Source organism: Agrobacterium sp. LR_9 (assembly GCF_041954855.1).
In the GTDB taxonomy this organism is placed as follows: Bacteria; Pseudomonadota; Alphaproteobacteria; order Rhizobiales; family Rhizobiaceae; genus Agrobacterium; species Agrobacterium leguminum.
Genome location: NZ_JAVAYA010000021.1, coordinates 1 through 55,417, shown reverse-complemented (window position 1 = coordinate 55,417; position 55,417 = coordinate 1). Strand labels below are relative to the sequence as shown.

At 61.0% G+C, this 55,417-nt stretch carries 56 protein-coding genes (1 of these 56 cut by a window edge); 25 read left to right on the top strand and 31 right to left on the bottom strand.

The features are described 5' to 3' along the window. The 10 genes from RAC79_RS20575 to RAC79_RS20530 all read left to right on the top strand — a co-directional run. A protein-coding gene (locus RAC79_RS20575) for a Zn-dependent hydrolase (RefSeq protein ID WP_121490415.1) crosses the window boundary here: on the top strand, positions 1 to 1,009 show its 3' portion. 239 nt of this gene lie to the left of the window's left edge; 1,009 of the gene's 1,248 nt are visible here — the last part of the coding sequence; its start codon lies off the left edge, out of view; it ends in the stop codon at positions 1,007 to 1,009. Further along, positions 1,006 to 2,463 carry a dihydropyrimidinase gene (hydA, locus tag RAC79_RS20570; RefSeq protein WP_174039596.1) on the top strand — a complete coding sequence of 486 codons (1,458 nt, stop codon included), beginning with the start codon at positions 1,006 to 1,008 and terminating at the stop codon, positions 2,461 to 2,463. Before RAC79_RS20575 ends, hydA begins: the two co-directional genes overlap by 4 nt. After that, positions 2,460 to 2,903 (top strand): NUDIX domain-containing protein, encoded by a 444-nt coding sequence (locus RAC79_RS20565; protein ID WP_174039597.1) that lies wholly within the window; start codon positions 2,460 to 2,462, stop codon positions 2,901 to 2,903. Before hydA ends, RAC79_RS20565 begins: the two co-directional genes overlap by 4 nt. Then, on the top strand, positions 2,900 to 3,694 hold the full coding sequence (locus RAC79_RS20560; RefSeq protein ID WP_003520586.1) for an ABC transporter ATP-binding protein: 795 nt from the start codon (positions 2,900 to 2,902) through the stop codon (positions 3,692 to 3,694). Before RAC79_RS20565 ends, RAC79_RS20560 begins: the two co-directional genes overlap by 4 nt. A gap of 210 nt (positions 3,695 to 3,904) precedes the next feature. Next, positions 3,905 to 4,780, top strand: a complete 876-nt coding sequence (locus tag RAC79_RS20555; protein WP_174039598.1) for an ABC transporter permease — start codon at positions 3,905 to 3,907, stop codon at positions 4,778 to 4,780. Further along, complete coding sequence (locus tag RAC79_RS20550) at positions 4,777 to 5,649, top strand: ABC transporter permease (protein WP_174039599.1); 873 nt, start codon at positions 4,777 to 4,779, stop codon at positions 5,647 to 5,649. Before RAC79_RS20555 ends, RAC79_RS20550 begins: the two co-directional genes overlap by 4 nt. A gap of 20 nt (positions 5,650 to 5,669) precedes the next feature. After that, positions 5,670 to 6,662 (top strand): ABC transporter substrate-binding protein, encoded by a 993-nt coding sequence (locus tag RAC79_RS20545; RefSeq protein ID WP_080856701.1) that lies wholly within the window; start codon positions 5,670 to 5,672, stop codon positions 6,660 to 6,662. A 555-nt stretch (positions 6,663 to 7,217) separates the two neighbouring features. Continuing rightward, positions 7,218 to 8,411, top strand: coding sequence for an efflux RND transporter periplasmic adaptor subunit (locus RAC79_RS20540; RefSeq protein ID WP_003520590.1), 1,194 nt, complete (start codon positions 7,218 to 7,220; stop codon positions 8,409 to 8,411). A 13-nt stretch (positions 8,412 to 8,424) separates the two neighbouring features. After that, positions 8,425 to 11,745: an efflux RND transporter permease subunit gene (locus RAC79_RS20535; protein ID WP_065655114.1), complete on the top strand. Its 3,321-nt coding sequence runs from the start codon at positions 8,425 to 8,427 to the stop codon at positions 11,743 to 11,745. Positions 11,746 to 12,213: 468 nt separating this feature from the next. After that, on the top strand, positions 12,214 to 12,903 hold the full coding sequence (locus RAC79_RS20530) for a Crp/Fnr family transcriptional regulator (RefSeq protein WP_078051694.1): 690 nt from the start codon (positions 12,214 to 12,216) through the stop codon (positions 12,901 to 12,903). 72 nt (positions 12,904 to 12,975) lie between these two features. On the opposite strand, the gene RAC79_RS20525 is transcribed toward RAC79_RS20530, so the two are convergent. The 5 genes from RAC79_RS20525 to RAC79_RS20505 form a co-directional block, all read right to left on the bottom strand. Then, on the bottom strand, positions 12,976 to 13,800 hold the full coding sequence (locus RAC79_RS20525; RefSeq protein ID WP_174039600.1) for an MBL fold metallo-hydrolase: 825 nt from the start codon (positions 13,798 to 13,800) through the stop codon (positions 12,976 to 12,978). Between the two features lie 3 nt (positions 13,801 to 13,803). Further along, positions 13,804 to 14,415 (bottom strand): urease accessory protein UreG, encoded by a 612-nt coding sequence (ureG, locus tag RAC79_RS20520; RefSeq protein ID WP_003520595.1) that lies wholly within the window; start codon positions 14,413 to 14,415, stop codon positions 13,804 to 13,806. Between the two features lie 89 nt (positions 14,416 to 14,504). Further along, positions 14,505 to 15,176 (bottom strand): urease accessory protein UreF, encoded by a 672-nt coding sequence (locus RAC79_RS20515; protein WP_174039601.1) that lies wholly within the window; start codon positions 15,174 to 15,176, stop codon positions 14,505 to 14,507. Positions 15,177 to 15,179: 3 nt separating this feature from the next. After that, positions 15,180 to 15,665, bottom strand: a complete 486-nt coding sequence (ureE, locus tag RAC79_RS20510; protein ID WP_003520598.1) for an urease accessory protein UreE — start codon at positions 15,663 to 15,665, stop codon at positions 15,180 to 15,182. 355 nt (positions 15,666 to 16,020) lie between these two features. Further along, a complete protein-coding gene (locus RAC79_RS20505) occupies positions 16,021 to 16,557 on the bottom strand; it encodes a peroxiredoxin (RefSeq protein WP_174039602.1) in 537 nt (178 codons plus the stop codon). A 223-nt stretch (positions 16,558 to 16,780) separates the two neighbouring features. Between RAC79_RS20505 and RAC79_RS20500 the strand changes: the two genes are divergently transcribed. Continuing rightward, positions 16,781 to 17,284 carry a hypothetical protein gene (locus tag RAC79_RS20500; RefSeq protein ID WP_065655118.1) on the top strand — a complete coding sequence of 168 codons (504 nt, stop codon included), beginning with the start codon at positions 16,781 to 16,783 and terminating at the stop codon, positions 17,282 to 17,284. Then, on the top strand, positions 17,281 to 17,607 hold the full coding sequence (locus RAC79_RS20495) for a hypothetical protein (protein WP_065655119.1): 327 nt from the start codon (positions 17,281 to 17,283) through the stop codon (positions 17,605 to 17,607). Before RAC79_RS20500 ends, RAC79_RS20495 begins: the two co-directional genes overlap by 4 nt. An 18-nt stretch (positions 17,608 to 17,625) precedes the next feature. Here the strand turns inward: RAC79_RS20495 and ureC are convergent, their stop codons facing one another. The 15 genes from ureC to RAC79_RS20420 form a co-directional block, all read right to left on the bottom strand. Then, entirely contained in the window at positions 17,626 to 19,335 is a 1,710-nt protein-coding gene (ureC, locus tag RAC79_RS20490; protein WP_174039603.1) for an urease subunit alpha, read from the bottom strand. Between the two features lie 4 nt (positions 19,336 to 19,339). Further along, positions 19,340 to 19,984: a Urease operon accessory protein gene (locus RAC79_RS20485; protein WP_080856705.1), complete on the bottom strand. Its 645-nt coding sequence runs from the start codon at positions 19,982 to 19,984 to the stop codon at positions 19,340 to 19,342. A gap of 4 nt (positions 19,985 to 19,988) precedes the next feature. Continuing rightward, positions 19,989 to 20,405, bottom strand: coding sequence for a lysozyme inhibitor LprI family protein (locus RAC79_RS20480; RefSeq protein WP_374997486.1), 417 nt, complete (start codon positions 20,403 to 20,405; stop codon positions 19,989 to 19,991). 9 nt (positions 20,406 to 20,414) lie between these two features. Next, positions 20,415 to 20,771, bottom strand: a complete 357-nt coding sequence (locus tag RAC79_RS20475; RefSeq protein WP_174039605.1) for a GFA family protein — start codon at positions 20,769 to 20,771, stop codon at positions 20,415 to 20,417. 1 nt (position 20,772) lies between these two features. After that, positions 20,773 to 21,078, bottom strand: a complete 306-nt coding sequence (locus RAC79_RS20470) for an urease subunit beta (RefSeq protein WP_020808767.1) — start codon at positions 21,076 to 21,078, stop codon at positions 20,773 to 20,775. Between the two features lie 18 nt (positions 21,079 to 21,096). Continuing rightward, complete coding sequence (locus RAC79_RS20465; RefSeq protein ID WP_078051690.1) at positions 21,097 to 21,354, bottom strand: DUF1272 domain-containing protein; 258 nt, start codon at positions 21,352 to 21,354, stop codon at positions 21,097 to 21,099. A gap of 11 nt (positions 21,355 to 21,365) precedes the next feature. Further along, the gene (locus tag RAC79_RS20460) at positions 21,366 to 21,668 is read right to left on the bottom strand and encodes an urease subunit gamma (protein WP_003520609.1); all 303 of its coding nucleotides are present in this window, start codon (positions 21,666 to 21,668) and stop codon (positions 21,366 to 21,368) included. Positions 21,669 to 21,773: 105 nt separating this feature from the next. Then, a complete protein-coding gene (locus RAC79_RS20455) occupies positions 21,774 to 22,625 on the bottom strand; it encodes an urease accessory protein UreD (RefSeq protein ID WP_174044750.1) in 852 nt (283 codons plus the stop codon). Next, on the bottom strand, positions 22,532 to 23,785 hold the full coding sequence (locus RAC79_RS20450; protein WP_125145479.1) for a PHB depolymerase family esterase: 1,254 nt from the start codon (positions 23,783 to 23,785) through the stop codon (positions 22,532 to 22,534). The genes RAC79_RS20455 and RAC79_RS20450 overlap by 94 nt, the downstream gene beginning before the upstream one ends. Before the next feature lie 255 nt (positions 23,786 to 24,040). Further along, entirely contained in the window at positions 24,041 to 24,736 is a 696-nt protein-coding gene (gene urtE, locus RAC79_RS20445) for an urea ABC transporter ATP-binding subunit UrtE (protein ID WP_174039607.1), read from the bottom strand. A gap of 196 nt (positions 24,737 to 24,932) precedes the next feature. Further along, a complete protein-coding gene (gene urtD, locus RAC79_RS20440; RefSeq protein WP_174039608.1) occupies positions 24,933 to 25,694 on the bottom strand; it encodes an urea ABC transporter ATP-binding protein UrtD in 762 nt (253 codons plus the stop codon). A gap of 7 nt (positions 25,695 to 25,701) precedes the next feature. After that, positions 25,702 to 26,877 (bottom strand): urea ABC transporter permease subunit UrtC, encoded by a 1,176-nt coding sequence (gene urtC / locus RAC79_RS20435; RefSeq protein ID WP_174039609.1) that lies wholly within the window; start codon positions 26,875 to 26,877, stop codon positions 25,702 to 25,704. Next, positions 26,874 to 28,487: an urea ABC transporter permease subunit UrtB gene (urtB, locus tag RAC79_RS20430; RefSeq protein ID WP_174039610.1), complete on the bottom strand. Its 1,614-nt coding sequence runs from the start codon at positions 28,485 to 28,487 to the stop codon at positions 26,874 to 26,876. The genes urtC and urtB overlap by 4 nt, the downstream gene beginning before the upstream one ends. 288 nt (positions 28,488 to 28,775) lie before the next feature. Next, positions 28,776 to 30,065 carry an urea ABC transporter substrate-binding protein gene (urtA, locus tag RAC79_RS20425; protein WP_035219970.1) on the bottom strand — a complete coding sequence of 430 codons (1,290 nt, stop codon included), beginning with the start codon at positions 30,063 to 30,065 and terminating at the stop codon, positions 28,776 to 28,778. A 339-nt stretch (positions 30,066 to 30,404) separates the two neighbouring features. Continuing rightward, entirely contained in the window at positions 30,405 to 30,611 is a 207-nt protein-coding gene (locus tag RAC79_RS20420; RefSeq protein WP_161987851.1) for a DUF2735 domain-containing protein, read from the bottom strand. 481 nt (positions 30,612 to 31,092) lie between these two features. Here RAC79_RS20420 and RAC79_RS20415 point away from each other — a divergent pair, with 481 nt between their 5' ends. From RAC79_RS20415 to RAC79_RS20395, 5 genes are all read left to right on the top strand, one after another. Then, positions 31,093 to 32,127: a glutamine synthetase beta-grasp domain-containing protein gene (locus RAC79_RS20415; RefSeq protein ID WP_065656766.1), complete on the top strand. Its 1,035-nt coding sequence runs from the start codon at positions 31,093 to 31,095 to the stop codon at positions 32,125 to 32,127. 157 nt (positions 32,128 to 32,284) lie between these two features. Continuing rightward, entirely contained in the window at positions 32,285 to 33,055 is a 771-nt protein-coding gene (locus RAC79_RS20410) for an SDR family oxidoreductase (protein ID WP_080856713.1), read from the top strand. 31 nt (positions 33,056 to 33,086) lie between these two features. Then, positions 33,087 to 36,482: an ATP-binding protein gene (locus RAC79_RS20405; RefSeq protein ID WP_035260387.1), complete on the top strand. Its 3,396-nt coding sequence runs from the start codon at positions 33,087 to 33,089 to the stop codon at positions 36,480 to 36,482. Then, positions 36,479 to 37,408, top strand: a complete 930-nt coding sequence (locus tag RAC79_RS20400) for a response regulator (RefSeq protein WP_065656763.1) — start codon at positions 36,479 to 36,481, stop codon at positions 37,406 to 37,408. Before RAC79_RS20405 ends, RAC79_RS20400 begins: the two co-directional genes overlap by 4 nt. A 278-nt stretch (positions 37,409 to 37,686) precedes the next feature. Continuing rightward, positions 37,687 to 38,211 carry an AAA family ATPase gene (locus RAC79_RS20395; protein WP_174039612.1) on the top strand — a complete coding sequence of 175 codons (525 nt, stop codon included), beginning with the start codon at positions 37,687 to 37,689 and terminating at the stop codon, positions 38,209 to 38,211. Between the two features lie 135 nt (positions 38,212 to 38,346). On the opposite strand, the gene RAC79_RS20390 is transcribed toward RAC79_RS20395, so the two are convergent. From RAC79_RS20390 to RAC79_RS20365, 6 genes are all read right to left on the bottom strand, one after another. Then, positions 38,347 to 39,465: a branched-chain amino acid ABC transporter substrate-binding protein gene (locus RAC79_RS20390; RefSeq protein ID WP_004430064.1), complete on the bottom strand. Its 1,119-nt coding sequence runs from the start codon at positions 39,463 to 39,465 to the stop codon at positions 38,347 to 38,349. 119 nt (positions 39,466 to 39,584) lie between these two features. Continuing rightward, positions 39,585 to 39,938 carry a DUF6867 family protein gene (locus RAC79_RS20385; protein WP_174039613.1) on the bottom strand — a complete coding sequence of 118 codons (354 nt, stop codon included), beginning with the start codon at positions 39,936 to 39,938 and terminating at the stop codon, positions 39,585 to 39,587. Between the two features lie 182 nt (positions 39,939 to 40,120). After that, a complete protein-coding gene (locus RAC79_RS20380) occupies positions 40,121 to 40,849 on the bottom strand; it encodes an ABC transporter ATP-binding protein (RefSeq protein WP_125145471.1) in 729 nt (242 codons plus the stop codon). Next, positions 40,849 to 41,727, bottom strand: coding sequence for an ABC transporter ATP-binding protein (locus RAC79_RS20375; RefSeq protein WP_003522919.1), 879 nt, complete (start codon positions 41,725 to 41,727; stop codon positions 40,849 to 40,851). Before RAC79_RS20375 ends, RAC79_RS20380 begins: the two co-directional genes overlap by 1 nt. Further along, complete coding sequence (gene livM, locus RAC79_RS20370; RefSeq protein ID WP_371259707.1) at positions 41,727 to 43,079, bottom strand: high-affinity branched-chain amino acid ABC transporter permease LivM; 1,353 nt, start codon at positions 43,077 to 43,079, stop codon at positions 41,727 to 41,729. The genes RAC79_RS20375 and livM overlap by 1 nt, the downstream gene beginning before the upstream one ends. A gap of 49 nt (positions 43,080 to 43,128) precedes the next feature. Next, entirely contained in the window at positions 43,129 to 44,031 is a 903-nt protein-coding gene (locus tag RAC79_RS20365) for a branched-chain amino acid ABC transporter permease (RefSeq protein WP_004430050.1), read from the bottom strand. 334 nt (positions 44,032 to 44,365) lie between these two features. On the opposite strand from RAC79_RS20365, the gene cysQ reads away from it, so the two are divergent. The 4 genes from cysQ (at position 44,366) to RAC79_RS20345 (ending at position 47,539) form a co-directional block, all read left to right on the top strand. Further along, positions 44,366 to 45,154: a 3'(2'),5'-bisphosphate nucleotidase CysQ gene (gene cysQ / locus RAC79_RS20360; RefSeq protein ID WP_065656759.1), complete on the top strand. Its 789-nt coding sequence runs from the start codon at positions 44,366 to 44,368 to the stop codon at positions 45,152 to 45,154. A 371-nt stretch (positions 45,155 to 45,525) separates the two neighbouring features. After that, complete coding sequence (locus tag RAC79_RS20355) at positions 45,526 to 46,566, top strand: DUF2793 domain-containing protein (RefSeq protein WP_174036403.1); 1,041 nt, start codon at positions 45,526 to 45,528, stop codon at positions 46,564 to 46,566. 191 nt (positions 46,567 to 46,757) lie between these two features. Further along, positions 46,758 to 47,033, top strand: coding sequence for a DUF1153 domain-containing protein (locus tag RAC79_RS20350; protein ID WP_003491799.1), 276 nt, complete (start codon positions 46,758 to 46,760; stop codon positions 47,031 to 47,033). Between the two features lie 224 nt (positions 47,034 to 47,257). Next, complete coding sequence (locus RAC79_RS20345) at positions 47,258 to 47,539, top strand: GNAT family N-acetyltransferase (RefSeq protein WP_003522924.1); 282 nt, start codon at positions 47,258 to 47,260, stop codon at positions 47,537 to 47,539. 121 nt (positions 47,540 to 47,660) lie between these two features. Here RAC79_RS20345 and RAC79_RS20340 read toward each other — a convergent pair whose 3' ends face one another. Next, positions 47,661 to 47,864 carry a DUF1059 domain-containing protein gene (locus tag RAC79_RS20340; protein WP_003522925.1) on the bottom strand — a complete coding sequence of 68 codons (204 nt, stop codon included), beginning with the start codon at positions 47,862 to 47,864 and terminating at the stop codon, positions 47,661 to 47,663. Between the two features lie 287 nt (positions 47,865 to 48,151). Next, positions 48,152 to 48,502: a flagellar export protein FliJ gene (locus RAC79_RS20335; protein WP_080824430.1), complete on the bottom strand. Its 351-nt coding sequence runs from the start codon at positions 48,500 to 48,502 to the stop codon at positions 48,152 to 48,154. Positions 48,503 to 48,982: 480 nt separating this feature from the next. Between RAC79_RS20335 and ctrA the strand changes: the two genes are divergently transcribed. Further along, complete coding sequence (gene ctrA, locus RAC79_RS20330) at positions 48,983 to 49,687, top strand: response regulator transcription factor CtrA (protein WP_003522926.1); 705 nt, start codon at positions 48,983 to 48,985, stop codon at positions 49,685 to 49,687. A gap of 235 nt (positions 49,688 to 49,922) precedes the next feature. Further along, positions 49,923 to 50,453, top strand: coding sequence for a GNAT family N-acetyltransferase (locus RAC79_RS20325; RefSeq protein ID WP_142844930.1), 531 nt, complete (start codon positions 49,923 to 49,925; stop codon positions 50,451 to 50,453). On the opposite strand, the gene RAC79_RS20320 is transcribed toward RAC79_RS20325, so the two are convergent. The 3 genes from RAC79_RS20320 to chpT form a co-directional block, all read right to left on the bottom strand. Then, the gene (locus RAC79_RS20320) at positions 50,450 to 51,496 is read right to left on the bottom strand and encodes an alpha/beta fold hydrolase (RefSeq protein ID WP_174039614.1); all 1,047 of its coding nucleotides are present in this window, start codon (positions 51,494 to 51,496) and stop codon (positions 50,450 to 50,452) included. The two genes, RAC79_RS20325 and RAC79_RS20320, sit on opposite strands and share 4 nt — an antisense overlap. A 140-nt stretch (positions 51,497 to 51,636) precedes the next feature. Then, on the bottom strand, positions 51,637 to 52,164 hold the full coding sequence (locus RAC79_RS20315) for a GNAT family N-acetyltransferase (protein ID WP_065655532.1): 528 nt from the start codon (positions 52,162 to 52,164) through the stop codon (positions 51,637 to 51,639). 84 nt (positions 52,165 to 52,248) lie between these two features. Continuing rightward, complete coding sequence (gene chpT, locus RAC79_RS20310) at positions 52,249 to 52,896, bottom strand: histidine phosphotransferase ChpT (RefSeq protein WP_003522930.1); 648 nt, start codon at positions 52,894 to 52,896, stop codon at positions 52,249 to 52,251. A 251-nt stretch (positions 52,897 to 53,147) separates the two neighbouring features. Between chpT and RAC79_RS20305 the strand changes: the two genes are divergently transcribed. Together RAC79_RS20305 and RAC79_RS20300 are read left to right on the top strand one after the other, a co-directional pair. Next, positions 53,148 to 53,744 carry a DUF1134 domain-containing protein gene (locus tag RAC79_RS20305; RefSeq protein ID WP_003522931.1) on the top strand — a complete coding sequence of 199 codons (597 nt, stop codon included), beginning with the start codon at positions 53,148 to 53,150 and terminating at the stop codon, positions 53,742 to 53,744. A gap of 274 nt (positions 53,745 to 54,018) precedes the next feature. Next, positions 54,019 to 55,248, top strand: a complete 1,230-nt coding sequence (locus tag RAC79_RS20300) for a hypothetical protein (protein WP_174039615.1) — start codon at positions 54,019 to 54,021, stop codon at positions 55,246 to 55,248. Positions 55,249 to 55,417 lie beyond the last annotated feature (169 nt).

The window sequence follows — 55,417 nt, the reverse complement described above, 5'->3', positions numbered from 1 at the left end:
CGTTTATATCGGCAGCCACCTCGACACCCAGCCGACCGGCGGCAAGTTCGATGGCGTGCTCGGCGTGCTGGCCGGGCTGGAGGTGGTGCGCAGCCTGAATGACTTGAACATCAAAACCAGACACCCGATCACCGTCACCAACTGGTCAAACGAGGAAGGCGCACGCTTCGCCCCGGCCATGCTGGCTTCCGGCGTCTTCGCCGGCATTCACGATCTCGATTATGCCTATGGCCGCACCGATACCGACGGCAAGACCTATGGCGAAGAGCTGAAGCGCATCGGCTGGCTGGGCGAGGAAGAGGTGGGCGCGCGCAAAATGCACGCCTATTTCGAATATCACATCGAACAGGGACCGATCCTGGAGGCGGAAAGCAAACAGATCGGCGTTGTCACCCATTGCCAGGGTCTGTGGTGGCTGGAAGTGACGCTGACCGGCAAGGAAGCCCACACCGGCTCCACGCCTATGGCCATGCGCGTCAATGCCGGTCTTGCCGCCGCCCGCATTCTCGAAAAGGTGCAGGAGGTGGCCATGGCTCACCAGCCCGGCGCCGTCGCCGGCGTTGGCCAGATGATCTTCACGCCCAATTCCCGCAATGTGCTGCCCGGCAAGGTGGTCTTCACCATCGACCTCAGAACCCCCTCACAGGCGAAACTCGACAGCATGCGCGCCATCTTCGAGCGCGAGGTGCCGCAGATCGCCGAAGAACTCGGCGTGGGCTGCTCAATCGAGGCCATCGGCCATTTCGATCCCGTCACCTTCGACCCCGTTTTGGTCGGCCGCGTACGCTCCGCCGCCGAAAAACTCGGCTACAGCCACATGGATATCATCTCCGGCGCCGGCCACGATGCCTGCTGGACGGCAAGGGTCGCCCCCTCCACCATGATCTTCTGCCCCTGCGTGGACGGGCTTTCCCACAATGAGGCCGAGGAGATTTCGCCGGAATGGGCAGCCGCCGGCTGCGATGTGCTGCTGCATGCAGTGCTGGAGACTGCGGAGATCGCGGAATGACCGCCACCATCATCAAGAACGGCACCATCGTCACCGCCGACCTCACCTATAAGGCCGATGTGAAGATCGAAGGCGGCAGGATCACCGAGATCGGGCCTGATCTGACCGGCGGCACGGTACTCGATGCCACCGGATGTTATGTCATGCCCGGCGGCATCGATCCGCATGTGCATCTGGAAATGCCCTTCATGGGCACCTATTCCGCCGATCATTTCGAGAGCGGCACGCGCGCGGCGCTTGCCGGCGGCACGACCATGGTGGTGGATTTCTGCCTGCCGGAGCCCGGCCAGTCGCTTCTTGATGCCCTGCAGCGATGGGACAACAAGGCAACGCGCGCCAATTGCGATTATTCCTTCCACATGGCCGTCACCTGGTGGGGCGAGCAGGTCTTCAACGAGATGAAGACGCTGGTGCGGGAAAAAGGCATCAACTCCTTCAAGCACTTCATGGCCTATAAGGGCGCTTTGATGGTGAATGACGACGAGATGTTCGCCTCCTTCTCGCGCTGCGCCGAACTGGGCGCCATTCCCTTCGTGCATGCGGAAAACGGCGATATCGTCGCGCAGATGCAGGAAAAGCTGATGGCGGAAGGCAATGTCGGGCCGGAGGCGCATGCCTATTCCCGCCCACCCTCCGTGGAAGGCGAGGCCACCAACCGCGCCATCATCATCGCCGATATGGCCGGTGCGCCGCTTTATGTCGTCCATACCTCCTGCGAGCAGGCCCATGAAGCCATCCGCCGCGCCCGGCAAAACGGCATGCGGGTCTATGGCGAACCGCTGATCCAGCACCTGATCCTCGATGAAAGCGAATATGCCAATCCCGACTGGGATCACGCCGCGCGTCGGGTGATGTCGCCGCCCTTCCGCAACCGGCAGCATCAGGACAGCCTCTGGGCGGGCCTCGCCTCCGGCTCGCTGCAATGCGTGGCGACCGACCATTGCGCCTTCACCACCGAGCAGAAACGCTTTGGTCTTGGCGATTTCCGAAGGATTCCGAACGGCACCGGCGGGCTGGAAGATCGCATGCCGCTGCTCTGGACCCATGGCGTGGCGACCGGCCGGCTGACGATGAACGAATTCGTCGCCGTCACCTCCACCAACATCGCCAAGATCCTCAACATCTATCCGAGAAAAGGCGCGATCCTCGTCGGCAGCGATGCCGATATCGTCGTCTGGGATCCGGCGCTGGAAAAGACCATCAGCGCGGCGAGCCAGCAATCGGCCATCGATTACAACGTGTTCGAAGGCCAGAAGGTCAAAGGCCTGCCGCGCTACACCCTGTCGCGCGGTCTCGTCAGCGTCGAGGAAGCCACCATCGAAACGCAGCCGGGTCACGGCCAGTTCATCGCCCGCGATGCTTATCCAGCCGTCAGCCGGGCGCTTTCCACCTGGAAGGAACTCGTCGCGCCGCGCAGGGTGGAGCGCAGCGGCATTCCGGCATCGGGTGTATGACCGTGAGCGCCGGGCCGAAACGCGAAATCGTTATCGCCGCAGCCGTTCTTCTCAATGAGCGGCGGCAGATGCTGGTCGTGCGCAAGCGCGGGACCACGCAATTCATGCAGCCGGGCGGCAAGATCGATCTGGGCGAAACGCCGGAACAGGCGCTTCACCGCGAACTTGCCGAGGAAATCGGCCTGACGCTGCCCGAAAATGCCGCCCGTTATGAAGGCGTCTTTCGCGAGGAGGCCGCCAATGAGACGGGGGCCGACGTCGTCGCCCATACATTCATCGCGAGGCTTCATGCCGATGTCGCCCCGCAGGCGGAAATAGAGGAAGTGCGCTGGCTCGATCTCGACCGCCACACCGGCATAACGATCGCAAGGCTTACGGAAACCCAAATGCTGCCGCTGGCGCGCGCGGCCCTGACGGAAAGCGAAACCAAGCCCAGATGAACCAGGCCTCCCCCTATTCCGTCGTTTCCGCCAGAAATCTCGGCCTCACCTTCGAAACGGGCGATGGCCCGGTACACGCACTCTCCAATGTCGACCTGGAGGTCGGCAAGGGCGATTTCGTCTCCTTCATCGGCCCTTCCGGCTGCGGCAAGACCACCTTTCTGCGGGTCATCGCCGATCTGGAAAAACACACGTCCGGCGATATCACCGTCAACGGCACAACGCCGGAAAACGCCCGCCGGGACCGCTCTTACGGTTACGTTTTTCAGGCCGCCGCCCTTTATCCATGGCGCAGCATCGAAAAGAACATCGCGCTGCCGCTCGAAATCATGGGCTATACCAAGGCCGAGCAGCGCGAGCGCATCGAGCGCACGCTCGATCTCGTCAACCTCAACGGTTTCGGCAAGAAATATCCCTGGCAACTTTCCGGCGGCATGCAACAGCGCGCCTCCATTGCCCGCGCGCTCGCCTTCGATGCCGACCTGCTGTTGATGGACGAGCCCTTCGGCGCGCTGGACGAGATCGTGCGCGATCACCTCAACGAACAGCTTCTGAAACTCTGGGATACGACCGGCAAGACCATCTGCTTCGTCACCCATTCCATTCCCGAAGCGGTCTATCTCTCGACCAAGATCGTCGTGATGTCGCCCCGGCCGGGCCGGGTGACGGATGTGATCACATCGACGCTGCCACGGGAAAGGCCGCTCGAGATTCGCGAGACACCGGAATTTCTGGCGATTGCGCATCGGGTGCGTGAGGGGCTGAAGGCGGGGCATAGCTATGAGGGGTGAGGTCATCGCAAGCTTCACCCCCCTCTGCCCTGCCGGGCATCTCCCCCTCAAGGGGGGAGATCGGCAGGAGGCGCACTCCCCTCTTAATTCTCTAGCTTTGAGATGGCCGAGACCCAACCACGAGTCGATCTCCCCCCTTGAGGGGGAGATGTCCGGCAGGACAGAGGGGGGTAAGCCGCACCCTCGGAGTGAGCAGCGGAGCGAAAACCCATGACCCTCCTCCGCCACCGCATCCTCCCCATCCTCACCGTCCTCCTCGCCATCCTCATCCTCTGGCACCTCGCGGTCGTCTACCTCAACATGCCCTTCGCCCGCGACCAGGCCACCCGCGCCGGGCAGACGCCGGGCTTCTTCGAACTCCTGCCGCAAACCTTCGCCCAGGAGCGCCCGGTTCTCCCCGCCCCGCACCAGATTGCCGCCGAACTGTGGGACACTACGGTCAACAAGGCCATCACCTCCAAGCGCAGCCTCATCTATCACGCCGGCGTCACGCTTTCGGCGACGCTGCTCGGTTTCGCCATCGGTGCGGCGCTCGGCATCCTGCTTGCCGTCGCCATCGTGCATAACCGCGCCATGGACCGCTCCGTCATGCCGTGGATCATCGCCAGCCAAACCATCCCGATCCTTGCCGTCGCGCCGATGATCATCGTCGTCCTGAACTCCATCGGCATCTCCGGGCTGCTGCCGAAGGCGCTGATCTCTACCTATCTTTCCTTCTTCCCCATCGTCGTCGGCATGGTGAAGGGTCTCCGAAGCCCGGAGACGATCCAGCTCGACCTGATGCACACCTATAATGCCTCGCCCGGCCAGATATTCTGGAAGCTGCGCTGGCCCGCGGCGCTGCCCTATCTCTTCACCTCGCTGAAGATCGCCGTCGCCATTGCGCTGGTCGGCGCCATCGTCGGTGAATTGCCGACAGGCGCCGTTGCCGGGCTTGGCGCGCGTCTGCTTTCCGGTTCCTATTACGGCCAGACGGTGCAGATATGGGCGGCGCTGTTCATGGCCGCCGGTGTGGCTGCGCTGCTGGTATCCATCATCGGCATCGCCCATGCCGCCGTCCTCAAGAGAATGGGAGCCCGGCCATGACCCATCCCGGCTGGTTTTTCGGCGCGATCCTGTTCTGGTTTGCCGCCTGGGCCTTCAACGAATGGCTGGTGCGCCGCCACGTCTCCACGCCAGCGGCAAAGCGCATCGGCCGCATCGCCGTGCCGCTCCTCTTCGGGCTGGCCATCCTCGCGTTGTGGGAAGGCGTGGTGCGCGGTTTTTCCGTGCCGCGCATTCTGCTGCCCGCCCCAAGCGCCATCCTCGTACGGCTCGCCGGCTCCCTGCCGATCCTCTGGGCGGATTTCCGCCAGACCTTCATCAAATCGGTACTGACGGGCTATGTGCTGGGCTGCGGCCTCGGCTTTGCCGTCGCCATCCTCATCGACCGCTCGCCTTTCCTCCAGCGCGGGCTGCTGCCCATCGGCAATTTCGTCTCGGCTCTGCCGGTCGTCGGCGTAGCACCCATCATGGTCATGTGGTTCGGCTTCGACTGGCAGTCGAAAGTCGCCGTCGTTGTCATCATGACCTTCTTCCCCATGCTGGTGAACACGGTTCAGGGGCTTGCCGCTTCCAGCCACATGGAACGCGACCTGATGCGCACCTATGCCGCTGGCTGGTGGCAGACGTTGCTGAAGCTGCGCCTGCCCGCCGCCTGGCCGTTCATCTTCAACGCGTTGAAGATCAATTCCACGCTGGCGCTGATCGGCGCCATCGTCGCGGAATTCTTCGGCACGCCCATCGTCGGCATGGGTTTCCGCATCTCGGCGGAAATGGGCCGCAGCAATGTCGATATGGTCTGGGCCGAAATCGCGGTCGCAGCACTCGCCGGCTCCGGCTTTTATGGTCTCGTGGCGCTCGCAGAGCGGGCCGTCACCTTCTGGCATCCGTCCGTCCGTGGGGGACGAACGTAATAACGAAAAAGGGAACAGCGATGAAAATGAAACTTGCATCCATGCTTCTTGCCGGCGCGTCAGTGATGACGGCATTCAGCGCGCAGGCCGCCGACAAGATCACCCTTCAACTCAAATGGGTGACCCAGGCGCAGTTCGCCGGATATTACGTCGCCAAGGACAAGGGTTTTTACGAAGCCGAAGGCCTCGATGTCGACATCAAGCCCGGCGGCCCGGACATTGCACCCGCGCAGGTTCTGGCCGGCGGCGGCGCGGACGTCATCGTCGACTGGATGCCATCCGCACTCGCCACCCGCGAAAAAGGCGTGCCGCTGGTCAATATCGCCCAGCCGTTCAAATCGTCAGGCATGATGCTGACCTGCCTGAAAGAAACCGGCATCACCAAGCCGGAAGATTTCAAGGGCAAGACGCTGGGCGTCTGGTTCTTCGGCAATGAATATCCGTTCCTGTCCTGGATGGCGCACCTGAAAATCCCGACAACCGGCGGCGCCGACGGCGTGACCGTTCTCAAACAGGGCTTCAATGTCGATCCGCTGCTGCAGAAACAGGCCGCCTGCATTTCCACCATGACCTATAATGAATATTGGCAGGTCATCGATGCCGGCATCAAGCCGGCGGAACTCGTCACCTTTAAATACGAGGCGGAAGGCGTGGCGACGCTGGAAGACGGGCTTTACGTTCTGGAAGACAAGCTGAAGGACGCCAAGTTCAAGGAAGACATGGTCAAATTCGTCCGCGCTTCCATGAAGGGCTGGAAATGGGCCGAAGAAAACCCTGACGACGCCGCCGATATCGTTCTCGAAAACGACGCCTCCGGCGCCCAGACCGAAAAACACCAGAAGCGCATGATGGGCGAAGTGGCAAAACTGACCGCCGGTTCGAAGGGCGCGCTCGATAAGGCGGACTATGACCGCACGGTCAAGACGCTGCTGGGCGGCGGTTCCGACCCGGTCATTACCAAGGAACCGACAGGCGCCTACACCACCGAAATCACCGATGCGGCGCTGAAATAATTCGAAGTGACGCCTAGATAATGGAGCGCGCGGGAGGTCCGCGCGTTCTGATTTATGATTGGTACCAGGGCGACAACTCTCTCGACGTCATCCTTGGGCTTGTCCCAAGGATCTAACCACGTCAACAAAATCACAACGTTGCAGATCCTCGGCACAAGGCCGAAGATGACGTCGGTGAGAATCGCTTAACTCGATTTCCCATCTGGCGTCGATCTTCTTTTGGAGGCTTTGCCGAAATGCGCCTTTTCGCTGGTAACCCATTTGACGAATTACAATATCCCGACCTATACAAAAATGTATATCAACCATCGCGGCTATGCGGATTGATTTGTACGACAACAAGAATTACAGTCCCGCCCACAAGACTGCCAAATTTGATCTTGTAAAATAAGCACAGGGCAAAGGTGCTTAAGATTCGCGTTGAGGGGCGTTTGAATCGGGAGGATCGAAAAGGAAGTATTGTGATCCCTTGTTTCACATTCGCTATCGCATGACCTTCTAATTGAGCCCTGGGGCTGCAGGACATGCGATCGGATATTGCGCGAGCCAAGACACATGCAGCATAAAGTCACGTTTAACCGCTTTGTATTCCTTCTTCTTTCCGCAACGGCGCTTCCCCTCTCCGCAGCCGCCGAGGGAGAGGCGCAGGCGCCGGTCAAACAGCAGAACCTGCCCTCCATCATCGTCGCCCATGCGGCAAAACGCGATCTCGTGGACCGCATCATCGCCACCGGCACGATCCGCCCCGTGGACGAGATTTACGTCCAGCCGCTGGTCGACGGCCTGTCCATCGACACGCTGAATGCCGATATCGGCGACCGGGTGGAAGCGAATGCGGTTCTGGCCGTGCTGTCCTCCGACAGCCTCGTGCTGCAAAAGAGCCAGCTTGAGGCGAACAAGGCCAAGGCCGAAGCCTCCGTCACCCAGTCGAAGGCGCAGGTGCTGGAAGCGCAGGCCAATCTCAATGACGCCCTTCGCCAGCGCGACCGCGCCGCCAAGCTCGGCCAGAGCGGCTCCGGCTCCGTCTCCGAAACAGAAAAGACCGAAGCGGCCGCTCAGGTGGCGCAGGCCCGCCTCGATGCGGCCAAACAGGCCGTTTCCGCCGGCGAGGCCGACATCAAGGTCGTCGACGCGCAGATCGACGACATCGATCTGAAGCTGACGCGCACCGGCGTGAAAACCCCGGTCGCCGGCATCGTATCCGCCAAGAACGCCAAGGTTGGCGCAATCGCCAGCGGTGCGGGAAATCCGCTGTTCACCGTCATCAAGGACGGCGCGATAGAACTCGTCGCCGATCTCTCCGAGACCGATATCCAGAAGGTCAAGGCAGGCCAGAAAGCCTATTTGACGGTTGCCGGCGGAGCTGAGAAAATAGAAGGCAAGGTGCGCCTCGTTTCACCCACCGTCGACCCGACGACGCGCCTCGGCTCCGTGCATGTGGTTCTGCCGACCGACAGCCCGGCGCGTTCCGGCATGTATGCCAGCGCGGCGATCATCGTCGAGGAGACGAATGCGCTCGCTTTGCCGCTGTCGGCCGTCACCTCCGGGCGTGAAGGCTCGACCACCCGCAAGGTGGAAGGCGACGTCGTCAAGCAGGTGAAGATCGAGACCGGCATCGAAGACGGCGGTTTTATCGAGATTGTCAGCGGTCTTGCCGCTGGAGACAAGGTTGTCGAGAAAGCTGGAGCATTCGTGCGTGATGGTGACCGGATAAGACCGGTGGAAGCCCAGACGGCTGCGTCCAACTGACTGAGGGAATGAGATGAACTTTTCCGCATGGTCAATCCGTAACCCGATTGCGCCGCTGCTCGGCTTCGCGCTTTTGATGATCCTCGGCATGCAGGCGTTCAACACCCTGCCCATCACCCGTTTTCCGAATATCGACGTTCCCGTCGTGGCCGTTACCGTGACCCAGAGCGGCGCTTCGCCGTCCGAACTGGAAATGCAGGTGACGAAGGAGATCGAGGACGCCGTCGCCGCCATCAGCGGCGTCGACGAAATCCAGTCCACAGTGGTCGACGGACAGTCGACGACAACGGTTGTCTTCCGCATCGAAAAGCCGACGGAAGAAGCGGTTCAGGACACCAAGGACGCCATCGACAAGATCCGCAGCGATCTGCCCGCCGATATCGAAGTGCCCGTCGTCAGCAAGATCGACGTCGAGGGACAGGCGATCCAGACGTTTGCCGTCTCTTCGCCCAACATGACGCTGGAAGAACTGTCCTGGTTCGTGGATGACACGATCAAGCGTTCGCTCCAGGGCCAGTCCGGCATCGGCAAGGTCGACCGTTACGGCGGCGCCGACCGCGAAGTTCGCGTGTCGCTGAGCCCCGAAAAGCTCGACGCCTATGGCATCACCGCCACCGAGGTGAACAGCCAGCTGCGCGGTACGAACGTCGATCTCGGCTCGGGCCGAGGCCAGGTGGGCGGCAACGAACAGACCATCCGCACGCTCGGCGATACGCGCGATGTGAGCCAGCTTGCCAATACCACGATTGCGCTTTCCAACGGTCGTTTCGTCAAGCTTTCCGAACTCGGCACGGTCACCGACACCTATGAGGAGCAGAAATCCTTCTCGCGCTTCAACGGCAATCCCGCCGTCACCTTCGCGGTGTTCCGCTCCAAGGGCGCAAGCGAGGTCTCGGTCGCCGAAACCGTGGCGGCAAGCCTCGATGAGGTGCGCAAGAATCATCCGGACGTGTCGATCGAAATGGTCGATGACGCCGTTTATTTCACCTATGGCAACTACAAGGCCGCACTCGACACGCTGATCGAAGGCGCGATCCTCGCCGTCATCGTCGTCCTGCTCTTCCTGCGCAACTGGCGCGCAACCCTGATTGCCGCCGTGGCCCTGCCGCTTTCCGCGATCCCGACCTTCTGGATCATGGATATCATGGGCTTCTCGCTCAATCTCGTCAGCTTCCTGGCGCTCACGCTCGCCACGGGTATTCTCGTCGACGACGCCATCGTGGAAATCGAGAACATCGCCCGCCATATCAAGATGGGCAAGACGCCCTATCGGGCGGCACTCGAAGCGGCGGATGAAATCGGCCTCGCCGTCATCGCCACCAGCTTCACCATCATCGCGGTTTTCGTGCCGGTGTCGTTCATGCCCGGCATTCCCGGCCAGTACTTCATCCAGTTCGGCCTCACCGTCGCCTTCTCGGTGTTCTTCTCGCTCGCCGTGGCCCGCCTCATCACACCGTTGATGGCGGCCTATCTGATGCGCGCCGAAGATGCGATGGACGATCACCACGACAATGACAGCCGGTTGATGAAGGCCTATACGCGCATGGTAACCGCCACCACCCGCAAGTGGTGGGCGCGCTATCTGACGCTGCTCGGCGCCATCGGCTTCCTCGTCGCTTCCGTCATTCTGCTTGCCGGCGTTCCGGGCAGCTTCCTGCCGCCGGACGACGCCTCACGCGTGACGCTTTCGGTGGAACTGCCGCCCAATGCGACGCTCGACGAAACCGACCGCACGACGACGCAGATTTATCATGCCCTGCGTGACATCAACGGCGTTGAAAGCGTCTTCATCCTTGGCGGCGCTTCGCCCAAGGGCGATCTGGAGCTTCGCCGCGCCACCGTCAACGTCATCCTCCAGCACATCGACCATTCGCTGCTCAAGCTGGTGGTCAACAAGGGCCTCGGCTCCATCCCGCTCATCGGCCCATACTTGCCGAAGGTGGAGGAAAAGGGCCGCACACGTCCGCAATGGGATGTGGAACGGGATATTTTCGCGCAGGTGCGCGGCATCCCGGATGTCCGCATCATCAAGCTGAACGACCGTGCGGAACGCGAGCTCTCCTTCAACTTCCTCTCGACGAACGAGAAGGACCTGAACGACGCCGTCGGTATTCTCGAAAGCCGCCTGCGCGCCTCGCCCATCCTTGCCAATGTCAGTTCGGAAGGTGCGTTGCCCCGCCCCGAACTGCAGATTCGCCCGCGCAAGGATGAAATCGCCCGTCTCGGCATCACGCCACAGCAGATTTCTCAGACCGTGCGTGTCGCCACCATCGGCGATATCGATGCGCAGCTGACGAAGATTTCGCTGGATGACCGGCAGATTCCGATCCGCGTGCAGGCCTCGCTCGATACCCGCCGCGATCTCGCCACCATCCGCGCGCTGAAGATCAAGACCGCCTCCGGGTCGCTGGTGCCGCTCTATAGCGTTGCCGATATCGACTATTCGGAAGGCCCAAGCTCGATCAAGCGCAACGACCGCAACCGCGTCGTCTCCATCGGCTCCGACGTGCCCTTCGGCACGGCGCTCGATACATCGACGGCCGAGTTCAAGCGCATCGTGTCGGAAACCGACCTGCCGGCGAGCGTGCGCCTCGCCGAAAGCGGCGACGCCAAGGTGCAGGGCGAAATGCAGCAGGGCTTCGTCAACGCCATGCTGCTCGGCCTGATGCTGGTGCTGGTCGTGCTCATCCTGCTGTTCAAGGATGTCATCCAGCCCTTCACCATCCTGTTCTCGCTGCCGCTTGCCATCGGCGGCGTGGCGGTCGCGCTCATCATCACGCAGAACGCGCTGTCCATGCCCGTTCTCATCGGCATCCTGATGCTGATGGGCATCGTGACGAAGAACGCCATCCTGCTGGTGGATTTCGCCATCGAAATGCGCCGCCACGGCATGGAACGGGTGCATGCCATGGTGGAGGCCGGCCGCAAGCGCGCCCGCCCGATCATCATGACCTCCATCGCCATGTCGGCGGGCATGTTGCCATCCGCACTCGGCGTCGGCGAAGGCGGCTCGTTCCGCGCGCCAATGGCGATTGCGGTGATCGGCGGCATCATCGTCTCGACGGTGCTGTCCCTCATCGTGGTGCCGGCCTTCTTCCTCATCATGGACGACCTGTCGCGCCTGCTCGCCCACCTCTTCGGCCGCTTCGTCGGCAAGAAGGAAGAGGAGGAAGAGGCCCTCTCCAACGAGAAACTCTCGGAGATCGCCCGCGAAAACAGCCTGGCGCTCTCCTCGCTGGAGGCACGCGTCGCCAGCATGGAAAAGGGCACCGGCGACAAGGCCGCGGATAAGGGCAGCAACATATTGCGGCTACCGCCGCTCGCTGCGGAGTGAAGCTTGCAGAATAACGATTGAGACGCCGGGCCCTGTGCCCGGCGTTTCTTTTGGGGGTGTTTAAGGGGCAAAACGTCGCCACCTGTTTCTTCTCCCCGAGGGGGAGAAGGTGGCCCGAAGGGTCGGATGAGGGGGCTAGCGCTCGATCTATCTCTGGCCTTGCCCCCTCATCCCGCTGCCGCGACCTTCTCCCCCTCGGGGAGAAGAAATATGCGGCGCTCGCCCGCTCCATATTCCCGCTGTGCTTCTAAGCCCGAATGGACGAACCATTTCCTCCCGTAACGACTGCAATCCTGTTTGATCGAAATCAATTCGCTTTCCAGGTGAACTGCTAATCTCCCTCGCATCGGGAATTGCCGGTCGAAGGATAATGCGATGAGCTCTTTTCAGATAGGCGTGCGGGAACACGAACATCCCCGGTTTCGTCTCGCTTCGGACAGCCCGGCAAAAGGTATGAGCGGGAGCCGGATGGACGTGAACAAGACCGTGAAGCTGAGCAACAGGGACAGGAACATTCTGCTGCGTGCACCCTTGATCGGGATAGCGGATGATGCGGCGGCGTTGAAGCTGATGGAGGCGGCGACCATCACCAATGTGAACGCCCGCCATGTGCTCTTCAAGGAAGGCGAAGCGGCGCAGCATTTCTACTGCGTACTGTCGGGTTACGTCAGGCTTTACCGGCTGGACCGGCATGGACGCGAGGCGGATGTGCGCGTCAGCGGCCCCGGCGATACCTTCAACGAATGCCTGATTTTCGGCAGCGATACCTATCGCTACAGCGCGCAGGCGGCGGAAAGCTGCACCGTGGCGCGGTTCGAACTTGCGAGAATCCGCAGTCTGATCGATCAGGAGCCGGCCATCGCCAAGGCCGTCATGCGCTGCCTGTCCAACAGCCTGCTGGCCACGATGGATTGCATCGCGAACGACCGGCTGCAGACGGCGCCGCAACGTGTCGCCCATTACCTCATCAATCAGGGCCCGCGCGACGCGACATCCTTTTCGCTGCGGCTGCCATTCCAGAAAAGCCTGCTCGCCGGCAAGCTCGGCCTCGCGCCGGAAGCACTGTCGCGCGCCTTTTCCGCACTGAAAAAGGCTGGCGTCACCGTGCGCGGACGCATCGTGCAGGTCAATGACGTCGCCGCATTGAAGCAGATATGAAAATACCGGGAGAGGATGAAGGGCGGGATGCCATCAGGCATTCCGCCCTTCTGCATGTCCGAAATCGGAAAATCAGTCCGGCTGCGGCACAAAACGGAAGCTGTCGCCCTGCCGCTCGACACGGAAAAATCCGCCGAGATGACCGCCGGAAACCAGCCAGCCATGATCGGCTGCCTCGGCCAGCGCCTTGAGGCGTGTTTCATAAGCAAGCGCGGAATCGATATCGTAGACGAAACCGACGCCGGGATCTTTCACCTGCAACGCGCTCACATGCAGCACGTCGCCCCATAATAACAGCCGCTCATTGCCATTGCCGATCAGATAACCGGTTTGCCCCGGCGTATGGCCGGGCATGGCGACTGCCTCGATACCCTCGGCAACCACGCCCATGGGGATCGGCCGCAGCATCGGGCCACAAATGTCGAGCAGCCGCGCGGCAAGGTCGAACCCGCCCTGCCGGGCCGGCGGCAGGCTCTTGCGCGCCTCCGCGCTGCTGAAAAAGCCGAGATCGGCCTCGGGAACCCATATGTCAGCATCGGGAAAATAAGGCTGGTCACCGTCGATGAGGCCAAGCGCATGGTCGCCATGAATATGGGTGAGGATGATACGCGTCACATCGGCCGGCTGAATCCCGGCGGCAATCATCGCCGCGCGGGCATGGCCATAGGCCTCACCCCAGGCCGTGCCGCAACCGGCATCGATCAGCCAGACGCCCTCAGGCCCGGACAGCGCAAAGCAGTTGACGTCCATATCCACAGTTTCGCCCTGATGGCCGGCAAGAGCTGCAGCCAGCGCTTCGGCGCCCTGACGATGGATGAGATGGCCGACCGGCGCCTTGTAGACACCGTCGACAAAACGGGAAACCTCGTAAGCACCGAAACGGCGGGCGATAGCCATATTTCAGAGACCGCCCTGCTCTTTCAGAAAACCGACGATGCGATCCACGCCGTCGCCGCGTTTCATATCGGTGAAAACGAAGGGCATGGCGTTGCGCATGCGCGTCGCATCGCTGTCCATGACGGTGAGGTCAGCACCGACATAGGGCGCAAGGTCCTTCTTGTTGATGACCAGCAGGTCAGAGCGGGTGATGCCCGGCCCGCCCTTGCGCGGAATTTCCTCACCCTGGCAGACGGAGATCACATAGATGGTAATGTCGGCGAGGTCAGGCGAAAAGGTCGCGGCGAGATTGTCGCCGCCGGATTCGATGAAGACCACATCGAGATCGGGAAACCGCGCATTGAGCCCGGCAATCGCCTGCAGATTGATCGTCGCATCCTCACGAATGGCCGTATGCGGGCAACCGCCCGTCTCGACCCCGACGATACGCTCGGACGGCAGCGCCTGCATGCGCACCAGCGCCTCGGCATCTTCCTTGGTGTAGATATCGTTGGTGACGACCGCGACCGAATAATCGGCGCTCATCGCCTTGCAGAGCTTTTCCGTCAGCGCCGTCTTGCCAGAACCGACCGGCCCGCCAATGCCGACGCGCAGCGGTCCATTACCCGATTTCATCACTCTGTTCCCTTCGATATGCTTTGGTCTCGTTTCACCATAGTCCCTCAACGGGACGCTTCAATATATGCAAGGATCGTGCCGCCCTTTCAGGACCGGAAAAGCCGGGTGCCCTGCGTTTCATGGCGCATGGCTGCCGTATCGGCGATGATCGTCGCGCTGCCGAGATCGTCGAGCGTGGATTGCATCGCCCGCGCCGCCATCTCTGCGATGATCGCCTCGCTTGCGGCCAGAATGGCAACGCCATCCTTCTGTCCCGCGACCCCGAGGCGGATGCCCGCTGAAACGATCTGCGAGGCGCCGGCATGCAAAAAGGCGGCAATCGTTTCCCTGAGCGGCACCGCATGACCGGCGGCAACCGCGCCGACGGCGATGGGATAAGGAACGTCTTTCGGCAGCAGGTCCAGAACGGCATGCGGCCATGCGCCGGCGGCGGCAACGAAGGCATCGCCCAGAAGCACCGTCTCGCGGTATCGCTCCACCGAACCGGCCAGCGCCCGCGCCAGATCGGCCGTTTCGCTCAAGATGGCCGCATCCCCGGCGCTGCGCCAGGCATGCGCCAGAAACACCGCATCGTTCCACAGGCTGCCGTGGCGCAGCAGCGTTTCGAGCCAGTCGCGCAAGGCCGCCGCATCGCCGATGCGACGATCCTCCACCGCCTTTTCAAGCCCGCCGGAATAGGAAAAACCACCGACGGGAAAGGCAGGCGACATCCAGGCCATGAGCCGCAGCAGCGCGGCGACGCCGCGATCTTCACTCACGGCTCAGCCGTGATCGTGATGGTGGTGCCCGTGGTCATGCCCATGGGAATGGCCGCCATGGGCGTGGTAAGCGCCGCGCGCCGGCTGGAATGGCTCTTCCACCTCACGCACGGTGGCGCCCAGACCTTCCAGCATGGCGCGAATGACATGGTCGCGCAGGATGAGAATACGCTCTTCCTCAATCTGCGCGGAAAGATGCCGGTTGCCCAGATGCCAGGCGAGCTCGATCAGGTGAAGCCGATCCTTCGCCTTAATTTCGAACAGCTTTTCATCCGCCGCCCGGACCTCGATCAGGTCGCCGTTCTCCACCACCAGAAGATCGCCATGGGCAAACAGCACCGCTTCCTTCAGGTCCAGCATCACCATCTCATCATTTTGCAGATGCAGCAGCTTGCGGCGCAGATGCCGCTGGTCATGCGCCAGGGTGACATAACCGGAAGCTTCGTCGGCAGGGGTTCCGGCCGGATGATAGGAGGTGACGCGCAGCATGGGATGATCCGTTTCAGAAACAGTCTTGGGGGTCTGATTTTTGCCGGATAGGCGGGGTGATTTCAAGGTGGATACAATGCAAGGCGTGAAAAAGGCCGGCATTGCAGACAGAAAGACTTGAGGCGTCCGGCAACTTCTCCTCCGTCATGCCGGACTGGATCCGGCATCCAGCCACGGCGCGTCTGCGCCGTGAGAGGAGTCTTTCGCGATCAAGGACTTGATCGCGCTGGACCCCGGATCTAATCCGGGGTGACGGTGTGCGGATGATGCGGCACCGCGAAAGACAATCACGTCCCAGAAAACGAAAAAAGCCCGGCATTGCGGCCGGGCTTTCGCAAAAATCTTAAAACCCAAATCAGGCCGCAGCGCGTGCCTTCAGGTTTTCCAGAATGTTCTGCGGCGCGGAAACGCCGTAAGGGTCAGATTCGCAATTGTCCGAATAGCCCTCTTCCTCGAACCACTGCTCAACGATGCCATCGTTGACGACGGCGGCGTAACGCCAGGAGCGCATGCCGAAACCGAGATTGTCCTTGGCGACCAGCATGCCCATCTTGCGGGTGAACTCACCCGAACCATCCGGAATGACCTTGACGTTTTCGAGGTTCTGGCCCTTTGCCCAGGCATTCATGACAAAGGCGTCATTGACCGACAGGCAATAGATTTCATCGACGCCGAGCGCACGGAACTCGCCCGCCAGCTTTTCGAAATCGGGAAGCTGGTAGGTCGAGCAGGTCGGCGTAAAGGCGCCGGGCAGCGAAAACAGAACGACCTTCTTGCCCTTGAAATAATCGTCGGAGGTCATGTCCTGCCAACGGAACGGGTTGGGGCCACCGACGGCCTCATCGCGAACGCGCGTGCGGAAGGTTACGGCGGGCACTTTTTTGCCGAGCATGTCTTGTCTCCTGTTCTGGCGTTTTACGAGGATCGCTTGGGATCGATCCGCGCGGAATTCTTTTGCCGTTTCCATAGCGCAAGACGCACTGCGGTGCAGCATAAAAATCCCGATTTCAAAGGAGATTCAAACAGGCCCGATACTACCTGATACAACTATAAGGAACAGTTTACATAAATACACTTTTAAGTAATATTCCGCCACCCAACGGGAGACACTGAAATTGATTTTGAAAGATCGCGTACTCAATCATCTCGACAGTACCCTCAGAGCCTATTTCGACTATAGCGACGGCCCGCAATGCTCCAATTTGCGTGGCTTCGTCGCAGGGCTGGTCACGGATGTCTGCGAAAAGATGGATGGAGACTTGCTGCGGAAGGTCGCGGAAAAGGTAGACGGCAAGAGTTTCGCCGAATGGCGGTCATGGTACATCGATGAAGTCGTCACTCTGCAGGCCAGTGCGGTGGGCGCATTCGCCCATCGCATCATTGACGTGGAAACGCTCAGCGCCTCGGCGCGCAGCGGAAAAGTGCCCTGCGAGCTTGGCTACAGACACGCGGATGAATTCATCGCCTGCTGGGAGGAGACCTATGCAAAGCGGCAAGCGGAGAAGGAAAAGCTGCCTTCATCGAAAAAATTTCAGGACAAGCGCAACAGCCACACCGAGCCGCCGTACCTGATGAAAGATATCCTGGGGCTGTCCTGGTGGCGCAAGCGGTCCAAATGAACGACGGCAACAAGGAATCGACCAAGGAAATGCTGGCGGTTTTCCGCATCATCGCCAGCGCCGGGCTTTCGCTGATCCTCCTTCTGGCCACTTTCAAGAACAGGACGCCGGACCTTTCCAATTGGCTGGTTTACCCAGCCGCCCTGTTTTTCAGCGCCTCTTTGCTGTTCTGCCTCTACCTGTTTCTGCAAGCCATAACCCTGCTTGCGGGCGAAGCGGACGCAATCATCGATCAGCCGAGGATAAAGGTCCCCGCAATGGCGGCCATGGGGCTGTTCATGGCCGGCATTGCAAGCCTGCTGACCGCGCTCATGTGCATCTGAGCGCGGAGCAGCCGTTTCTCAGAACAGGAAATAACGCTGCGCCATCGGCAGCACCGTTGCCGGTTCGCAGGTCAAAAGCTCGCCATCCGCCCGCACTTCGTAGGTTTCCGGATCGACCTCGATATGTGGGGTGAGCGAATTGTGGATCATCGACGCCTTGGAGATGCCGCCGCGCACATTCTTCACCGGCAACAGCTTCTTGGCGACCCCGAGGCGACCCGCAAGCCCCGCATCCAGCGACGCCTGCGACACGAAGGTGACCGAGGAATTGGTGCGCAGCTTGCCATAGGCGGCGAACATCGGCCGGTAATGCATCGGCTGCGGTGTGGGAATGGAAGCGTTCGGATCGCCCATCGGGGCGGCGGCAATCGAGCCGCCAAGCAGCACCATCTCCGGCTTCACGCCGAAAAAGGCCGGGTTCCACAACACCAGATCGGCGCGCTTGCCGACTTCGATGGAGCCGATCTCGTGGCTGACACCCTGGGCGATGGCCGGGTTGATGGTATATTTGGCGATATAGCGGCGGACACGGAAATTGTCGTTTTCGCCGGTCTCCTCCTTCAGGCGGCCGCGCTGGCGCTTCATCTTGTCGGCCGTCTGCCAGGTGCGGATCGCCACTTCGCCGACGCGGCCCATGGCCTGGCTGTCGGAAGAGATGATCGAAAACGCGCCGATATCATGGAGAATATCCTCCGCCGCGATGGTTTCCTTGCGGATGCGGCTTTCGGCAAAAGCGATATCTTCAGGGATCGACGGCGACAAATGGTGGCACACCATCAGCATGTCGAGATGCTCTGCGAGCGTATTGACGGTATAGGGCCGTGTCGGGTTGGTGGAAGACGGAATGACGTTGGGATTGCCGCAGACCTTGATGATATCAGGCGCGTGCCCGCCGCCCGCCCCTTCGGTGTGGAAGGCGTGGATGGTACGGCCACGGATGGCGGCGACCGTATCTTCCACGAAACCGCTTTCATTCAGCGTGTCGGTGTGGATCATCACCTGCACATCGTATTGATCGGCCACCGTCAGGCAATTGTCGATGGCGGCGGGTGTCGTGCCCCAGTCCTCATGCAGCTTCAGCGACGACGCGCCGGCAAGGATCATCTCTTCCAGAGGGGCAGGCAGCGAGGCATTGCCCTTGCCCGCCAGCGCCAGATTCATCGGGAAGGCATCGAAGCTTTCGATCATCCGCTCGATGTGCCATGCGCCGGTGCAGGTGGTGGCGAGCGTGCCATGCGCAGGGCCGGAACCGCCGCCCAACATGCAGGTCACACCGCTCATCAGCGCTTCTTCGATCTGCTGCGGGCAGATGTAGTGGATATGCGCGTCCATGCCGCCAGCCGTCAGAATTTTGCCTTCGCCGGCAATCGCCTCGGTCGACGGGCCGACGATGATCGTCACGCCGGGCTGCGTATCCGGGTTGCCCGCCTTGCCGATGGCGTGGATGCGGCCGTTCTTCAGGCCCACATCCGCCTTGTAGATGCCGCTATGGTCAACGATCACCGCATTGGTGATGACGGTATCAACCGCGCCTTCGGCCCGCGTCGCCTGGCTCTGGCCCATGCCGTCGCGAATGACCTTGCCGCCGCCGAATTTCACTTCCTCGCCATAGATCGTGTGGTCCTTCTCGATCTCGATGAAGAGTTCGGTATCGGCAAGACGCACCTTGTCGCCAACGGTCGGGCCGAACATGCCGGCATAGGCGGCGCGGGAAATCTTGTAGGGCATGGGCTCAGGCTCCTTCGGACGCGGAGAAAATCGATGTGGGAGAAATTCGTGTCAGCCGGCCCTCGCCCGCAAGGGCTTCGACCAGCTGTTGTTCGGCAGCAAAGGGATGGCCACTCCAGCCCTGATGGCCGAAACCGGCAATCGCCACCTCGTCGCCATCATCGCTCACGCTCTCAAGAACATGGGCGATGGCAAAAAGACCGGTGCTGGGGCAGACATAGGGCCCGGGCGCATAGGCTTCGAGCGCGGCATCGAGCCTTTCATGCACACCGCGCGGAATGACGATGTGGCCCTTGCCGGTTTCCCGGGCGATGGCGGCAAAGCCTTCGGTGTAATCGGCGCAGAAATCGGTCAGCTCCGGCCAGCATGCGCGTATGTCCGGTTCCATTTCGGAAAATTTCGCGGGATCACGCACGGACCAGATGACGGCGGCCTGCCGCACACCGTCACTCTCGCGCCATTCGGTTCCCTCGGTCATCTCGAGACCCGGCCGACCGGTGTTACATACAGCCACCACATCGGTGCGCGTGCCGCCCAGCCCCAGCGACCGGCAATCGTTGAAGCGGATGACGATGTCCGAACGGTCGATGAGCCGGGCTGCGCCCGGTGGCAGTTCCCCATTTCCGACGATCGTGATGCGCCGCCCCATGCGTTCAGAAACCTTCCGACAACTGACGCAATTCTTCCGCCCGCTTGCCGCTCATTTCGGCGAGGCAGGAGGAAATCAGCATCGGTTCCATCGAGCCGCCGCGGGCCTGAAAGCCTGAAAGCGCGCAATTGGCGTCACGAAACGCCACCCAGGCACGCTGGGCGGTCACCAGCGCGTCGGTCGCACCCTTACCGTCTGCATCCGCCGTCTTGTCGCGCTCGGTGAGCAGCTTGCGCAGCTTCTGATATTCGGCGTTCAACTGCTTGTCGGCCTTTTCGTAATCCTTGCTGGCGCAGATGGTCATGTCCGCCTGCGTCTGCGGGGCCTTGCAATCCGGCTCGCCCTGTGCGGCGGCCGACATGGACAGGCCGGCGGTCGCCCAGAGAAGCACAGCCGCCAGAAGGACGTTTTTTCGGCTCATCTCCATCGCTCAGGCCGCCGCGCCATCGAAAGCCTGCGGCTTTAGCGCCCGGGGATCGACACCATCGAGACAATTGGCGTTTACCGCCACCATCGGCGTTCCATCCGGCCCATCGGCATAAGCAAAGCTCTCGATGCCGCAGGTGGAGCAGAAAAGATGATGGATCTTGTGTTTGTTGAAGAGATATTCCGTCAGCTTGTCCTCGCCGGAAAGCAGCGTGAATTTCTCACGCGGCGCGAAGGCCAGTGTGGAACCGAGACGCTTGCAGCGCGAACAATTGCAGATGATGGTATGATCGAGATCGGCGTCGACCTCGAAGCTCACATCGCCGCACTGGCAGCTTCCATGATAATGCGCCGTCGCCATTTCATAACCTCCCCATGACCTGTTGACGGAAACCGTAAACCTCGCGCTTGCCGGAAAGCGGCACCAGCGTCACTTCCCGCTTCTGGCCGGGTTCGAAACGAACCGCCGTGCCGGCGGGAATATCAAGGCGCATGCCGCGCGCCTTGTCGCGGTCAAAGAGAAGACCCGCATTGGTCTCGAAGAAATGATAGTGGCTGCCCACCTGCACCGGCCGGTCGCCCGAATTGGCGACTTCGATGGTCACGGTCGGCTGGCCGGCATTGAGTTCGATGCTGCCCTCTGCGGCAATGATTTCGCCGGGTTTCATGGTATTTCCCCTTTTGTCTCAAGCAACTTTGGCCGCCGTGCAGCCTTCGGCCTTCAGGACGCGCCGTGTCGACGCGGGATTATTGACGAGTTTCGCCGCCGGGCGAACGGGCCTGCGAACCAGCTCACCGCCGCAATTCGGGCAGGCGCCGTGAAGCACATCCGTCACGCAATCGACGCAGAAGGTGCATTCGAACGAGCAGATCATCGCATCCCGGCTGTCGGGAGCAAGATCGCGGTCGCAGCATTCGCAATTGGGCCGAAGCTCCAGCGCCATATTCGCTCCCCTTACCGTATCGGTTCGTGAACGGTCACCAGCTTGGTGCCATCGGGAAACGTCGCTTCCACCTGCACATCGTGAATCATCTCGGCAATGCCATCCATCACCTGATCACGGGAAATGACATGCGCGCCCGCTTCCATAAGCTCCGCCACGGCACGGCCGTCGCGGGCGCCCTCGACCACGAAATCGGTAATCAGCGCAATCGCTTCGGGATAGTTCAGCTTCACGCCGCGTTCCAGCCGGCGGCGCGCCACCATGGCGGCCATGGAAATCAGCAGCTTGTCTTTTTCTCTTGGGCTAAGGTTCATCGTGGTCCCGCAGCTTGGAACCTGTTCCGCAAGCATGGTTGCGGCAAGCAGATCCGACATGTTGACAGACCCCGAAGGCCGCCGGTTGCCGACGATCCGAAGGGTTTACAGATTCCAGACTTTCGGCACTGGCGCGCCGTTTCGCAAGAGCGAAATGATCGGAAAAAGCAATTTTCTCAAGGAGAAACCATCGGCGGCAGAGACGCGAACGACAAGCTTGCCCTGCCATTCGCTGGCGCCGCCGCTTTCCCCGGCAATAGCCCGGATTTTAGGCAGAAGCGCCTCGGAGAGAGGCCCGATATAAAGCAGCGTCGCAAAGGCGACCTGACCGGCCAGAACCGCTGGTTTCGCGGTCAGCGCCGCTACCTCGCCTTGCAGCAGAAGCTCTTCGGCATGCACCAGCCTGCCGCCGTGGCGAATGCGCCAGCGGTCGCGGAAAAGACCATGCGCCATCGCCTCGCCCATGGCCTGGCGGCCGAGCAGCACGGCTTCGACAGCGATGAATTCGGAAGTTTGGTCGAGATCGGCTTCCAGCCGGCGGCTCAGCGACGCCCGGTCGAAAAGGATTGTTTCCTGCGGCAGCCAGTGCAATCTGGCGCCCGGCCCGGCGGAAACCCGGGCGGTAACGGTGGCTGTGCCGGAGGATGCCTTATAGACCTTCTCGCAGGCCTGCGTGGTTACCACCAGCGAGGTGCCGGCGCCGGCGACTGCCTGCCATTCAAGTTCGTCTCCGCCGGTCAGGCCGCCAGAAGAATTGATGAGAATGGCTTCGGCTTCGTTCGAAAACGTATCCGGCAGGCGGATTTTGGCGCAGCCTTCCTGGAACAGTTCCTCCAGCCGGCTGCGCCCTTCAACCGCTTTGGTTACAATGCGTCCTCTGCCACGGGCGCGCTGCTGCCGGACAGGTTGAGCGTCTTGGCGACCGGAAGGGCCGATGGCTTGCTGTTCTGGCTGCACGCGGTCTCCGAAGCGGTTGCGGAAGTGGACGAGGCCTTTGCGCCGCAATCCTTCTTGACGACGGCATCCACGACCAGCTGCCCTTCCGTATTGCGGAAGAAATCCCACATTCTTTCCGCCGCATCAACCGTGCGCGTCACTTCGCCTGTGGGCATCTTGCGCTCCACGGCCGGTTCCGCCTTCGGCGTCTGTTCGCCGCCCGGTTTGCGGGTAACGACGGCGCTCGCCGCCAGCACTTCGGCCTTCATCGTAGCGCGCGGCCAGGCGTGGTCCCAGTCGTTGATGACATAGGACTGAATGCGTGCGCCGGCCTTGCAGACATCATAGGAATTGACGGTGAAACTTTCGCCCACCTTGCTTTTGGCAGCACCTTTGCAGCCGTCCATCTCGGCCCAGCGCTTCAGCGCCGTCTCGCCGCCATATTGCCAATAGGACTTGCCGCCGCCCTGATAGGGGTTGGCGGGATCCTTCAAGCCGGCAAAGGCGATGATCGACATCGGCCGCGCCGGCGTGCAGCTTGCCGCATCCGGTCCCCATTTGCCGTCGGTCTCCAGCGGATAACCCGCGCGCAGCGAGGCGACGAAACCGGCAGCGGTGAAATCCGCGCTGCCATTGCAGATGAATTGCGAGAGCATGCGCCCGCCGCCGGAATAACCGGAACCGTAAAAACGCTCCTCATCCACGCAGAACTTGCCCTTCACCATGGTGATGGCATCGCGGATGAAACCGACCTCGTCCAGCCCGCCCGGACGCTTGGTAACACCGGGAACATTCCAGGCATGGGTGCCGGGCAATTCGCCATTCAGGCTGCCGGCCAGCGCCACCACCACCAGACCGTCACGTTCGGCCAGCTTGTCCCAGCCGCTGCGGTTCAGCTGGCCATGCGGATTGCTGTTGGAGCCATGGAAATCGAACACCACGGGCAGCGGCTTTTTTCCGTCATAGGCCGAGGGAACAAAATAGACGCCGTCGCGTTTTTCACCGTTGGAGAGAATGGAAAAATCATGCCTGCCCGGCTCCATGCCGGGACCGGGCAACTGACCGCAGGTCGATGCCGACGCTGCGACACCGGCGCTCGCGCACATCGCAAGACCCAGAAAAAGGGTGCGGGCGGAGCGGAACAGCCGGGCGGCCCGGCCAATGGCAAAGTCTTGATTCATTGACACGCCTTTATTGGGCACGGTTTTCCCGACGATACGTCGGACGTGCGGGGAATGTAAGGGATCAACTGTCGCAGCGTGCGAATAGACTTTTCCTGTGTCTCGCATGCAGCATTTTCGCTGCCAATATCACAGGCTTTTATTCAATGAAATGCTAAAATTGCGCATGAAAGCCATGTCGAGACGCATAGGCTTTCAAAATATTAATCGGCCGTTTGCACGCCGTGATCGGCGTGCCGCATTTTTAGTCTCGATTTATACTGTCAGGTGACGCCGCGCTTCCGGCGTATCCAGCGTTTCGGCCAGCCCCTGATGCACGATTTCACCGCGGTCCATGATATAGACGTAATCGGCAAGCTCGCGGCAGAAATCCAGATATTGCTCGACCAGCAGGATCGCCATGCCGGTGGAATCGCGCAGATATTTGATCGCCCGGCCGATATCCTTGATGATCGACGGCTGAATACCCTCGGTCGGCTCGTCGAGAACGAGGATTTTCGGCCGCGTCACCAGCGCCCGGCCGATGGCGAGCTGCTGCTGCTGGCCGCCGGAGAGATCGCCGCCGCGCCTTCCCAGCATGGTCTGCAGCACCGGAAACAGGCTGAAAATATCATCCGGGATGAAACGTTCCCTGCGCGGCAGCGGCGCATAACCGCTCTCCAGATTTTCCTGCACGCTGAGCAACGGAAATATCTCGCGCCCCTGCGGCACGTAACCGACACCGCGCTTCGCCCGCTGGTAAGGCGCCAGCCCATCAAGCGCCGCATCACCGAAACGGATCGTGCCAGCGCTGGTGGCCTGCTGGCCGGTCACGGCCCGCAGCAACGAGCTTTTGCCAACGCCGTTGCGGCCAAGAACGCAGGTGATCTTACCCATCTCCGCCTTCAGCGAGACGCCGCGCAGGGCTTGCGCTGCGCCGTAGTGGAGGTTGATGTTGTCGACTGTCAGCATGGTGAAACTCCATTGGCGGTATGGTGGGCGGCGTTACCCCCCTCTGCCCTGCCGGGCATCTCCCCCTCAAGGGGGGAGATCAGATGCCGCACCCGCCCGTTCCATGGGCAGAGTTTTCGCCGCTTGCCGATCTCCCCCCTTGAGGGGGAGATGCCCGGCAGGGCAGAGGGGGGTATGGCCAACGCAGACGCTTCCATCACCGCCCCAGATAATTCTCGATCACCTTCGGATCGTTCGACACGAAATCAATCGACCCTTCAGCCAGCACCGAGCCTTCGGCAAGGCACGTCACCTTCACCCCCAGTTCGCGGATGAAACCCATGTCGTGTTCCACCACCACCACCGAACGGGTCTTGGCGATTTCCTTCAAAAGCACGGCGGTTTCGGCCGTTTCCGCATCCGTCATGCCGGCCACCGGCTCATCCACCAGCAGCAGCTTCGGCTCCTGCGCCAAGAGCATGCCGATTTCCAGCCATTGTTTCTGGCCGTGCGAGAGGTTGGCTGCGAGATCGCCGCGGCGGTGACCGAGGCGCACGGTGGCGAGGATTTCCTCGATGCGGGCTTTGTCTTGCTCCGTCAGCCAGTAAAACAGCGTCGCGAACACGCCGCGCTTGCGGTTGAGCGCCAGTTCCAGATTGTCCCAGACGGTATGGCTTTCGAACACCGTCGGCTTCTGGAACTTCCGCCCGATGCCGAGCTGGGCGATATCCGCCTCGTCCTTTTTGGTGAGGTCGATACTGTCTTCGAACAGCACCGTGCCCGTATCCGGCCTTGTCTTGCCGGTGATGATGTCCATCATCGTCGTCTTGCCCGCCCCATTCGGGCCGATTATGGCGCGCAGCTCACCGGGTTCCACCACGAAGGAGAGGGAATTGAGCGCCCTGAAACCATCGAACGACACCGAGACGCCGTCGAGATAAAGCAGGCTTTTCGTTCTGTTTTCGGAAACTGTGTTCATGTCCGCCTCACTCCGCCGCCTGTTGCGCCACTGTCGAGCCGCTGTCATTGCCCGGCTGGGCCTCGCCTGCAGCAAGCGTAACCCGCTTTTCGCGCCGCCGGGCCAGATAGTGTTGCAGCGTGCCGACGATGCCCTTGGGGAAGAACAGCGTCACCGCGATGAACAGCCCACCCAGCGCAAACAACCAGAATTCGGGGAAAGCGCCGGTGAAATAGCTTTTTCCGCCGTTGACCAGCAGCGCCCCGATGATCGGCCCGATCAGCGTGCCGCGCCCGCCCACCGCCGTCCACACCACCACTTCGATGGAGTTGGCGGGCGAGAATTCGCCGGGATTGATGATGCCCACCTGCGGTACGAACAGCGCCCCGGCAATGCCCGCCATCATGGCCGACACGACAAAGGTGAAAAGCTTGATGTTTTCCACCCGGAAACCGAGGAAGCGCACCCGGCTTTCGGCATCCCGCACGCCCACCAGCACCTTGCCGAACTTGGAATTGACGATGCCGGACGCGATCAAAAGCGAGATCGCAAGCATTACCGCCGTCATGGCGAACAGCACGGCCCGCGTGCCATCCGCCTGCACGGAAAAGCCGAGAATATCCTTGAAATCGGTCAGGCCATTATTGCCGCCGAAACCCATGTCGTTGCGGAAGAAGGCGAGCAGCAGGGCGTAGGTCATGGCCTGGGTGATGATGGAGAGATAAACGCCGTTGACGCGCGAGCGGAAGGCGAACCAGCCGAACACGAAGGCGAGCAGCCCCGGCACGACAAGCACCATGAGCGCCGCAAACCAGAACATGTCGAAGCCCTGCCAGAACCACGGCAGTTCCTTCCAGTTGAGGAACACCATGAAATCAGGAAGCACCGGATGGCCATAAACCCCGCGCGTGCCGATCTGCCGCATCAGATACATGCCCATAGCGTAACCGCCGAGCGCGAAGAAGGCGGCATGGCCGAGCGAGAGAATGCCGCAATAACCCCAGACGAGATCGAGCGCGAGCGCCAGCAGCGCATAGGCCAGATATTTGCCGAGCATCGACATGATATAGGTCGGAATGCGGAACGCGCTGTCGGCCGGCAGCAGCAGGTTGGAGGCTGGCACCAGCACGGCGATGGCCAGAATGATGCCGATGGCGATGGAAATGCGGCGGTCGAGCGCGCGCAGGAGGAAGCCGGTAATCATGCTTCGATCGCCCTTCCCTTGAGTGCGAAGAGACCGCGCGGCCGCTTCTGGATGAACAGGATGATGAGAACGAGCACGAGGATCTTGCCAAGTACGGCGCCCACCGTCGGCTCAAGGAACTTGTTGAGCACGCCGAGAGACAGGGCGCCAACCAGCGTTCCCCAGAGATTGCCGACGCCGCCGAACACCACCACCATGAAACTGTCGATGATGTAGCTCTGGCCGAGATTGGGCGAGACATTGTCGATCTGCGACAGGGCCACGCCGGCAAGGCCGGCAACGCCGGAACCGAGCGCGAAGGTGAAGGCATCCACCCACGGCGTGCGGATGCCCATGGAAGAGGCCATGCGGCGGTTCTGGGTCACGGCGCGCATCTGCAGCCCGAAGGCCGAGCGCTTCAGGAGAACCAGCAGCGCGAAGAACACCGAAAGCGAGAAACAGACGATCCACACCCGGTTCCAGGTGAAATTGAGATAACCGACGCTGAAGGAGCCGGACATCCAGCTCGGGCTGCCGACTTCCCGGTTGGTGGGGCCGAAGATGGAGCGCACGCCCTGTTGCAGGATGAGCGAGATGCCCCAGGTAGCGAGAAGCGTTTCCAGCGGCCGCCCGTAAAGAAAGCGGATGACACCGCGCTCCATCACGAGGCCGACAAAGGCCGTCACCAGAAAGGCGGCGGGCAGAGCGATGGCGAGCGACCAGTCGAACAGGCCGGGGAAATGCGTGCGGATCACCTCCTGCACCATGAAGGTGGAATAGGCGCCGATCATCACCATCTCGCCATGCGCCATGTTGATGATGCCCATCACGCCGAAGGTGATGGCAAGGCCGATGGCGGCGAGCAAAAGCACGGAACCGAGCGACAGGCCGTACCAGACATTCTGCGCATAGTCCCAGAAGGCAAGGGAGCTTTCGATGCTCGATATGGCGCTGTCGATATCCGGCTTCAGGCTCTGATCCACCGACGAGGAAGCCGCCATCAGAATGCCGATGGCATCGCGCCCGCCGAGGCTCTTGATGGTGGCGATTGCCTCTTTCTTCTGTTCGAGCGACCGTTCGGAGGAGAGCAGCGAGACAGCCCGCGCCTCCTCCATCCGGGTCCGCACCTCAGTATCGGCCTCCTTGGCGATGGCCGCTTCCAGCAATTCGAGATTTTCGGCGCTCGGCGCTTTCAGAACGGCGTCTGCCGCGGAAAGCCGCACGGATTTTTCCGGGCTGAGCAGGGTCAGGCCGCCAAGAGCGGCGCGGATGACGCGGCGCAGATTATTGTTGACCTTGATCTTGCTGACAGCCGCCTTCGGCGCTTCACCCGCACTTTCGCCCGTCAGCGGGTCGATCAGCGTAAAATTGGAACCTGCCGGCTTCGTCATGAAAACCAGATTGTCGGCCTTGCGCACGTAAAGATCGCCCGCCGCAAAAGCCTCGAGCGCCGGCACGACACGCGCATCGCCCGTGGCGGCAATCTGCCCGATCAGCACTTCGGCCTGCTTGAAATCCGCCGTGCCGAGCTGGTCGATCAGCGCCTTCGGCTCGCTTTGCGCGAAGGATTGGGCGGCGATCCCCAGGGTGAGCCAGAGGAAGATGGCTCCGAGAAAAGATCGGATCGTCATGTCGGGTTCCTTGGGCGTTTTACGACAGGGCGTTTGAATTTGGCGCGACCTGAATATGCGGCTTCACCCCCCTCTGCCCTGCCGGGCATCTCCCCCTCAAGGGGGGAGATCGGCAAGATGCTTTCCCGCCATTTCCATTCTCGAACTCTGAGATGGGCGGGCCCTCGCCGCAGGTCGATCTCCCCCCTTGAGGGGGAGATGCCCGGCAGGGCAGAGGGGGGTAATTCTTGTTCAGTTTCCAATGAGAAAACCGCCCCCAACAACCGGGGCGGCAACCGCTTCCGCTAATCAGCTACCCTTGCCGCCGCACTTGCCGCTGGCCACATTGAAGTTGCCGCAGGACATCGGCTTCCTCCAGTCCGAGATCAGATCCTTCGAGTCCGGCAGATAATCCGACCACTCGTCACCCACGACCTGCGGCGTCTGCTGCACGATTTCGAACTGGCCATCGGCCTGGATTTCGCCGATCAGCACCGGCTTGGTGATGTGGTGGTTCGGCATGACGGTGGAGTAACCGCCCGAAAGGTTCGGCACGGAAACGCCGATAATCGAGTCGAGAACCTTGTCCGTATCCGTCGTGCCGGCGGATTCCACAGCCTTTACCCAGGCGTTGAAGCCGATATAGGCGGCTTCCATCGGGTCATTGGTCACGCGCTTGTCGTTCTTGGTAAAGGCATGCCATGTCTTAATGAATTCGGCATTGACCGGCGCATCCACGGACTGGAAATAGTTCCAGGCGGCAAGGTGGCCGACCAGCGGTGCGGTATCGAGACCGGCCAGTTCTTCTTCACCGACCGAGAAGGCAACGACGGGAATGTCTTCAGCCTTGATGCCCTGGTTCGCCAGTTCCTTGTAGAAAGGCACGTTGGCGTCGCCGTTGATGGTGGAAACCACAGCGGTCTTCTTGCCGGCCGAGCCGAATTTCTTGATGTCGGACACGATCGTCTGCCAGTCGGAATGACCGAACGGCGTGTAGTTGATCATGATGTCCTCTTCCTTGACGCCCTTCGACATCAGGTAGGCCTTCAGGATCTTGTTTGTGGTCTGCGGATAGACATAGTCCGTGCCGGCCAGAACCCAGCGCTCGACGCCTTCGGTGTTGGCAAGGTAATCCACGGCCGGAATGGCCTGCTGGTTGGGGGCAGCACCCGTGTAGAAGATGTTGCGCGAGGATTCTTCACCCTCGTACTGAACCGGATAGAACAGGATCGAGTTCAGTTCCTCGAAGACCGGCAGCACGGATTTGCGCGAGGAAGACGTCCAGCAGCCGAAAACGGCGGCGACCTTGTCCTGCGAAATCAGCTGGCGGGCCTTTTCAGCGAAAAGCGGCCAGTCGGAAGCCGGATCGACCACCACGGCTTCGAGTTTCTTGCCGAGCACGCCGCCCTTCTTGTTCTGCTCGTCGATGAGCATCAGCATGGCGTCCTTCAGCGTGGTCTCTGAAATGGCCATGGTGCCGGACAGCGAATGCAGCACGCCGACCTTGATGGTGTCGTCAGCGGCAAAGGCGCCATGGAAGGCGGTGGTGGACAGGATCGCGCCAAGCAGCGCAGCACTAAGCGTCTTGCGGAATATCATCGGAAGAACCCCTCTCCTTGTTTGGCCTCTCGTGGAGGCTCAGCGGCATCTGCGGCCGCTGCTGGGAGGGACTATCGATCTCGTGAGAGCGAAACCGTATACGTCAATTGACGTAGGCGAGGTGGCGAAAGATGCATGAGGGGTTGAAGAGAGCTAAACCGCCAGGGCGCTCCTATGTGAAGCAGGAGGCTCCAACCTGTTTCTTCTCCCCGAGGGGGAGGCCCGCGGCAGCGGGATGAGGGGGCGAGCGCCGCGATATACGGAGGGGTTGCCCCTCATCCGACCCTTCGAGCCACCTTCTCCCCGGCGGGGAGAAGAAATGCACGGCACGGTCTCACATCAGGAATGCGGCTTGTCGTTCCGCTCTTCGTCGCGGATCGCCTCGTCGTGATACCACGAACCGAAATCCACATGCGGCTCGCGCGCCTCGCGCTCGAGGTCACTCAGCCCGCTGTCGCGGAATTTGGACACGCCCGCGCGCCCGCCAATCGGGAATTGATAGATCGTTGCCGTCTCACGATGAAAGCCAGTCGCCATTTCGGTCATCTCACTCTGTTTGCATCGAAGCACTTTATGTATGGAGCAAACCCTTAGAGCCCAGATTCGCTCCGTTTGATTAAAAAAAAATCACCTTGCGAAAAATATAGGCATTAATCGTCTCATCTACAAGAAAAACCATTTCGAAAGCGCCGGTTTTTGGGGCAAATGCCAATCCCTCGCGCGCAACCGAAATCATTGCACCGCAGCAGGGCATTCCACCGGGAGACGCCGGCTATCTATCAGGATTCAATGATGAAACATGAGGGGTGAATTTGCCTGCCGCAGTGCAGCAGAACCAGCCACGCGCGATATCCAGGCTCCTGCGCGACAGGGGGCCTGAAAGATTTTTCGAAAAAATCGCCCGATATCGCCAATCTGGCACGCGGCATGCATCTAAGGGGTCAGCCCTTGAACGCGAATGCGCTTCGGTGGCCAAAGCCACGGGAGGCCTCAAAGGCTTCGCATTGTTACCTATGAGAGGTTCGTAATGACTAAGTTCAAACTCGAGTACATCTGGCTGGACGGATACAAGCCGGTCCCCAACCTGCGCGGCAAGACCCAGATCAAGGAATTCGACGAATTCCCCACACTCGAGCAGCTGCCGCTTTGGGGCTTTGATGGCTCGTCCACGCAGCAGGCCGAAGGCCACTCGTCGGATTGCGTGCTGAAGCCCGTCGCGATCTATCCCGACCCGGCCCGCTCCAATGGTGCACTCGTCATGTGCGAAGTCATGATGCCCGATGGCGTCACCCCGCATCCGTCGAACAGCCGCGCAACCATCCTCGACGACGAAGATGCATGGTTCGGCTTCGAGCAGGAATACTTCTTCTACCAGGACGGCCGCCCGCTCGGCTTCCCGGAACAGGGTTACCCGGCTCCGCAGGGTCCTTATTACACCGGCGTCGGCTTCAAGAATGTCGGTTCGGTTGCCCGCGAAATCGTTGAAGAGCACCTCGATCTCTGCCTCGAAGCCGGCATCAACCACGAAGGCATCAATGCCGAAGTGGCCAAGGGCCAGTGGGAATTCCAGGTATTCGGCAAGGGCTCCAAGCGCGCCGCCGACCAGATCTGGATCGCCCGTTACCTGCTGCTGCGTCTTTGCGAACAGTACGGCATCGACGTCGAATTCCATTGCAAGCCGCTCGGCGACACCGACTGGAACGGTTCGGGCATGCATTGCAACTTCTCCACCAAGTTCATGCGCGAAGTTGGCGGCAAGGAATATTTCGAAGCCCTCATGGCCGCTTTCGCCAAGAACTGGAAAGAGCACATCGACGTTTACGGTCCGGACAACCACCTGCGCCTGACCGGCAAGCACGAAACCGCTCCGTGGAACAAGTTCTCCTACGGCGTTGCTGACCGTGGCGCTTCGATCCGCGTTCCGCATTCCTTCGTCAACAACGGTTACAAGGGTTACCTCGAAGACCGTCGTCCGAACTCTCAAGGCTGCCCTTACCAGATCGCTTCCGTCGTTCTGAAGACGATCGCAGAAGTGCCGCTCGCAAAGTCGGCTGCTGCCTGATATCGAACTGATGGCGTCGCCCGAACCGGGCGACGCCATTTTTCTGTCCACCGAACAGCCGGGCCGGACGGGCGACCTTTCGCTCTCTGCCCCACGCGGCATATTCTTCCTTCGCGAACTCCAAGAAGTTTCGGCACGTCAAGCAAGAAGGTGAGCGATGGGCATTCTCCAGAAATTCTCTCTCGAAAACCGCACCGCTGTCATCACCGGCAGCGGCCGCGGCCTTGGCTTCGAAATCGCCAGCGCCTTTGCCGAAGCGGGCGCCCATGTGTGGCTGACCGGCCGCAATGCCGAAACGCTGGAACAGGCGGTCGACACGCTACGCAAGGCCGGCGGCAAGGCCGATTACGCCGTCTTCGATATTGCTGATACGGCAGCCGGCAGCGCCCTTGTCCGCCGCATAATGGACGAGTTCGGCCACCTCGATATCCTCGTCAACAATGTCGGCGCGCGCGACCGCCGCCCGCTTGCCGAATTCAGCGACGAGGACATGCTGGAACTGATCCGCACCGATCTCACCTCCTCCATCTCTCTGTCGCGCGATGCCGCAGAGGCCATGAACGCCAATGGTTACGGCCGCATCATCACCATCACCTCCATCCTCGGCCATATCGTCCGGCCGGGGGATGCGATCTATCCCGTCGCCAAACAGGGTCTGACCGGGCTGATGCGGGCGATTGCCGTGGAATATGGCGCACGCGGCATCACCAGCAACGCCATCGCACCCGGCATGTTCGCCACCGAAACCAATGCCGCCCTTGCCGAAAATCCTGAGATGGTGGCCTTCGCCAAACTGCGGGTGCCGCTGGAGCGCTGGGGCCGGCCGGATGAGATTGCCGGTGCGGCGCTGTTTCTGGCCAGCGATGCGGCCTCCTTCGTCAACGGCCATGTGCTGACGGTGGATGGCGGCATGTCGGTGCGGCTGTGAGAGGCCCGTTGCGGAAAGGCGCTCAATAGGTATGGCGGCACGGCAACGCATCATCCCCGTCAGGCGCGAATATAACCGCTGGGTCGCCAACCAGACGCTGGAAGATTATGCGCTGCGTTTCACCGCCAAGAGCGCCCGGCAATTTTCCTCCAACCGCATTTCCCACACCGCCATCGGCGCGATTTCCTTTCTGGCGCTGGAAGCCATCGGCGGCGCCATCACGCTCTCCTACGGCACCACCAACGCCTTTTACGCCATTCTCGTCGCCGCCATCGCCATGCTGGCCGTCGGCCTGCCGATCAGCCGTTATGCCATCCGTCACGGGGTCGATATCGATCTTCTGACGCGCGGCGCGAGCTTCGGTTATATCGGTTCCACCATCACCTCGCTCATCTATGCCGCCTTCACCTTCATGCTCTTCGCCATTGAGGCGTCGATCATGTCAGGCGCGCTGGAACTGGCGCTCGGCATACCCTTGTGGATCGGCTACATCATCTCGGCCGTCATGGTCATTCCGCTCGTCACCCATGGCGTGCGGCTCATCAGCCGCTTCCAGATCGTCACGCAACCTTTCTGGATCGTGCTGAATATTCTGCCCTTCGTGTTCATCGCTTTGATGGACTGGGAAAAATACGATCTGTGGCGGGCCTTTGCCGGCATACACCACGCCTCGGGGCCGCCCGGCACGGTGGCAGATTTCAATCTGGTGGAATTCGGCGCGGCCTCCGCCGTCATCCTGGCGCTGATGTCGCAGATCGGCGAACAGGTGGACTTCCTGCGCTTCCTGCCGGCCGAGGGGCAAAGCCGCCTGCGTCACCGCATTGCGGTTTTCCTCGCGGGCTCGGGCTGGGTCGTCGTCGGCGTGCCGAAGCTGCTCGCCGGTTCCTTCCTCGTGGTGCTCACCTTCAGTTCCGGCGTCTCGGTGGATCGCGCCGCCGATCCGGCGCAAATGTATCTCACCGCCTTCGGTTACATGATCCCCAACGAGACGGCGGCCATGCTGCTGATGGTCGCCTTCGTGGTCGTCTCGCAGCTGAAGATCAACGTCATGAACGCCTATGCGGGTTCGCTCGCCTGGTCGAACTTCTTCTCGCGCCTCACCCACAGCCACCCCGGCCGCGTCGTCTGGCTGGTCTTCAACGTGGCGATCGCGCTGCTTCTAATGGAACTCGGCATTTACCGGCTGCTGGAAGAAACGCTCGGCATCTTCTCCATCATCGCCATGGCGTGGCTCTGCACCATCTCGGCCGATCTTTTCATCAACAAGCCGCTTGGCCTTGCCCCGCCCGGCATCGAATTCAAGCGTGCCCATCTTTACGATATCAACCCCGTCGGCGTCGGCTCCATGGCGCTTTCGGCGACCATCGCGCTGATGGCGCATTTCGGCGCCTTCGGGCCGCTCGCCGCATCGCTCGCGCCCTATCTCACACTGATCGTCGCTTTCATCGCCTCGCCGCTGATTGCCTGGGGCACGAAGGGCAAATTTTATCTCGCCCGCAAGCCGCGCCAGAAATGGCGTGAGGAAAGCAGCATCACCTGCTCGATCTGCGAACACCCTTTCGAGCCGGAAGACATGGCCTGGTGTCCCGCCTATGCCGCGCCGATCTGTTCGCTCTGCTGCTCGCTTGACAGCCGCTGCCATGACATGTGCAAGCCGAAGGCGAAGCTGAACTATCAGGTCGCGACCGTCGCGAAATCTTTCCTGCCGGATCAACTGGTCGCCAAACTCGCCACCCGGCTCGGACGTTACGGCATGGCCGCGGCGATTGCCGTCACCGCCATCGGCGGCATATTGGCAATGATCGCCCATCAGGTCGGCACCGCCTCGCCGGAAACGGCCGATGTGGTGAACCGCACCATCCTCATCGTGTTTTTCGTCTTCGCCGTCATTGCCGGCATCGTCTGCTGGTTCCTCGTGCTTGCCCATGACAGCCGTGTGGTGGCGGAAGAGGAATCTTCCCGCCAGAACACGCTGCTGCTCAAGGAAATCGCCGCCCACAAGAAGACCGATGCCGCCCTTCAGGACGCCAAGGAAACGGCTGAGGCCGCCAACCGCGCCAAGAGCCGTTATGTGGTGGGCCTCAGCCATGAATTGCGCACCCCGCTCAACGCCGTCCTGGGTTATGCCCAGATTCTCGAGCGCGACGACACCATCCCCCCGCCCCGGCAATCGGCGATCAAGGTCATCCGCCGCTCGGCCGATCACCTGTCCGGCCTGATCGACGGGCTTCTCGATATTTCAAAGATCGAGGCCGGCCGTCTGCAGGTCTATTCCAACGAGATCAATATTCAGGATTTCCTCGACCAGATCGTCGACATGTTCCGCCCGCAGGCGCAGGCCAAGGGGCTGGAATTTCGCCATGACCGCTCCCGCGCCCTGCCGCAATATGTCCGCACCGATGAAAAGCGGCTGCGGCAGATCCTCGTCAACCTCATCTCCAACGCCATCAAGTTCACCGATGAGGGCGCCGTCACCTTCGATGTCGGTTACCGCAGCCAGGTGGCCAGCTTCACCGTTTCCGATACCGGCCGCGGCATTGCCGAAAAAGACCTCGCCCGCATCTACGAACCCTTCCAGCGCGGCGAGGCAGACAGCGTGCGCCCCATGCCGGGCCTCGGCCTCGGCCTGACCATCACAAGGCTCCTCACCAATACACTCGGCGGCGAAATTTCCGTTTCCAGTGCAAAGGATGAAGGCTCCACTTTCCGCGTGCGCCTCATGCTCTCTGCCGTGCACCGGCCAAGCACGGCGCCGGCGGCGGAAAAGACCATCCGCTCCTATTCCGGGCCGCGCCGCACCATCGTCGTGGTCGATGACAATGAGGATCATCGCGAGCTGATGCGGCAGGTGCTGGTGCCGCTCGATTTCGTGGTGCTGACCGCCCAAAGCGGGCCGGAATGCCTGACGCTCATCGAAGGCGTGAAGCCCGACCTCTTCCTTATCGATATTTCCATGCCCGGCATGACCGGCTGGCAGCTTGTGACCAAACTGCGTGAAGCCGGGCAGACCGCCCCGCTCATCATGCTCTCGGCCAATATCGGCGACGGAACCGTGGCGGGCGCGGGCGAGGACAACCACAATGACGCCATCGCCAAGCCTGTCGATATCCGCCAGCTTTGCGACAGGCTTGCCGTGCATCTCGGCCTGAAATGGATCTACGAGGCGGATATGCCGCCCCCGCCATCGCCGCCGCCCGTGGCGCAGATCGTCCATCCCGGTGCAATTCACATTCAGGATTTGCAGCGGCTCGGCGAAATAGGCTACATACGCGGCATCGAGGCGAAACTCGCCGATCTTGCCCGCAACACGGAAAACCTGCCCTTCACGCAGGAGCTCGGCACCTATGTGCAGGCCTTCGATCTGGCCGGTTACGCGCATTTTCTCAAACGGTTTGCGGATAGCGACACGGGAGACGGCAAGGCATGAGCGGTCAGGCGGCGGCAGCCCCGAGAGACATCGTATTGCTGGTGGATGACAGCCCGGAAGCACTGGGGTTCCTCACCGATGCACTGGAACAGTCAGGCTTTTCCGCCCTCATCGCCACCTCCGGCCAGGCCGCGCTCAACATCGCCGAACGCATCACGCCCGATATCATCCTGCTCGACGCCGTCATGCCGGCCATGGACGGTTTCGAGACCTGCCGCCGCCTGAAGGCCAATGCGGCGGTGGCGCAGGTGCCCGTCATCTTCATGACCGGGCTGACGGAGACCGAACATGTGGTGCGGGCGCTCGAATCCGGCGGCGTCGATTATCTGACCAAGCCGATCAACATCGACGAGCTGCGCGCCCGCATCCGCGTGCACCTTTCCAATGCCCGCTCGGCGCAAAGCGCCCGCGTCGCGCTCGATGCCGCCGGCCGCCACCTGCTTGCCGTGCGCGCCAATGGCGCCATCCACTGGTCAACGCCGCAGGCGACGCGGCTCGTCAACGCCGCCACGGGCCGCGACGACGGCATGGAAATCGTCACCAGCCATATCGGCCGCTGGCTCGCAGAACGGGCGGCGGCGGAAACCGGCCGCGACGTGCCTTTGACGATCACCGAGGCCGGGCGGCCCGCCCTGCAACTGTCCTTCCTCGGCGCCATGGGGCCGGATGAATTCCTTTTCCGCCTCACCGCCGCCAATGAGAAATCCGGCGACCACCTGCTGCGCGAGCATTTTTCCCTCACTGCCCGGGAATCGGAAGTGCTGCTGTGGATCGCGAAGGGCAAATCCAATCGCGATATCGGCGATATCCTCGGCCTTTCCGCGAGAACCGTGAACAAGCATCTGGAGCAGATCTATGTGAAGCTCGGGGTGGAAAACCGGGCATCGGCGGCCGTGAAGGCGGCGCATATTCTGCATCAGGGGTGACGACAGCGCTGAGTGTGGTAAGGTTCGGCCAACATATATTTTCCGCTTGAGCGCAGCGTCCGCTCATTGGTCGAACGGCGGCCCCTTGTTTCTTCTCCCCGAGGGGGAGAAGTCCGCGGCAGCGGGATGAGGGGGCTAGCTCTCCGAAATCCGGCAACGTTTCCCCCTCATCCGACCCTTCGGGCCACCTTCTCCCCCTCGGGGAGAAGAAACAAGCGGCAACGCCTCAACCCATTCCATCAAACATACCCCGCATCCCCAACAAGGAGGACGTTCCCATGGACCGTTTCATCATCCTTTCCGGCTGCTCCGGCGGCGGAAAATCCACGCTTCTCGCTGAGCTTGCCCGACGGGGTTTCGCCACCGTGGAAGAGCCCGGCCGCCGAATCGTCATCGAAGAAACCCGCAATGGCGGCACGGCCCTGCCGTGGATCGACATCGAAGCCTTTGCCCGCCGCGCCATCGCCATGGCGCTCGAAGACCGGCAAAAAGCCCCGCCCGAAGGCCCGGTCTTCTTCGATCGCGGCCTGATCGACGCCGCCTCGGCGCTTCGCCATATAAATGGCGATGCCTTCATCGAGACGCTGCGGGTTGCACACCGCTATAACCGTCTGGTCTTCCTCACCCCGCCATGGCCGGAAATCTACAGGGGCGACAGCGAGCGCAAGCATGGCTTCGATGCGGCGGTCGAGGAATATGAGCGTTTGCTCCGCGACTATGACGAGCTTGGTTACGATATTTCCGTGCTTCCGAAATCCGGCATAGGGGAACGCGCGGACTTTATTCTGACGCGGATCGACTGAGGCGCTCTGGCAAGAGAATGAGCTTCAGCGGTTTTCGAGCAGTTGCGAGACGGTGACAAACTCAAACCCGCGTCGAGACCGCAAACAAAAAGCCCGGCATCGCTGCCGGGCTTCGATAGGGTGTCGCAGAAGGGCTTAGCTGCCCTGCTGGATGTAGGTGAACTTGCCGTCCGGACCCTTCTTCCATTCGTACATGACGTAGCCGGGAAGCTTCGGGTCGCCCTTCTCGTCGAAGGAGATGTCGCCGAGCGCGGTCGGGAAGGTGCCGGACTTCAGGGCCTCGGCAACCTTTTCCGGCTCCACGGAACCGGCGGCCTTCGCCGCACCGGCAATCGCCTGCATCGCGGCATAGGAGTAGAGCGTGTAGGCTTCCGGGTTGAAACCGGCGGCCTTGAACTTCTCTACCAGTTCCTTGTTTTCCGGGCGCAGTGTCGGATCCGGGCCGAAGGTGTTGAGCGTGCCTTCGACGGCGTCGCCGGCGATGGAAGCAAGTTCGTTCGAGACGATACCGTCGCCCGAAACGAGCTTGGCCTTGAGGCCCTGGTCAGCCGCCTGACGGATGATGAGGCCGGCTTCGGTGTGCAGGCCGCCCCAGTAGATGATGGAAACGCCGGCTTCCTTCATCTTGGAGATCAGCGCGGAGAAGTCCTTGTCGCCGACATTGACGCCTTCATACATGACTTCCGTCACGCCGGCCGCATTGGCAGCCTTCTTGGTTTCATCGGCAAGGCCCTGACCGTAAGGCGTCTTGTCGTGAATGATGGCGACCTTGGCATCCTTGAAATGATCGGCCAGGTACTTGCCGGCAATGCCGCCCTGCTGGTCGTCACGGCCGCAGGTACGGAACGTGTTCCAAAGGCCGCGCTCGGTGAAGACCGGGTTGGTTGCGGCGGGTGTGATTTCGAGAATGCCGTTTTCGGCGTAAACTTCAGAAGCCGGAATGGAAACGCCGGAGTTGAAGTGACCGACAACGAATTTCACGCCGTCAGCGACGAACTTGTTGGCAACCGAAATACCCTGCTTGGGGTCGGATACGTCGTCGCCCAGCACGATCTTGATCTGCTCGCCATTGATACCGCCGGCGGCATTGATGTCTTTCGCGGCCTGTTCGGCACCCTTCTGGATCTGAGCGCCGAAAGCAGCGTTCGGGCCGGTCAGCGGTGCGCCGACAGCGATCACGACATCGGCCCAGGCCGAACCGCCAAACGCGACCATGGCGGTCAGCGCAACAGCGGAAAGAAGAGACTTCTTCATTACTTTACTCCCAGTTCCTTTGGATGGGTTGATTGCAAGGGCCTGTTCAGTACCCACCTTCACTGAACAGGAAACTGTTCCACTCTGACGAGCATTGTGCAGCCGGAAAAATCCGCCTGTCAATCTTTCTTCTTGTAGGAAAATGCCGATGTCCGGTCGTAAAGCCAATAGTAGTTATTGACCATCTGGCTTGTCCGGCGCGTGCGGAAACCGACGCTGGAAAAAACCAGAAGAAGAACGACGTCAAACACGTAATAGAAGCCGTTGATGAACGACCCGTTGAACAGCGCGTGATGCAGAAACCGCATCACCACACCCAGAGCGAGCGTATAGATAACCACCCGCGTATAACCGCCCCAGCCATCGGCCACGGACTTGCCCGTGCGCCATGCCGTCCAGAAACCCAGAAGAACAACCAGCGCGCGCAGAACATACCGCACGCCGTTATCCGTTTCGAAAAAAAGGCCCTGCATCTCTTTCCCCATCAGTGCCGGGCTGAAACGCCCTGACCCTGCCTTGTCTGTCGTCCCGTCGTTTTCCCGCCGGGCATTTTATTGTTTGCACCCCGCCATGGATCCTTAAGGTTTTGCCGAAAGGACGACAGGCCGCCGTTTGCAGTCTTGCGCCGCAAAATTTCCGGCGCAAGTAAAATCTTTCAGTGCCGTCCGCCTTCGAGATAGGCGGCGCGCACCTGCGGATCGGCGAGCAGTTCCCTGCCCGAACCGCTCATCGTCACCTTGCCGTTGACCATCACATAAGCGCGGTCGGAAAGCTTGAGCGCGGCAAAGGCGTTCTGCTCCACGAGGAAGACGGTCAGCCCCTCTTCCTGGTTGAGTTTCTTGATCGCCTCGAAAATGCCCTTGACGATCAAGGGTGCGAGACCGAGCGACGGCTCGTCCAGCAGCAGGAGCTTCGGCCGTGCCATCAGCGCGCGGCCGATGGAGAGCATCTGCTGCTCGCCGCCGGAAAGCGTGCCGCCGCGCTGGCTCTGGCGCTCCTTCAGGCGCGGGAACATCACGAAGATCTTCTCGACGTCTTCCTTGAAATATTTCAGGTTATCGAGATTGGCGCCCATCTGCAGGTTTTCCAGCACCGTCATGCGCGGGAAAATCCGGCGGCCTTCGGGCGACTGGGCAATGCGTTTGCGGGCGATCAGATGGGTCGGCAGCTGGGTAATATCCTCGCCGTCGAAGATTACCTGACCGGCGCGCGCCTGCGGGCTGCCGCAGATGGTCATCATCAGCGTTGACTTGCCGGCGCCGTTGGCGCCGATCAGACTGACGATCTCACCCTTTTTGACCTCGACATCGACACCGGCCAGAGCGCGGATATTGCCATAATAGGTTTCGACACCCTGGACTTTCAGAAGCGGTTCACCGGACATCAGGCCGCTCCTCCGTCGAGTTCTTCCGCAATCACGTCTTCCACTTCATCATCCTCGACACCCAGATAGGCGGCGATGACCTTCGGGTCGTTCTTCACATGGTCCGGCGTGCCGTCGGAAATCTTCTGGCCATATTCCAGAACCACCACATGGTCGGAAATCTGCATCACCACGGACATGTCGTGCTCGATGAGGAGCAGCGACGTGCCCTCGTCGCGAATGCCGCGCAGAAGCGCGTTGAGCGCCAGCGATTCCTTCGGGTTAAGGCCGGCGGCCGGCTCGTCGAGGCACAGAAGCTCCGGCCCCGTGCACATGGCGCGGGCGATTTCCAGACGGCGCTGCGCACCATAGGGAAGGTCGCCGGCCGGATCGTCGGCGCGGTCGATCAGATCGGCCTTTTCAAGCCAGTATTTGGCCTTTTCGATAGAGGCATCCACCGCCCGCCGGTAAGCGGGCAGGCCGAGAAGTCCGAGGATCGTGTAACCCGAGGCCTTCATCAGCGCATTGTGCTGCGCCACCAGCAGGTTTTCCAGAACGGTGAGGCCCGAAAACAGGCGGATGTTCTGGAAGGTGCGCGCCACCTTGGCCTTCTTGGTGATTTCGAAATCCGGCAGGCGCTCGAGAAGATGCGCCTCGCCGCTTTGCTGGCGCATGGTGATCATGCCCATGGTCGGCTTGTAGAAGCCGGTGATGCAGTTGAAGACCGTGGTCTTTCCCGCACCGTTGGGGCCGATCAGCGCCGTGATCTCGCCGCGCTTCGCCTCGAAGGAGAAGTCGTTGATGGCCATCAGGCCGCCGAAGCGCATCGAGAGATGTTCGACCTTGAGGATCGTATCGCCAGTCGTATTGGGTGTCATTGTTGCCGTTCCGGAAGCCATCAACCGTGACCTTCCTTGGTAAAGCTGCCGGAGACGGCCTTGCGTTCCTTAAGGAAGGCCGTGGGTTCACGCGAGCCGACGAAGCCGCGCGGCTTGAACAGCATGACGATGACCATGGCAAGGCCGAAGAGCAGCATACGGTAAAGTTCAGGCGTGAAGTCGGGCCCGAAGACATGCTTCAGGAACTCCATTTCACGCAGGAGCTCGGTGCCGCCGACCATGACCAGCGCCGCAATGGCGATACCCGTCAGCGAGCCCATGCCGCCGAGAACGACGATGGCGAGAATGACGGCGGATTCGAGAAACACGAAGCTTTCCGGCGACACGAAACCCTGACGCGCGGCGAAGAAGGAACCGGCGAAACCGCCAAACATCGCGCCCGTCGCAAAGGCGGTGAGCTTGGTGATGACGGTATCGATGCCGAGCGAACGGCAGGCGATCTCGTCCTCGCGCAGCGCTTCCCAGGCACGGCCGATTGGCATGCGGCGCAGGCGGATGGTCACATAGGCCGTCAGCATGCAAAGCAGCAGGATCACGTAGAACAGGAAGATCTTGTAATAGGCCGACGACATCGACAGGCCAAAGGCCTTGGCGAAATTGTTCGACGCGCCGACATCGAAGGACCAGATGCCGAAGACGGACGCCTTGGCGATGCCCGAAATACCGAAGGTGCCCTTGGTCACATCCGTCCAGTTCAAAAGCACGAGGCGGATGATTTCACCGAAGGCGAGCGTCACGATTGCCAGATAGTCGCCGCGAAGACGAAGCACCGGGAAACCGAGGATGATGCCCCAGAAGCCCGCGAGAATGCCGGCGACCGGCAGGAGCACCCAGAAGGACAGGCCGAAATGGCTGGAGAGCAGCGCATAGGAATAGGCGCCGACCGCATAAAAGGCCACGTAACCGAGATCGAGCAGGCCGGCCAGCCCGACGACGATGTTGAGGCCCCAGGCCAGCATCACATAGATCAGGATCTGGATGCCGAAATTGTCGACGAATTTCAGCGAACCCTGAAAGCCGAACAATTGCACGGCGATAACGGGATAAAGCAGCAGCAGGACCAGCGCCAGCTTCAGGAAGTGCTTGTGGAAAAAGCCCTTCTCTTCGGAAATCTCCAGCACGCCGCTCTTGGCCTTGGCCAGCTTGCGACGGTCCAGCGACGGCTTGATGAAGCCGACGACGAGAAAGCGGCCGACAGCGGCAATGCCGACGAAGACCGCCAGAAGCCCCCAGCGGGTGCCCCAGATAAGCTGGTTGTTGATATCCTGATAGGTGACGATGCCCACATAAAGAATGAACATGCCGAACGAGATGAGGCCCGCAATCAGGCCCTCCTTCACAGCCGCCGCCATCAGGCTCGGGCTGGAAGCAGCATTGTCGGAAGCGATATTGGTCATGGGATCACACCTTCTCGACTTCCGGACGACCGAGAATGCCGGTCGGCTTGAAGATCAGCACGAAAGCCAGGATGCCGAATGCCGCGACATCCTTGTAGGCGATGGAGAAATAGGCCGACCACAGCGATTCGATGAGGCCGATCAGCAGACCGCCGAGAACAGCGCCCGGAAGCGAGCCGATGCCGCCGAGAACGGCCGCCGTAAACGCCTTGACGCCGGGAATGAAGCCATCGCTGAAGGAGGCAACGCCGTAATACATGAGATACATGGTGCCCGCGACAGCGGCGAGTGCTGCACCCATGATGAAGGTGATGGAGATCGTCTTGTCGACATCGACGCCAAGCAGTGCGGCCATCTTGCGGTCCTGTTCGGTGGCGCGCTGCGCCCGGCCGAGCGGGGTCTTGTTGACGATATACCAGAAGGCGAAGAGCAGCACCGAGGTAACGACCATGATGATGAGCTGCTTCAGCGACACGGTAATGGCGCCGAAATGATAGCTTTCCGTCACCATCGACGGGATCGGTTTGTTACGCGGACCCTGCGTCACCTGGATGAAGTTGGACAGCGCGATCGACATGCCGATGGCCGTGATCAGCGGTGCAAGACGGAAGGAGCCTCTGAGCGGGCGATAGGCGACGCGTTCGATCACCCAGTTCCACAGGCCGGTCATCAGCATGGCGACGACCATCATCAGAAGCAGAAGAAGCGCCACCGGAATGCCGGCGACAAAGGATGTCACGATCAGGAAAACGATCAGCGCGGCAAAGCCGCCGAGCATGAAAATATCGCCATGGGCGAAGTTGATCATGCCGATGATGCCGTAAACCATCGTATAGCCGATAGCGATGAGGCCGTAGATCGATCCAAGAGTCAGCCCGTTGATGAGCTGCTGGATAAAATACTCCATGTCTTTCCCCCGGGCACGACCTCGAATGGGCCACGCCTCGTTATGTTAATTATAGGGGCGCCCTTGCAGGCAGACCCCCACCCTCAAAATGCATATCGTGTTCGTTAAAAATGTGAAGTCAAAAACGGGCTATCCTGCACAAAATTTGGAATTTCCACATGGACTGCCGCTTTCCCGGTCAAAAGAGCCATGATTTTGGCAGGAAGTGCTGAAAAAATGACGGCCGGATGCTTATTTCAGCATTGTCCGACGCCATTATTTGACGGGCAGCGGGCAAAGGAGTAGCGAAGATCGGAACGGCGATATCCCGCAGACGGGATCAATTGGCAAAGAGATGATCGACATATTGACGAAAGCGGCGCTGGACGCCGGGCAGGCCATCATGGCGGTCCACCGTGCCGGCCCGCATGTGTCGTATAAGGACGACTGCTCGCCGGTGACCGAGGCCGATCAGCGCGCCGAGGCGATCATTCTTGCGGCGCTGGCCGCCCATTTTCCCGACATCCCCGTTGTTGCCGAAGAGGCGGTATCGAGCGGCATCCTGCCGGAAACCGGTGCGGAATTCTTCCTCGTCGATCCGCTGGATGGCACCAAGGAGTTCATTTCCGGCAAGGACGATTTCACCGTCAACATCGCGCTCATCCGCAACGGCGTTCCGGTGGCCGGCGTGGTTTACGCCCCCTGCCGCGGGCAGGCATGGACGGGCGAGGACAACGCCGCCGAAAAGCTCGCCATTTCCGGCGAAGGCGCCATCCTGTCGCGCCACCCCATCCGCGCGCGCCAGCGCGGCGCCTCCCCCGTGGCGCTGATCAGCCGCTCGCATTGCACGGCGAAAACGGAAGCCTTCGTGGCCGAACATGGGCTGAAGGACTGCATCTCCGTCGGCTCTTCGCTGAAATTCTGCATGCTGGCAGAGGGCGCCGCCGATATCTACCCCCGCTTCAGCCGCACCATGATGTGGGACACGGCCGCCGGCGACGCCGTGCTGCGTGCGGCCGGCGGCAGGACGCTCGATTGCGAGGGCAGGCCGCTTGCATATGCGGTGAGGGGCGATGGCGAGGATGCGCTGGCCAATCCGGATTTCATTGCCGAAGGGGCGATGGCAGTGGAACACGCGGGGTAACGCCGCTTTCCGTCTTCTGCGGCTACTGCAACGGGTGGATCGGATTTCTGCCTTGGTGAGCTTCGGCGTATGCCGCCTCACCCCCCTCTGCCCTGCCGGGCATCTCCCCCTCAAGGGGGGAGATCGGCAGGAGGCGCTACCACCGCTTCATTCGCAAACGTCGTGATAGGCGAGACCTATCCACGAGTCGATCTCCCCCCTTGAGGGGGAGATGTCCGGCAGGACAGAGGGGGGTAAACAGCATACGCCGAAGCCCCTAAAAACATCCTCATACCGATCAACGCAGACAAATTTCTTCCCCACTCATCCCCACCCCACGCCACCGCCACACAATGCCCCGCAACGAAACACTGCAGCGCGGAAGGCACATCATGACGGAACAGACGGCGAGACTTCGGCTTCCCTATATCCTCCCCTCGCAGGCACAGAAACACGTCACCCATAACGAAGCCCTGCAAAGGCTGGATGCGATCGTGCAACTGGTCATCAAGGCCATCATCACCACACCGCCCGATAACGCTGAGGAAGGGGATTGTTTCCTCCTCTCCGCCGATGCCGCGGGTGACTGGGCCGGCAAGGGCGGCAGGCTCGCTTTCCGGCAGGATGGCGCCTGGCTCTTGATCGCGCCGCAGCCGGGCTGGACGGCGTGGTTTGCGGCCGAGAGCAGATACCGCATCCTGCGCGACGGCAACTGGCGCGACATGCCGCTGCCGGCCGCCGGTCGGCTGGAAAGGCTGGGCATCGGCACGGAGGCCGACGCCACCAATCGGCTGGCGCTCACCTCCCCCGCCAGCCTCTTCACCCACACCGAAGAAGGTGGCAGCCACCGCATGACGATCAACAAGGCGGGCAAGGGCGATACCGCCTCGCTGCTGTTCCAGTCCGGCTGGAGCGGCCGGGCGGAAATGGGCCTTGCCGGCACTGACGGGTTTTCGATCAAGACCAGCAAGGATGGCGCCTCATGGCACACCGCACTTCTATGCAGCGGCGACGGCCGGGTCTCGATGCCGAACCGCCCGCTCGCCGTCGCCGGCCTGCCGGCGGGCACGACGAAACCCGCCAATGGCGCGGCGGCAGGTTTTTCCGTGCTCTCCATCGCCGAGGGCGGCTTTGCGCTCGGCGATGCGGTGAGCGGCGGTGGGCGTGAACTCGTGGTTCCGGCAAAGGGCCTTTATCTGGCCGCCCTGACGCTCGCCGTGGTCTCTTCCTCCGGCCACCGGGTGACGCTTTTCATCAATGGCGCGGCGGCCAGCTTCGGTATCGCCGGCAATGCATCGACATCAGGCACATCGCAGTCGGCAACCTCCATCCTTTCCCTCGATGCCGGCGACCGCCTGCGGCTGCAGCATGAGGGAACGGCGGAATTTACCCAGGGCAGCGGGAAAACGTGGCTTTCGCTTGCGGCACTCTGACGGAAACAACCGATGAGAGAGAAAAATTGCGATTTTTGGAAAAATTTTTTCCCGGCAAAATAAGGCGACTCGAACAAATCAGGCGAAACCGTTCAAATTCTTAATAAATTGTCTAGAGCTGCTTAGGCAATTTTTAAAGGTACCGGGATAGAGTTCCCGTCATATGGTCTTGAGTTTGTATAGAGTGTCCAATGACCGAAATGATACGCCCACGAGTTAAATATGTCATCGGCCCCGATGGCAGCCCTCTGACGATCGCCGATCTTCCGCCTGCCAATACCCGTCGCTGGGTCATTCGCAGAAAGGCGGAGGTGGTTGCAGCGGTACGCGGTGGACTGTTGAGCCTCGAGGAAGCCTGCGAGCGTTATACGCTCACCGTCGAAGAATTCCTGTCCTGGCAGTCCTCGATTGCCGATCACGGCCTTGCCGGCCTGCGCACCACGCGCATTCAGCAATATCGCCACTAAAACAGTGCGCCGGCGCGATAACGCGCCCAGACCGAGTTTCCAGAACGCCCCGCCGGATTATCGACGGGGTTTTCGGTTCGATTTCGGATCCCCCCTGAGAACTGCCCCACAAAGCCGGCGATTGTCGCCGGTTTGTATCCGCTGCGTTCGCTATCCCGCTGTTTCAATTCGGATGCAAGCCGTTACAGTGGCGACAACGAACAGCAATGCGGAAGGCGCTCATCATGGACATCAAGACAACCGAAACCGGATCGCACGGCGAATATTCGGCGACCATCGACGGCCACAAGGCGGAGATGACCTATTCGCGCACCTCCCCTTCCCTCATCATCATCGATCATACCGGCGTGCCCGATGCGCTGCGCGGCAAAGGCGTCGGCCAGGCGCTCGCCGCGCATGCGATCGATGAAGCCCGCAAGGGCGGCTGGAAAATCATTCCGCTCTGCCCGTTCTTCAAGGCCCAGACATTACGCCATGCCGAATGGGCGGATGTAATTCAGGGGTAAGGGCGCTTTATCTTCTGTCTGAGGGCAGAATAATCGCAAGCGTCGCGGCATGTTTCTTCTCCCCGCCGGGGAGAAGAAACATGCAACCGTTCCAAATCGTAAAACAGGTCAATCCGGTTTTTCACGCCACCTTCAATGGCGGCGTCCCGGCATGCATGCTCCGGCGGACTTCTTCACGGAATTCAAGCGTATCCTTTGCGCCGTGCACGGCCACGGCGTGTTGCACGGCCGCTTCCATAAGTTCCTCCGGAGAATCGGCGGAGATGGCGACGGTGCATCTGCTGTCACTGGGGAATTCGCGGCAATCGATATATTGGCGGGCCATTTTTTCCTCCCTGCAAGTGCCGCCCGCACCCGCACGGGGCGCGTGCGCGTAAAAGCCTCCGGCTCACGGTCGGAACCTCCGTAAAATACGCCTTTCCCCACGTCCGGACAATCGAAATCAGGCCTGACCGTCCCGGCGGGAAACACCGGCGACGCGGCAAAACAAAAGGCCGCCCTGAAGGAGCGGCCTTTCGAAAAAATGCATGGCGTCCCGTCATTGAAAGCCGCCTCCTGATCCACCGGCAGCCGTCAATGAGGACGATCTTCGTAATTTCCTGCGCCTATAGGTCAGGCGCGGGCGCGGATGGCTCCGTCGCGGTTTTCCAGTGCGGCGGCCTTTTCATATTCGGCCTGCACTTCTTCCAGCGAAGCTTCGGCCGCTTCCTGCTGGGCCTTCAGCTCACGGATCGAGACCTGAAGATTATCCGCCCGCTGGCGCGCGGCCTTGGCGAAGGTCGGATAGGCGAAATGCGTCGGATCGGTAATGCCCGACTTGCTTTCTTCCAGAGATATCTGATGCACCAGTTCCTTTGCCATCCGCTCGAACTCGGACATCATCTGCTGCAGCTGGCTAAGCTGCCGGCGTTTTTCATTGACCTGAAATTCCTTCAGGCGAACCAGGCTGTCACGCGACTTCATACGCAATACTCCATGGATAGCGAGACCCGGATCAAAAAGGCACTATGCCACCCTGATCGGCCCGTTTAACCCGCCCGTTTTTCCGCAAGGGTTGCCCCCTGTCCCGGAATGATTCCCAAAAGTTACCCGACGTTAATAAAAAACCGCCGTCGTTAACCTTTCGTTTACGGGCATCGTTAATGATAACGACGATCATTTAAGGGTCGGTAAATGCCAGGTCCAAAAAAATGGACCCGACGATGTAAGAGTCGATTGAATCACTTAACGGGATTTCCTCACGTTAAGCTTCAATTTTGGCGATGGTGGATTCACGTGCAAAAACAGCGAAATGCCTACTTTGCTTAATAAATTCGATACACCTTGCCAAAGGCAATTAGAATTTGTTAACCATTTGGTGGCAGCCTGCAAATCAGGCAACGTCTGGATCCGCATCGCGCGAGGCAATGATTTACCGGTTCGCGGGCGGCAAAGGGGATAATTATGCGGGTTCTACTTATTGAAGACGACAGCGCGACAGCGCAGAGCATTGAACTGATGCTCAAGTCGGAGAGCTTTAACGTCTACACGACCGACCTCGGTGAGGAAGGCGTGGACCTCGGCAAGCTCTATGATTACGACATTATTCTTCTCGACCTCAACCTGCCCGACATGTCGGGTTACGAGGTTCTGAGAACGCTTCGCCTCTCCAAGGTCAAGACGCCGATCCTCATCCTGTCCGGCATGGCCGGCATCGAGGACAAGGTTCGCGGCCTGGGCTTCGGCGCAGACGATTACATGACCAAGCCGTTCCACAAGGACGAGCTTGTTGCCCGCATTCACGCTATCGTCCGCCGTTCCAAGGGCCATGCACAGTCGGTCATCGCCACCGGCGAGCTGATCGTCAATCTCGATGCCAAGACGGTTGAAGTGGGCGGCCAGCGCGTTCACCTGACCGGCAAGGAATATCAGATGCTCGAGTTGCTTTCGCTGCGCAAGGGCACGACGCTGACCAAGGAAATGTTCCTGAACCACCTCTATGGCGGCATGGACGAGCCGGAACTGAAGATCATCGACGTCTTCATCTGCAAGCTGCGCAAGAAGCTCGCAAACGCCGCCGGCGGCGCAAACTACATCGAAACCGTCTGGGGCCGCGGCTATGTTCTGCGCGAGCCGGATGGCGCGACGGAATTCCTCGAAACCGCCTGATCCATTCCGGAACAGGACAGTTTTTAAAAGACCCGCTGGAAACGGCGGGTTTTTTGTTGCGATTTGAAGATTTATTCTCCCTCATTCCTGTGCTTGTCACAGGAATCCAGCCAGCCCAAGTCCTTGGGCTGAAAGGACTCTCCCGCCGCGCAGACGCGCGTCGACTGGATTCCTGTGACAGGCACAGGAATGAGGGGAGAAAACCTGGCCACGCACCGCCAAGGGACAACGGCAGATGAACCACCTCATCCCCACTCTCAGAACCGAACGCCTGACGCTGCGCCCGTTGGCGATCACGGATTTCCCCGCCTATCGGGATTTCATGACGTCACTGCGCTCCATCGGTGTCGGCGGTCCCTACGACCTGCCCTCGACATGGGGCGTGTTCTGCCACGATCAGGCTAACTGGTACTTTTTCGGCCATGGCGCACTGATGATCGAGCTTGGCGAAACGGGACAATGCGTCGGCCAGGTCGGCATCAATCACGGTCCGCTGTTTCCGGAAAAGGAACTGGGCTGGCTGCTTTACGAAGGCCATGAAGGGCGCGGTTATGCGGCGGAAGCCGCCTCGGCGCTGCGCGACTGGGCCTTCAAGACCCTGAACCTGCCCACGCTTGTCAGCTACGTCTCGCCGCAGAACCGCAAATCCGCGGCCGTCGCCGAACGAATCGGCGGCAGGCTCGACCCGGCGGCACCCCGTTCCGATCCCGAAGACCTCGTTTATCGGCACCATCCGGCCACGAGGCTTCCGGAAAACCCGACCTAGCGCATCTCCGCTTTCAGAAAGCCGAGGATTGCCTGCGCGATCTGCGCATGGATGGCCGCGCGGTCCCTACCGCCGCCATCCCGGCAGACGAAACCTTCGCCCGGTGAAAGCTCCTCCACGATCTTTTCGCCGTTCGGCCTGCAAATCTGCATGAAGCTTAAATGGCTGGCATCCGGTATCTCCCGATAAACGGTCGTCGCCTTTGGCAGATGCCTGGCGATATAGTCGGAATCGGCCTTGATGGCGGCGATCTCCGGTGTTTCCACGCCCGCGGCCAGAATGAGAACCGGCACGCCGACGGCTTGCAGCGTCTCCGGCAGGAAACCGGCGGCCGGCCCGAGATCGAGCGCGATGGCGGCGCGGATGCGGGTATCCTTCAAATCCATCGAAAGCCGCGGATCGGCCCTGCCGTCACCGACTACCCCGACTTTGGCGAGCAGACGCGGAGCCTTGCATTGCGGCGGGCGCTTCTCCCCGCGGCAATCCTTCAGGGCAAGTTCGGCGCTGTATCGCGCGCCAACCAGCTCCATTGCGGTCCAGCCGCCGAGGGAATGGCCGATTACGGCGATGCGCGTCGCGTCGATCCTGCCGGCGAATCGGTCATCGCCGATCAATGCGGTCAGCGTTCTGCTGATGTCGCGCGGCCGTTCCCACAATGGAACGATCTCGGTCGCATTTTCTTCGGTGAACGATTCGCCGCCGTGATCCGGGGCGGCCACGACATAACCTTCCCGAACAAGCTCACCGGCAATCCAGTTCAGATTGCGCCAGCTTCCACCGAAACCGTGCGACAGCAATATGAGAGGACGTGAACCGTCAAGAAGGGAAGCGCCCGGTTGAACCTCAAGGCCGTAAAAGGCGGCATTTTCACCGACGATCTCGCTTTTGCCCGACGGCGCGGCCGGGTACCACAATGAAACGGCTAGCGTTCTCGAACCGGCCTCATCCGGCAATTCGATCTGTTTAAAACCGATGCCGCTTTCCGCCGTTGCGGAGTGGACAGTGGAAAAAATGACGATGACCGCCGCAAGAAGATAGCGCATGGGATGCTCCGGAGTTGATATGGACCAACTCCTGGTTCAATCCACCGACCGCCGAGACCTCGAACAGGTTTCAGGTCGTCCTGAAACGCGATTGGAGACAGCAACACCGTGTGCTTGAGAAAGCCGCGTTGAGAAATGCTCTAGATATCCGCGATCCGCTCGAAAAGCCGAACGGGACTGTCGCGGAACGTCGTATCGCGAAATGGCCGGAAACCGAATCGGGCGGCTATGGCCAGCGACGGGCTGTTGAGCGGATTGATCATGCAGACGGTCCGCTGGGAAATCCCGCGACCATCGAACCATCGCAGCGCCGCCTCCACCGCCTCTGTCGCGACACCCTTGCCCACCAGCGCCCCGTCGATTTTCCACATCGCCTCGGGCACGCCGTCGAAATCCTCACCGTTGCCACGGCGCATATGGGCAAAGCCCACCTCGCCCACGATGCGCCCCGTGGCAAGCTCTTCCACCACGAAAGGGCCGAAGCCGAAAGCGGACCAATGGCCCAGAAAACGCAAAAGCCGGGCGAAGGTGAGTTCCGGATCCAGCGGCGCAATCGATACGACCCCTTCGATCTGCGGAACATCCGCGCCCCAGAAGGCGCGATAGAGCGCTTCATCCGCGATGGCATGCGGCCGCAGGACAAGGCGAGCGGTTGTCAGACGTGTCATGAACATGCTCCCCAAACGAAAAAGGCCGGCGCGTCGGCAGACGCTGTCCCGGCCCTTCACAAATTCAGATCGGCGATTGAACGGTCACTCGGCAACCGTCTTGGCGGTAAACACGATGCGGTCGTCATGCACCTTGTATTCCACCGCCATATTGGCCTCCTCGGCCAGAAGCAGCGTGTAATAGGGCTGAACGGAATGGGCGTCGACCGCCTCTTCCAGCCTGCCCTCGTAAATTTCCACGAACTTGGCCGGCACGCGCATCATCCGGCCCTTGACGGTGATTTCGAACCTGGCGTCGCCGTCGGGGCTTTCCAGCAGCACATCCACATTGCCGCCGCGCGGAATGGCGCCATAAGCCACGAGGAAGAGATTGAGCAGAAGTTTGACACGATTCTTCGCAACGATGGCGCGCGGGCCGTTCCAGCTCACCTCCGCCTTCTTTTCAGCAGCGGCGAAATCCTGGGCGGCTTTTTCGGCCTCGCCGGTGTCGATGGACGCGCCGGCGGAGCCGGAAGCGCCGAAAGCAAGGCGGGCGAACTTCAGCCGCACGGATGCGTTAAGGGCTGACGTGCGGATGAGATCGAGCGCGTCGTCATCCGTGCCGCCCTCGTCCAGGAGTTCGAGGCCGTTATTGATGGCGCCGACAGGAGAAATCACATCATGGCACACACGGCTGCACAGAAGAGCCGCCAGATCGGGACCGGACAGCGTGATATTGAGTTTGCTGGTCATAAAATTCTCTCCTGCGCAAGGGAGGCGCGGACGGTGTGGAAATTGTTAAGCCATAATGACACCATATTTGGTAAACCGATTGTTAATAGGATGGTTTCAAAATGCCAAATGCCTTAACAGGCCACACTGGAGCCCCGTGTATCCGCAAGGATGCGCGAAACATGCTGTAGAACTTTGACTCTGGGCATCGGCCCTTTCGAAAACCGATTCGGATTTTCGAACCGATGCGCTAACGAAACAGACGGACGGACATGACGATGCGCCTTACGAAAACCCGCACCATTGCACGCCTCGGACTGGGAAAGATTGTCGCGCTCCTTGCGAGCCTCCTGATATGGGTCGCACCGGCCGCGGCCCAGAACAGCGATCAATATTCTTTCCAGGAAGTCGTGGATGCAGGCCACGGATTCTTCGGTGAAACCACCGGCGGCCTTGCCAAGGTGGTGGAGCGCGCCTTCCAGCAATACGGTCTTCCAAACGGTTACATTCTGGGCCAGGAAGGCTCCGGCGCCTTCGTCGCGGGCCTCACTTATGGCGAAGGCACGCTTTACACCAAGAATGCCGGCCAGCACCCCGTCTTCTGGCAGGGCCCCTCCCTTGGCCTCGATTATGGCGGCCAGGGCACCCGCGCCATGATGCTGGTCTACAACCTGCCGTCCGTCGATGCGCTTTACCGCCGTTACGGCGGTGTGAGCGGCTCCGCCTTCATCGTCGCCGGCGTCGGCATGACCTATCTGAAGAGCAGCGACGTAACGCTTGCCCCCATCCGCACCGGCATCGGCGCGCGCCTCGGCATCAATGTCGGTTACCTGAAGCTCACCCAGCAGCCGACCTGGAACCCCTTCTGATAAGACGGGACGGTGCGGCATCTTTCTTCTCCCCGCCGGGGAGAAGGTGGCCCGAAGGGTCGGATGAGGGGGCAACGTTGCCGAATATCTCTACCCTTGCCCCCTCATCCCGCTGCCGCGGACTTCTCCCCCGCGGGGAGAAGAAACAAGTGGCGCCGACACCGCCTGTGCAATTGCCGGGAGCCCCCTCCCCACGGTTGCAATAATAGCGTAACGTGCTTTCGCGCCCCTCTTTCCGAATGCGCGCGTATCTGAGTTTCGGAGACTGTCCCGCGTGATCGAATATGCCATTCTCTTCGGATTGGGTTTTCTCACCGCAACCCTGCTGGCTCTGCTGATCGCACCCGCGATCCACCGCCGCATCGTCGCCTATACGGAAAACCGCATACGCGCGACGATGCCCATCAGCCCGCAGGAAGTGCGCGCCCAGAAGGACATGGCGCGTGCGCTCTACGCCGCCGAAAACGCCAAGGTTCGCCAGGAACTGGATACCGAACGGGAAAAGAACACCTCGCTGCGCCTCGCGAACGAAGCGGCCTCCAGCGACGCCTACCGCCTTGGCGAACAGAACCGCAGCTTCGCCCTGAAAATCGAGGAGCTGACGCTGGAGATCGGCGAATTGCGTGCAGCGCTTGATGCCGCCGAAGAACACGCCGGCATCATACAGGCAAACCTCGCACAGCAGGAGCAGGCCGCCAACGAGCGCGCCAGCCAGATGTCCGATCTCACCGCCCGCCTCACCAACCTGACGCGCGAGCTGGATGATTCGAAAATCCTCGCCGCCACCCGCGATCTGGAAGCCGAGCAGGCCAAGCAGAGCGCCACGCGTTTCCGCAAGGAAGGCGAGACCGCCACCCGCGAATTGCAGGATGTGGCCGCCCGCAACAAGGAAGCGATGACGGCGGTTGCGCGCGAAAGCCGCAAGGTCACCCGGCTGGAGGAACAGGTCGCTACGCTCATGGCGAAAAATGCCGATCTCGACACGATGCTGACGCTGCGCAACCAGGAAGTCGCCCGCCTCAAGGAACAGCTTGCCGCAACCGGCGGCCGCGCCAACGACATGATCATTCGCCTGCCGAACCCGGCCGTGCCGGTCGAGAAAACGACTAGCCCATCGCAACCGCCGGCACCTGCCCCCGCCGCCGCGCTTGAAACCGCACCCGCCGCCGAAGAAGAGGCGGCACCGGCGATGGCCGCAGCGGAGCCAGCCCCCCCGGTCGTGACGGAGCCAGCGGCGTCGCAAGGTCTGGAGCAGGAAATCGAGGATATCCGCAATCAGGGCACCGCGCTCACCGAACGCCTGCTGAACGTGCGCGGCACCGGCAACGACGAACCCATCCGCCGCGAAATCGCAAGGATCGCCGCCGAGATGATCGCACTCACCGCCGCACAGGAGGGCGAAAAATCGCCCATCCCGGCGCTGCTGGCCAAGGCCTCCGGTTCATCTGGGCGGGAGAGCCTTGCGAAGCGGGCGAAGGTGGTGATGGAGAAGCGGGAACATTAGGCCCTCGGCGGGTGTGGTTGTACCCCGCGTTGAGTGTGCGGCTTACCCCCCTCTGCCCTGCCGGGCATCTCCCCCCTCAAGGGGGGAGATCGGCAGGAGGCACTTGCACCGCTCCATTCGCAAACATTGACATGGGCGAGACCTAACCACGAGTCGATCTCCCCCCTTG

Excerpts from the sequence above, each read along its gene's own strand:
- hydA (WP_174039596.1), top strand. The coding sequence starts at position 1,006 with ATGACCGCCACCATCATCAAGAACGGCACCATCGTCACCGCCGACCTC.
- RAC79_RS20565 (WP_174039597.1), top strand. The coding sequence starts at position 2,460 with ATGACCGTGAGCGCCGGGCCGAAACGCGAAATCGTTATCGCCGCAGCC.
- RAC79_RS20560 (WP_003520586.1), top strand. The coding sequence starts at position 2,900 with ATGAACCAGGCCTCCCCCTATTCCGTCGTTTCCGCCAGAAATCTCGGC.
- RAC79_RS20555 (WP_174039598.1), top strand. The coding sequence starts at position 3,905 with ATGACCCTCCTCCGCCACCGCATCCTCCCCATCCTCACCGTCCTCCTC.
- RAC79_RS20550 (WP_174039599.1), top strand. The coding sequence starts at position 4,777 with ATGACCCATCCCGGCTGGTTTTTCGGCGCGATCCTGTTCTGGTTTGCC.
- RAC79_RS20545 (WP_080856701.1), top strand. The coding sequence starts at position 5,670 with ATGAAAATGAAACTTGCATCCATGCTTCTTGCCGGCGCGTCAGTGATG.
- RAC79_RS20540 (WP_003520590.1), top strand. The coding sequence starts at position 7,218 with ATGCAGCATAAAGTCACGTTTAACCGCTTTGTATTCCTTCTTCTTTCC.
- RAC79_RS20535 (WP_065655114.1), top strand. The coding sequence starts at position 8,425 with ATGAACTTTTCCGCATGGTCAATCCGTAACCCGATTGCGCCGCTGCTC.
- RAC79_RS20530 (WP_078051694.1), top strand. The coding sequence starts at position 12,214 with ATGGACGTGAACAAGACCGTGAAGCTGAGCAACAGGGACAGGAACATT.
- RAC79_RS20525 (WP_174039600.1), bottom strand. The coding sequence starts at position 13,800 with ATGGCTATCGCCCGCCGTTTCGGTGCTTACGAGGTTTCCCGTTTTGTC.
- ureG (WP_003520595.1), bottom strand. The coding sequence starts at position 14,415 with ATGAAATCGGGTAATGGACCGCTGCGCGTCGGCATTGGCGGGCCGGTC.
- ureE (WP_003520598.1), bottom strand. The coding sequence starts at position 15,665 with ATGCTGCGCGTCACCTCCTATCATCCGGCCGGAACCCCTGCCGACGAA.
- RAC79_RS20505 (WP_174039602.1), bottom strand. The coding sequence starts at position 16,557 with ATGCTCGGCAAAAAAGTGCCCGCCGTAACCTTCCGCACGCGCGTTCGC.
- RAC79_RS20495 (WP_065655119.1), top strand. The coding sequence starts at position 17,281 with ATGAACGACGGCAACAAGGAATCGACCAAGGAAATGCTGGCGGTTTTC.
- ureC (WP_174039603.1), bottom strand. The coding sequence starts at position 19,335 with ATGCCCTACAAGATTTCCCGCGCCGCCTATGCCGGCATGTTCGGCCCG.
- RAC79_RS20485 (WP_080856705.1), bottom strand. The coding sequence starts at position 19,984 with ATGGGGCGGCGCATCACGATCGTCGGAAATGGGGAACTGCCACCGGGC.
- RAC79_RS20480 (WP_374997486.1), bottom strand. The coding sequence starts at position 20,405 with ATGAGCCGAAAAAACGTCCTTCTGGCGGCTGTGCTTCTCTGGGCGACC.
- RAC79_RS20475 (WP_174039605.1), bottom strand. The coding sequence starts at position 20,771 with ATGGCGACGGCGCATTATCATGGAAGCTGCCAGTGCGGCGATGTGAGC.
- RAC79_RS20470 (WP_020808767.1), bottom strand. The coding sequence starts at position 21,078 with ATGAAACCCGGCGAAATCATTGCCGCAGAGGGCAGCATCGAACTCAAT.
- RAC79_RS20465 (WP_078051690.1), bottom strand. The coding sequence starts at position 21,354 with ATGGCGCTGGAGCTTCGGCCCAATTGCGAATGCTGCGACCGCGATCTT.
- RAC79_RS20460 (WP_003520609.1), bottom strand. The coding sequence starts at position 21,668 with ATGAACCTTAGCCCAAGAGAAAAAGACAAGCTGCTGATTTCCATGGCC.
- RAC79_RS20450 (WP_125145479.1), bottom strand. The coding sequence starts at position 23,785 with ATGAATCAAGACTTTGCCATTGGCCGGGCCGCCCGGCTGTTCCGCTCC.
- urtE (WP_174039607.1), bottom strand. The coding sequence starts at position 24,736 with ATGCTGACAGTCGACAACATCAACCTCCACTACGGCGCAGCGCAAGCC.
- urtD (WP_174039608.1), bottom strand. The coding sequence starts at position 25,694 with ATGAACACAGTTTCCGAAAACAGAACGAAAAGCCTGCTTTATCTCGAC.
- urtC (WP_174039609.1), bottom strand. The coding sequence starts at position 26,877 with ATGATTACCGGCTTCCTCCTGCGCGCGCTCGACCGCCGCATTTCCATC.
- urtB (WP_174039610.1), bottom strand. The coding sequence starts at position 28,487 with ATGACGATCCGATCTTTTCTCGGAGCCATCTTCCTCTGGCTCACCCTG.
- urtA (WP_035219970.1), bottom strand. The coding sequence starts at position 30,065 with ATGATATTCCGCAAGACGCTTAGTGCTGCGCTGCTTGGCGCGATCCTG.
- RAC79_RS20420 (WP_161987851.1), bottom strand. The coding sequence starts at position 30,611 with ATGACCGAAATGGCGACTGGCTTTCATCGTGAGACGGCAACGATCTAT.
- RAC79_RS20415 (WP_065656766.1), top strand. The coding sequence starts at position 31,093 with ATGACTAAGTTCAAACTCGAGTACATCTGGCTGGACGGATACAAGCCG.
- RAC79_RS20410 (WP_080856713.1), top strand. The coding sequence starts at position 32,285 with ATGGGCATTCTCCAGAAATTCTCTCTCGAAAACCGCACCGCTGTCATC.
- RAC79_RS20405 (WP_035260387.1), top strand. The coding sequence starts at position 33,087 with ATGGCGGCACGGCAACGCATCATCCCCGTCAGGCGCGAATATAACCGC.
- RAC79_RS20400 (WP_065656763.1), top strand. The coding sequence starts at position 36,479 with ATGAGCGGTCAGGCGGCGGCAGCCCCGAGAGACATCGTATTGCTGGTG.
- RAC79_RS20395 (WP_174039612.1), top strand. The coding sequence starts at position 37,687 with ATGGACCGTTTCATCATCCTTTCCGGCTGCTCCGGCGGCGGAAAATCC.
- RAC79_RS20390 (WP_004430064.1), bottom strand. The coding sequence starts at position 39,465 with ATGAAGAAGTCTCTTCTTTCCGCTGTTGCGCTGACCGCCATGGTCGCG.
- RAC79_RS20385 (WP_174039613.1), bottom strand. The coding sequence starts at position 39,938 with ATGCAGGGCCTTTTTTTCGAAACGGATAACGGCGTGCGGTATGTTCTG.
- RAC79_RS20380 (WP_125145471.1), bottom strand. The coding sequence starts at position 40,849 with ATGTCCGGTGAACCGCTTCTGAAAGTCCAGGGTGTCGAAACCTATTAT.
- RAC79_RS20375 (WP_003522919.1), bottom strand. The coding sequence starts at position 41,727 with ATGGCTTCCGGAACGGCAACAATGACACCCAATACGACTGGCGATACG.
- livM (WP_371259707.1), bottom strand. The coding sequence starts at position 43,079 with ATGGCGGCGGCTGTGAAGGAGGGCCTGATTGCGGGCCTCATCTCGTTC.
- RAC79_RS20365 (WP_004430050.1), bottom strand. The coding sequence starts at position 44,031 with ATGGAGTATTTTATCCAGCAGCTCATCAACGGGCTGACTCTTGGATCG.
- cysQ (WP_065656759.1), top strand. The coding sequence starts at position 44,366 with ATGATCGACATATTGACGAAAGCGGCGCTGGACGCCGGGCAGGCCATC.
- RAC79_RS20355 (WP_174036403.1), top strand. The coding sequence starts at position 45,526 with ATGACGGAACAGACGGCGAGACTTCGGCTTCCCTATATCCTCCCCTCG.
- RAC79_RS20350 (WP_003491799.1), top strand. The coding sequence starts at position 46,758 with ATGACCGAAATGATACGCCCACGAGTTAAATATGTCATCGGCCCCGAT.
- RAC79_RS20345 (WP_003522924.1), top strand. The coding sequence starts at position 47,258 with ATGGACATCAAGACAACCGAAACCGGATCGCACGGCGAATATTCGGCG.
- RAC79_RS20340 (WP_003522925.1), bottom strand. The coding sequence starts at position 47,864 with ATGGCCCGCCAATATATCGATTGCCGCGAATTCCCCAGTGACAGCAGA.
- RAC79_RS20335 (WP_080824430.1), bottom strand. The coding sequence starts at position 48,502 with ATGAAGTCGCGTGACAGCCTGGTTCGCCTGAAGGAATTTCAGGTCAAT.
- ctrA (WP_003522926.1), top strand. The coding sequence starts at position 48,983 with ATGCGGGTTCTACTTATTGAAGACGACAGCGCGACAGCGCAGAGCATT.
- RAC79_RS20325 (WP_142844930.1), top strand. The coding sequence starts at position 49,923 with ATGAACCACCTCATCCCCACTCTCAGAACCGAACGCCTGACGCTGCGC.
- RAC79_RS20320 (WP_174039614.1), bottom strand. The coding sequence starts at position 51,496 with ATGCGCTATCTTCTTGCGGCGGTCATCGTCATTTTTTCCACTGTCCAC.
- RAC79_RS20315 (WP_065655532.1), bottom strand. The coding sequence starts at position 52,164 with ATGACACGTCTGACAACCGCTCGCCTTGTCCTGCGGCCGCATGCCATC.
- chpT (WP_003522930.1), bottom strand. The coding sequence starts at position 52,896 with ATGACCAGCAAACTCAATATCACGCTGTCCGGTCCCGATCTGGCGGCT.
- RAC79_RS20305 (WP_003522931.1), top strand. The coding sequence starts at position 53,148 with ATGACGATGCGCCTTACGAAAACCCGCACCATTGCACGCCTCGGACTG.